52 protein-coding genes and 1 tRNA gene (1 of these 53 running past the window's edge) are annotated in these 57,671 nt (G+C 68.8%); 23 read left to right on the top strand and 30 right to left on the bottom strand.

What is annotated here, in order from left to right:
- The 13 genes from der to GGR89_RS13455 all read right to left on the bottom strand — a co-directional run.
- On the bottom strand, positions 1-967 hold the 5' portion of the coding sequence (gene der / locus GGR89_RS13515) for a ribosome biogenesis GTPase Der (protein WP_164521770.1). Its footprint begins 401 nt before the window's first position; 967 of the gene's 1,368 nt are visible here — the first part of the coding sequence; it begins with the start codon at positions 965-967; its stop codon lies off the left edge, out of view.
- A 124-nt stretch (positions 968-1,091) separates the two neighbouring features.
- Positions 1,092-2,423: an outer membrane protein assembly factor BamB family protein gene (locus GGR89_RS13510; RefSeq protein ID WP_125976514.1), complete on the bottom strand. Its 1,332-nt coding sequence runs from the start codon at positions 2,421-2,423 to the stop codon at positions 1,092-1,094.
- Positions 2,420-3,136 carry a tetratricopeptide repeat protein gene (locus GGR89_RS13505; RefSeq protein ID WP_125976512.1) on the bottom strand — a complete coding sequence of 239 codons (717 nt, stop codon included), beginning with the start codon at positions 3,134-3,136 and terminating at the stop codon, positions 2,420-2,422. The genes GGR89_RS13510 and GGR89_RS13505 overlap by 4 nt, the downstream gene beginning before the upstream one ends.
- 73 nt (positions 3,137-3,209) lie before the next feature.
- Positions 3,210-4,070 carry a 3-methyl-2-oxobutanoate hydroxymethyltransferase gene (panB, locus tag GGR89_RS13500; protein ID WP_125976510.1) on the bottom strand — a complete coding sequence of 287 codons (861 nt, stop codon included), beginning with the start codon at positions 4,068-4,070 and terminating at the stop codon, positions 3,210-3,212.
- Positions 4,071-4,118: 48 nt separating this feature from the next.
- On the bottom strand, positions 4,119-4,496 hold the full coding sequence (locus tag GGR89_RS13495; RefSeq protein ID WP_125976508.1) for a hypothetical protein: 378 nt from the start codon (positions 4,494-4,496) through the stop codon (positions 4,119-4,121).
- 138 nt (positions 4,497-4,634) lie between these two features.
- Complete coding sequence (locus GGR89_RS13490) at positions 4,635-4,982, bottom strand: ArsC family reductase (protein WP_125976506.1); 348 nt, start codon at positions 4,980-4,982, stop codon at positions 4,635-4,637.
- 6 nt (positions 4,983-4,988) lie between these two features.
- Positions 4,989-5,399 (bottom strand): GNAT family acetyltransferase, encoded by a 411-nt coding sequence (locus tag GGR89_RS13485; protein WP_125976504.1) that lies wholly within the window; start codon positions 5,397-5,399, stop codon positions 4,989-4,991.
- Positions 5,400-5,431: 32 nt separating this feature from the next.
- The gene (locus GGR89_RS13480; RefSeq protein ID WP_125976502.1) at positions 5,432-6,730 is read right to left on the bottom strand and encodes an MFS transporter; all 1,299 of its coding nucleotides are present in this window, start codon (positions 6,728-6,730) and stop codon (positions 5,432-5,434) included.
- A 39-nt stretch (positions 6,731-6,769) separates the two neighbouring features.
- Entirely contained in the window at positions 6,770-8,905 is a 2,136-nt protein-coding gene (locus GGR89_RS13475) for an acetate--CoA ligase family protein (RefSeq protein ID WP_125976499.1), read from the bottom strand.
- 17 nt (positions 8,906-8,922) lie between these two features.
- Positions 8,923-9,759, bottom strand: coding sequence for a p-hydroxycinnamoyl CoA hydratase/lyase (locus GGR89_RS13470; protein WP_125976497.1), 837 nt, complete (start codon positions 9,757-9,759; stop codon positions 8,923-8,925).
- 29 nt (positions 9,760-9,788) lie between these two features.
- Entirely contained in the window at positions 9,789-10,262 is a 474-nt protein-coding gene (locus GGR89_RS13465; protein WP_125976495.1) for a DUF3237 domain-containing protein, read from the bottom strand.
- 9 nt (positions 10,263-10,271) lie between these two features.
- Complete coding sequence (locus tag GGR89_RS13460; protein WP_167712974.1) at positions 10,272-11,723, bottom strand: aldehyde dehydrogenase; 1,452 nt, start codon at positions 11,721-11,723, stop codon at positions 10,272-10,274.
- A gap of 77 nt (positions 11,724-11,800) precedes the next feature.
- Entirely contained in the window at positions 11,801-13,069 is a 1,269-nt protein-coding gene (locus tag GGR89_RS13455; RefSeq protein WP_241217975.1) for a cytochrome b/b6 domain-containing protein, read from the bottom strand.
- 250 nt (positions 13,070-13,319) lie between these two features.
- Between GGR89_RS13455 and GGR89_RS13450 the strand changes: the two genes are divergently transcribed.
- From GGR89_RS13450 to GGR89_RS13440, 3 genes are all read left to right on the top strand, one after another.
- Complete coding sequence (locus GGR89_RS13450) at positions 13,320-15,395, top strand: PA5441 family protein (protein ID WP_125976491.1); 2,076 nt, start codon at positions 13,320-13,322, stop codon at positions 15,393-15,395.
- Between the two features lie 73 nt (positions 15,396-15,468).
- A complete protein-coding gene (locus GGR89_RS13445) occupies positions 15,469-16,104 on the top strand; it encodes a DUF3142 domain-containing protein (RefSeq protein ID WP_206434306.1) in 636 nt (211 codons plus the stop codon).
- Positions 16,105-16,176: 72 nt separating this feature from the next.
- Positions 16,177-17,112, top strand: a complete 936-nt coding sequence (locus GGR89_RS13440) for an alpha/beta hydrolase (RefSeq protein ID WP_241213431.1) — start codon at positions 16,177-16,179, stop codon at positions 17,110-17,112.
- A 16-nt stretch (positions 17,113-17,128) separates the two neighbouring features.
- Here GGR89_RS13440 and GGR89_RS13435 read toward each other — a convergent pair whose 3' ends face one another.
- Complete coding sequence (locus tag GGR89_RS13435) at positions 17,129-18,880, bottom strand: ShlB/FhaC/HecB family hemolysin secretion/activation protein (RefSeq protein WP_125977311.1); 1,752 nt, start codon at positions 18,878-18,880, stop codon at positions 17,129-17,131.
- A gap of 3 nt (positions 18,881-18,883) precedes the next feature.
- Complete coding sequence (locus GGR89_RS13430) at positions 18,884-24,850, bottom strand: MBG domain-containing protein (protein ID WP_164542706.1); 5,967 nt, start codon at positions 24,848-24,850, stop codon at positions 18,884-18,886.
- Positions 24,851-25,416: 566 nt separating this feature from the next.
- Between GGR89_RS13430 and GGR89_RS13425 the strand changes: the two genes are divergently transcribed.
- On the top strand, positions 25,417-25,797 hold the full coding sequence (locus GGR89_RS13425; RefSeq protein ID WP_125977313.1) for an alpha/beta fold hydrolase: 381 nt from the start codon (positions 25,417-25,419) through the stop codon (positions 25,795-25,797).
- On the opposite strand, the gene GGR89_RS13420 is transcribed toward GGR89_RS13425, so the two are convergent.
- Positions 25,787-25,975, bottom strand: a complete 189-nt coding sequence (locus GGR89_RS13420; protein WP_125977314.1) for a hypothetical protein — start codon at positions 25,973-25,975, stop codon at positions 25,787-25,789. The genes GGR89_RS13425 and GGR89_RS13420 overlap by 11 nt on opposite strands.
- Before the next feature lie 14 nt (positions 25,976-25,989).
- Between GGR89_RS13420 and GGR89_RS22800 the strand changes: the two genes are divergently transcribed.
- On the top strand, positions 25,990-26,505 hold the full coding sequence (locus GGR89_RS22800) for a histidine kinase dimerization/phospho-acceptor domain-containing protein (protein WP_125977315.1): 516 nt from the start codon (positions 25,990-25,992) through the stop codon (positions 26,503-26,505).
- Positions 26,506-26,514: 9 nt separating this feature from the next.
- On the top strand, positions 26,515-26,886 hold the full coding sequence (locus tag GGR89_RS13410) for a sensor histidine kinase (RefSeq protein WP_164521767.1): 372 nt from the start codon (positions 26,515-26,517) through the stop codon (positions 26,884-26,886).
- 13 nt (positions 26,887-26,899) lie between these two features.
- Here GGR89_RS13410 and treF read toward each other — a convergent pair whose 3' ends face one another.
- From treF to GGR89_RS13380, 6 genes are all read right to left on the bottom strand, one after another.
- Positions 26,900-28,471 carry an alpha,alpha-trehalase TreF gene (treF, locus tag GGR89_RS13405; protein WP_125977317.1) on the bottom strand — a complete coding sequence of 524 codons (1,572 nt, stop codon included), beginning with the start codon at positions 28,469-28,471 and terminating at the stop codon, positions 26,900-26,902.
- Positions 28,472-28,544: 73 nt separating this feature from the next.
- On the bottom strand, positions 28,545-31,232 hold the full coding sequence (locus tag GGR89_RS13400; protein WP_167712972.1) for a TonB-dependent receptor: 2,688 nt from the start codon (positions 31,230-31,232) through the stop codon (positions 28,545-28,547).
- A 106-nt stretch (positions 31,233-31,338) separates the two neighbouring features.
- Positions 31,339-32,328 (bottom strand): FecR family protein, encoded by a 990-nt coding sequence (locus tag GGR89_RS13395; RefSeq protein ID WP_125977319.1) that lies wholly within the window; start codon positions 32,326-32,328, stop codon positions 31,339-31,341.
- Positions 32,318-32,860 carry an RNA polymerase sigma factor gene (locus GGR89_RS13390; protein WP_164521766.1) on the bottom strand — a complete coding sequence of 181 codons (543 nt, stop codon included), beginning with the start codon at positions 32,858-32,860 and terminating at the stop codon, positions 32,318-32,320. Before GGR89_RS13390 ends, GGR89_RS13395 begins: the two co-directional genes overlap by 11 nt.
- A gap of 294 nt (positions 32,861-33,154) precedes the next feature.
- Positions 33,155-33,706, bottom strand: a complete 552-nt coding sequence (locus tag GGR89_RS13385; protein ID WP_125977320.1) for a sugar O-acetyltransferase — start codon at positions 33,704-33,706, stop codon at positions 33,155-33,157.
- 2 nt (positions 33,707-33,708) lie between these two features.
- Positions 33,709-34,389, bottom strand: coding sequence for a DUF1349 domain-containing protein (locus GGR89_RS13380; protein ID WP_125977321.1), 681 nt, complete (start codon positions 34,387-34,389; stop codon positions 33,709-33,711).
- A gap of 100 nt (positions 34,390-34,489) precedes the next feature.
- Here GGR89_RS13380 and GGR89_RS22795 point away from each other — a divergent pair, with 100 nt between their 5' ends.
- Positions 34,490-35,050 carry a TetR/AcrR family transcriptional regulator gene (locus GGR89_RS22795; RefSeq protein WP_125977322.1) on the top strand — a complete coding sequence of 187 codons (561 nt, stop codon included), beginning with the start codon at positions 34,490-34,492 and terminating at the stop codon, positions 35,048-35,050.
- Between the two features lie 6 nt (positions 35,051-35,056).
- On the opposite strand, the gene asd is transcribed toward GGR89_RS22795, so the two are convergent.
- Entirely contained in the window at positions 35,057-35,908 is an 852-nt protein-coding gene (gene asd / locus GGR89_RS13370; RefSeq protein WP_125977323.1) for an archaetidylserine decarboxylase, read from the bottom strand.
- A gap of 138 nt (positions 35,909-36,046) precedes the next feature.
- On the opposite strand from asd, the gene GGR89_RS13365 reads away from it, so the two are divergent.
- The 4 genes from GGR89_RS13365 (at position 36,047) to GGR89_RS13350 (ending at position 40,879) form a co-directional block, all read left to right on the top strand.
- The gene (locus GGR89_RS13365; protein WP_125977324.1) at positions 36,047-38,317 is read left to right on the top strand and encodes a S9 family peptidase; all 2,271 of its coding nucleotides are present in this window, start codon (positions 36,047-36,049) and stop codon (positions 38,315-38,317) included.
- 191 nt (positions 38,318-38,508) lie between these two features.
- The gene (locus GGR89_RS13360; RefSeq protein WP_125977325.1) at positions 38,509-39,096 is read left to right on the top strand and encodes a pseudouridine synthase; all 588 of its coding nucleotides are present in this window, start codon (positions 38,509-38,511) and stop codon (positions 39,094-39,096) included.
- A 226-nt stretch (positions 39,097-39,322) separates the two neighbouring features.
- Positions 39,323-40,159, top strand: coding sequence for a 23S rRNA (adenine(2030)-N(6))-methyltransferase RlmJ (locus GGR89_RS13355; RefSeq protein WP_125977326.1), 837 nt, complete (start codon positions 39,323-39,325; stop codon positions 40,157-40,159).
- 192 nt (positions 40,160-40,351) lie between these two features.
- On the top strand, positions 40,352-40,879 hold the full coding sequence (locus tag GGR89_RS13350; protein ID WP_125977327.1) for a P-loop NTPase family protein: 528 nt from the start codon (positions 40,352-40,354) through the stop codon (positions 40,877-40,879).
- A gap of 37 nt (positions 40,880-40,916) precedes the next feature.
- Here GGR89_RS13350 and GGR89_RS13345 read toward each other — a convergent pair whose 3' ends face one another.
- The 7 genes from GGR89_RS13345 to GGR89_RS13315 form a co-directional block, all read right to left on the bottom strand.
- On the bottom strand, positions 40,917-41,138 hold the full coding sequence (locus GGR89_RS13345; protein WP_164521765.1) for a hypothetical protein: 222 nt from the start codon (positions 41,136-41,138) through the stop codon (positions 40,917-40,919).
- 89 nt (positions 41,139-41,227) lie between these two features.
- Positions 41,228-41,845 (bottom strand): response regulator transcription factor, encoded by a 618-nt coding sequence (locus tag GGR89_RS13340; RefSeq protein ID WP_125977329.1) that lies wholly within the window; start codon positions 41,843-41,845, stop codon positions 41,228-41,230.
- Positions 41,842-43,611, bottom strand: a complete 1,770-nt coding sequence (locus tag GGR89_RS13335; protein ID WP_125977330.1) for a PAS domain-containing sensor histidine kinase — start codon at positions 43,609-43,611, stop codon at positions 41,842-41,844. Before GGR89_RS13335 ends, GGR89_RS13340 begins: the two co-directional genes overlap by 4 nt.
- Entirely contained in the window at positions 43,608-43,970 is a 363-nt protein-coding gene (locus tag GGR89_RS13330) for a response regulator (RefSeq protein ID WP_125977331.1), read from the bottom strand. Before GGR89_RS13330 ends, GGR89_RS13335 begins: the two co-directional genes overlap by 4 nt.
- 60 nt (positions 43,971-44,030) lie before the next feature.
- Positions 44,031-44,771, bottom strand: a complete 741-nt coding sequence (locus GGR89_RS13325; protein ID WP_241213430.1) for a sulfite oxidase-like oxidoreductase — start codon at positions 44,769-44,771, stop codon at positions 44,031-44,033.
- Between the two features lie 15 nt (positions 44,772-44,786).
- The gene (locus GGR89_RS13320; RefSeq protein WP_125977332.1) at positions 44,787-46,163 is read right to left on the bottom strand and encodes an FAD-containing oxidoreductase; all 1,377 of its coding nucleotides are present in this window, start codon (positions 46,161-46,163) and stop codon (positions 44,787-44,789) included.
- A complete protein-coding gene (locus GGR89_RS13315; RefSeq protein WP_164542707.1) occupies positions 46,160-46,621 on the bottom strand; it encodes a DUF4126 domain-containing protein in 462 nt (153 codons plus the stop codon). Before GGR89_RS13315 ends, GGR89_RS13320 begins: the two co-directional genes overlap by 4 nt.
- Positions 46,622-46,785: 164 nt before the next feature.
- On the opposite strand from GGR89_RS13315, the gene GGR89_RS13310 reads away from it, so the two are divergent.
- The 12 genes from GGR89_RS13310 to GGR89_RS13255 all read left to right on the top strand — a co-directional run bounded on the left by GGR89_RS13310 (position 46,786) and on the right by GGR89_RS13255 (position 56,351).
- Entirely contained in the window at positions 46,786-47,898 is a 1,113-nt protein-coding gene (locus GGR89_RS13310) for an S-(hydroxymethyl)glutathione dehydrogenase/class III alcohol dehydrogenase (protein WP_125977333.1), read from the top strand.
- A gap of 17 nt (positions 47,899-47,915) precedes the next feature.
- A complete protein-coding gene (locus tag GGR89_RS13305; protein ID WP_125977334.1) occupies positions 47,916-48,299 on the top strand; it encodes a VOC family protein in 384 nt (127 codons plus the stop codon).
- Positions 48,300-48,309: 10 nt separating this feature from the next.
- Positions 48,310-49,164: a formyltetrahydrofolate deformylase gene (gene purU / locus GGR89_RS13300; RefSeq protein WP_125977335.1), complete on the top strand. Its 855-nt coding sequence runs from the start codon at positions 48,310-48,312 to the stop codon at positions 49,162-49,164.
- Positions 49,161-50,003, top strand: coding sequence for an S-formylglutathione hydrolase (gene fghA, locus GGR89_RS13295; RefSeq protein WP_125977336.1), 843 nt, complete (start codon positions 49,161-49,163; stop codon positions 50,001-50,003). The genes purU and fghA overlap by 4 nt, the downstream gene beginning before the upstream one ends.
- 63 nt (positions 50,004-50,066) lie before the next feature.
- Positions 50,067-50,987: a TraB/GumN family protein gene (locus GGR89_RS13290; protein WP_167712970.1), complete on the top strand. Its 921-nt coding sequence runs from the start codon at positions 50,067-50,069 to the stop codon at positions 50,985-50,987.
- A gap of 68 nt (positions 50,988-51,055) precedes the next feature.
- Positions 51,056-51,541 (top strand): DUF1440 domain-containing protein, encoded by a 486-nt coding sequence (locus tag GGR89_RS13285; RefSeq protein WP_125977338.1) that lies wholly within the window; start codon positions 51,056-51,058, stop codon positions 51,539-51,541.
- Positions 51,542-51,803: 262 nt separating this feature from the next.
- Positions 51,804-53,993, top strand: a complete 2,190-nt coding sequence (locus tag GGR89_RS13280; protein WP_125977340.1) for a sodium-translocating pyrophosphatase — start codon at positions 51,804-51,806, stop codon at positions 53,991-53,993.
- 318 nt (positions 53,994-54,311) lie between these two features.
- Entirely contained in the window at positions 54,312-54,530 is a 219-nt protein-coding gene (infA, locus tag GGR89_RS13275) for a translation initiation factor IF-1 (protein WP_003049127.1), read from the top strand.
- A 13-nt stretch (positions 54,531-54,543) separates the two neighbouring features.
- The gene (locus GGR89_RS13270; protein WP_125977341.1) at positions 54,544-55,113 is read left to right on the top strand and encodes a Maf family protein; all 570 of its coding nucleotides are present in this window, start codon (positions 54,544-54,546) and stop codon (positions 55,111-55,113) included.
- The gene (locus GGR89_RS13265; RefSeq protein ID WP_125977342.1) at positions 55,106-56,056 is read left to right on the top strand and encodes a ribonuclease E/G; all 951 of its coding nucleotides are present in this window, start codon (positions 55,106-55,108) and stop codon (positions 56,054-56,056) included. The genes GGR89_RS13270 and GGR89_RS13265 overlap by 8 nt, the downstream gene beginning before the upstream one ends.
- A 5-nt stretch (positions 56,057-56,061) precedes the next feature.
- Positions 56,062-56,244: a DNA gyrase inhibitor YacG gene (locus GGR89_RS13260; protein WP_125977343.1), complete on the top strand. Its 183-nt coding sequence runs from the start codon at positions 56,062-56,064 to the stop codon at positions 56,242-56,244.
- A gap of 31 nt (positions 56,245-56,275) precedes the next feature.
- Positions 56,276-56,351 (top strand) — tRNA-Phe (locus GGR89_RS13255).
- Positions 56,352-57,671 lie beyond the last annotated feature (1,320 nt).

The raw sequence follows: 57,671 nt of genomic DNA, 5'->3' as shown, positions 1-57,671 counted from the left end.
CGCCCTTCACGCCGTTGAACAGGCTGGAGGCATTCTCCGCCACGTCCCACTTGTTGAGCGCGATAATCAGCGCACGGCCTTCCTGCAGCACGCGATCGGCGATCTTGAGATCCTGCACCTCCAGCCCGCGCGTCGCATCGAGCAGCAGCACGACGACTTCGGCGAAGTCGATCGAGCGCAGCGTATCGGCGACCGAAAGCTTCTCCAGCTTCTCCTCGACGCGCGCCTTCTTGCGCAGCCCGGCGGTGTCGACCAGCCGCACCTTGCGCGGCTTGTCCTCGAAGTCGGTCCACTCGTAATCGATCGAGATCGAATCGCGGGTGATGCCCGCCTCGGGCCCGGTGATCATCCGGTCCTCGCCGAGGATGCGGTTGACCAGCGTCGACTTGCCCGCGTTCGGACGCCCGACGATCGCCAGCTTGAGCGGCGCGTCGGGGCTCTCGGGATCCTCCTCCGGCTCCTCGTCGTCGCGGTCGACATGCGGCAGCAGCGCCTCGAACAGGTCCGCCACGCCTTCGCCATGCTCGGCCGAGAAGGGAATGGGATCGCCAAGGCCGAGCGCCATCGCTTCCAGCACACCGGTCTCGCCGGCGCGGCCCTCGGCCTTGTTGGCCATCAGCACCACCGGACGATCGGTCGAACGCAGCCAGCGGGCGATTTCCTCGTCCAGCGGAGTCACGCCCGCACGCGCGTCGATCAGGAACAGCGAGACGTCGGCCTCGCGCACCGCCGCTTCGGTCTGCGCGCGCATGCGGCCGGGGAGCGTCGCGGCATCCTCGTCCTCATAGCCCGCGGTGTCGATCACCCGGAACTCGAGGCCAAGCAGGTTCGCGTCACCCTCCCGGCGATCGCGGGTGACACCGGGCTGGTCGTCGACCAGCGCGAGGCGCTTTCCGACCAGCCGGTTGAACAGCGTCGACTTGCCCACATTGGGGCGTCCGATGATGGCGACGGTGGGCAAAGGCATGATCGATTCTCTAACGCAGTCGAAAGGGCGACGCAAAGTCGCCGGAAAAACGAGAGGGGCCGGAGCGCTGCGCCCCGGCCCCCTTTGTGGATAGTCTGCTCGGCACCCGGCCGGGGCAGCAGGCTCAGCGATAGGCGCTCAGGCGGCCCTTGTCGTCGAGCAGGTAGAGCGTGCTGTTGGCCACGACCGGCGCGAGCGACAGCGGATCCTTGGTCTCCTTGGTGGAGAGGATGCTGCCGTCCTTGGGCGACACCGAGACGATCTGGCCCAGCGTGTTGATCAGCACGAGACGCCCGCCGGCCGCGATCGGGCCCTTCCAGGCGACCGGGTTCTTCAGCTTCTTCTCGTTCTTGTACTTCTGCAGCTGAACAATCCAGCGCGGCTTGCCGCTGCTGCGCGACAGGCAGAGTAGGCGCGCATCGTCGGTGACCACGAACAGCCACTCGCCGACCGCATAGGGCGAGGCCAGGCCGCCGATGCTCTGCTCCCACAAGGTCGAGCCGCTGGTGATGTCCACCGCGACCATCCGGCCGCCCTCGCCCAGCGCATAGACGCGGCCCTGGTCGATCACCGGCTCGGCATCGATATCCGACAGCGACGAGACCGAAGTGGTCATGGTGTTGCGGGTCAGCACGTCACCCCACAGCGACAGGCCGTTCTCGTAGCGATAGGCGTTGAGCTCGCCCGAGGAGAAGCCCGCGATCACCGTGCCCTGCGCCGAAGCCGGGGCGGCGACGCCGAACACGCCCTGCGATTCGAGGCTGGCCGTCGCCGTCCACGAAATCTCGCCCTTGTCCTGGGTCAGCGCGAACAGCTGGTTGTCCTGCGTCACCACATAGACATTGCCGTTGGCGAGCGTCGGCGCGCCACGCAGCGGGCCGCCGGGACGCTTGCGCCAGAGCTCCTTGCCGTCGGCGACCTGCAGGGCGACCACGTCGCCCAAGCCGTTCGAAGCGTAGACACGATCGCCGTCAACGCTGACGCCGCCACCGAACAGCGCGCCGCGGCTGCGCTTGTCCTCGCCGGTGCCGGTGCGGGCGTTCCACAGCTCCGAACCGGTATCGGCCGCCATGGCGTGCACGGTGCCGGCCTGGTCGATCACGAACAGCTTGTTGCCTTCGATCACCGGCGAAGCGGCGAGGCGCTGACTCTTCGACGGCTTGGCAACCTGCTTGGACCAGACGCGCGACAATGCTTCGCCGAGCGCAAGATGGCCCATCGCCTTGGAGGCGCTGCCACCCGGCTGGCTCCAATTCTCGTTGACCGCCGCCTCGGGCAACTGGACCTCGATGCCCGCGAGCGTCTTGTCGGCGGTGATGTCGTTTTCGGTCACCAGGATCGGCACGCGCTCGCCGAGCACGGGGGTCTTCTTGCTGCCGCCGCCCTTGAAGACGCCGCAGCCGCTCACCAGCGCGAGTGCCGCAACTGCCGTTACAACGCGAACCTTCGTGTTCATTTAGCTTGCTTTTCCTGGGTCTGAGCGGTCGGCGCCGTGGGCGTCACCGAAAGCGTCTTGGCGAGTTCGCCGGTGCGTTCGCGGATCGAATCCGGCACGCGGGAGCCGGCTTCGCTGAGCTGGCGATAGAGCTTGGCGGCCTCGCCGCGCTTGCCCGATTTCAGATAGGCGGCTGCCACCATCTCGCCCGCGGTGCCGAACCACGGCGAATCAGGGTTGGCGAGCGTGCCGAGCCGCTGGATCACGTCCTGCGGCTTGAGCGTGTCGAACTCCGCCTGGGTCTGGCGGACCAGCGCGAGATCGCGGAACGGCTGGGCGAGCTTGCTATCGGTGACGATGCTGGCGAACTTGGCCGCGGCACCCTTCTTGTCGCCCTGTTGGAACAGCAGATTGCCCTGGGTAAAGCGCGCCATCGCGGCATAGCCGTCCTCGCCCTGCGCCAGCTTGTCGAGCGCCGGCTGGGCCTGGCCGACCTGGTTCTGCGCGGCGAGCTGGAGCGCTGCGTCATATTCCTCGCCGCGTGCTTCGGCAGCGGTGCGCTGGCTGTGGTCGTAGAACAGCCAGCCGGCCACGGCGACCAGGAAGGCCACCACGCCGATCGCGATCCAGATGCCATAGCGGCGGCCGGCGCGGATCAGCTGATCGCGCCGATATTCCTCGTCGACTTCGCGAAGGAAGGCCTCGTCGGTGGTACCGGAAGGAGGAAGCGCCAAAATCTACTCCATGGGTCTGATGCGGCCGCGGACCTTAGCGCCGCGTCTCGTGAACGCAAATCGCCCTACTCCGTCAGTCCTTCGGCGCATAGACCTGATCCGGTCCCGGAAAGGCCCGCGACCGTACCTCGCCCGCATAGGTTTCAACCGCGGCGGAAATGCGGCCAGCCAGATCGTCATAGCGCTTCACGAAGCGCGGGGTGCGCTCGAACAGGCCGAGCATGTCCTCGGCGACCAGCACTTGGCCGTCGCACTGGGCCGAGGCGCCGATGCCGATGGTGGGGCATTGGACGGCCTTAGTGATCTCCACCGCGATCGGCTCGACCACGCCTTCGACGACGATCGCGAAGGCGCCCGCCTCGTCCATCGCCACCGCATCGCCGACCAGCTTGGCATGCTCCGCCTCGCTGCGGCCGCGCGCGCCATAGCCGCCAAGCACGTTGATCGCCTGCGGGGTCAGGCCGATATGGCCGATCACCGGAATGCCGCGCTCGTTGAGGAATTTGACCGTCGGCGCCATCGCCGCGCCGCCTTCGAGCTTCACCGCCGCCGCTCCGGTTTCCTTGAGCAGCCGCGCCGCGCTCTTGAACGCCTGCTGGGGCGAGGCTTCGTAGCTGCCGAACGGCATGTCGATGACGACCAGCGCGTGATAGCTGCCGCGCACCACCGCCGCACCGTGCGCCGCCATCATCTCGAGCGTGACCGGCACGGTGGAGGGCAGGCCGTAGATCACCTGGCCCAGGCTGTCGCCGACCAGCAGCATGTCGCACTGCTCGTCCATCAGCTGCGCCATGCGCACCGTGTAGGCGGTGAGCATCACCAGCGGTGCGCCGCCCTTGCGCTTGCGGATCGCCGGCACGGTGACGCGCTTCATCGGCGCGGGCGTGGGGTTGGCGCGGCTGGTGGCGGTATCGAGGGTAAGCTGGTGCGACATGGCGCGCGGTCTAGCGGGTCGCGGGCGGCCTTGCCAGCCCGCTCCGGATCAGCGGAGCCAGCCCCGCCGGGTCGCCATGCCGGCGAGCCAGATCTGGAAAATCGCAACACTGAGGATGAAGGCGGGGATCACCAGGGCCTGCACCGGGCCCGACAGCCCGCCGGTGGCGAACAGATAGCCGAACTGCACGATCACTGCGGCGAGCGAGACGACGTACAGCAGATTCGCCTTGCGCGAGCGGCGCAGCATCGCGAGCGAGCCCAGCAGGCTGGCACCGACCCCGATCGCGTAATCGACCAGGAACCAGCGCGGCACCGCCTGATAATATTCCCAATTCCAGAAGCTTGGCACGTCGCCACGCTGCGGCGCCAGGGTCGCGTGCGCATAGAAGACGAGGCAGCCGAACAGCCCCCACAAGACCAGCATCGTTGCGACCGTGCGAAACCAGCTGGCTGGCCGTTGTCGAATATAAGACGCCATGCGATCCCAGTAACCCGTCTCGTTTATCGTGTTAATTTAGGATAAACACGGTGGTTAGGCCATGAATGTGTAAATTTTTCGTGCTCAGAGCAACGCGCGGGCATAGCGTTCTGCCGCGAATCCGATCAGCAAACCGCCCGGATATTCCAGCACAGGCCGTTTGATCATCGACGGCTGCGCGATCATCAGCGCGCGCGCCTTGGCCGAATCGAGGTCGATCTTGTCCATCTCCGGAAGTTTGCGGAAGGTGGTGCCGGCGCGGTTCAGCAGCGGCTCCCAGCCCTCCGCCGCGATCCAGTGATCGAGCCGCGCTGGGTCGACACCATCGGCCTTATAGTCATGAAACACATAGCGAATTGCGTTGGCGTCGAGCCAGGCCCGCGCCTTCTTCATCGTGTCGCAATTCTTGATTCCGTAGAGTGCGATGGTCATGCGCGCTTAGTGAAGGAAACGGCCGAGGGTCACAACCGGCTGCACCTCCAGACCCACCGCGCGATAGAAACCGATCGCCGCATCATTGCCTTCGCGGACCATCAGCTGGAGCTTCGGGCAGCCCCGCGCGCGCAGCCAGGCTTCGGCGGCGGCCATCAGCGCGCGGCCATGCCCCTGCCCGCGCGCCGACTCGGCAACGGCGAGATAATAGACCCAGCCGCGATGGCCATCCTCGCCCACCATCGCGGTGCCGAGCAGCGCGTCGCCGTCGCGGAGCAGCAGGATGGCGGAGGTAGCCCCCTGCACCGCACGGTCGAAATCGGCGACGGGATCGTTCCACGGCCGGGTGAGGCCCGCCGCCTGCCACAATGCGATGACGTCGTCGCGGTCGCCTACGCTCGCTTCCCGGATCTGCATCGCGCCAACCTATCGCGCGTAGTGCAGCGCGGCTATCCCCGCCTGAGGCCGAGCAGCGCTGCCGCGGCGACCAGCGAACCGCCCGCCATTGCCGCCGCCACCACCGGCAACCCGAGGTTCATCGAGAAGAGCAGCCCGGCAACGATCGGCCCCAGCGCCGCGCCGCCGCGCCCGACGCCGATCACGAAGCCCGTGCCCGATCCGCGCGCCGCCGTGGGGAAGCTCTGCGCGATCAGCGCGTACATGCCGACGACGCCGGCATTGGTGCAGAACCCCGCAATCCCCGCGACCAGCGCCAGCCCGCCCAGGTCGCGCTGCCCCTGGCCGAACAGCGCCACCATCGCGGTCGCCGCGACCAGCGCCACGACCAGCAGCGCCCGCAGCGGCAGCCGCCAGCTGAGCAGGCTCAGCAGCACCGCCCCCGCAAGCCCGCCGACATTGGCCCAGACCAGCACCCCCGCCGCCTGCGACGCAGGGTACCCCATGTCGACCACGATCTTCGGCACCCATTTGAGGATGAAGTAGAAGGTCATGATATGGCAGAAATAGGCGATGGTCAGCAGGATCGTCGTCCGCGCCAGCGGCCCGGCGAACAGCTGGGCGAGCGGCAGCTTGCCGCCCGCCTCGGCGCGCGGCGGCAGCGTTTCGATCGGTGCCTGACCCATCTTTGCCAGCAGCCGGTTCGCCCGCTCCAGTGCCCCCGCCGGCTGGCGCTGGAACAGGTAGCGGATCGACTCCGGCAGCAGGAGCCAGGTGAGCGGCAGGAACAGCGCGGTCATGCCCGCCCCGAACAGGAACACGTGCCGCCAGTCGCCGCCGACCAGCAGCTGCGCCGCGATCGACCCGCCGACGATCGCGCCGACCGGATAGCCCGAGGCCATCAGCCCCACCGCGAGGCTGCGCGTGCGGGCATTGGCGAGCTCCGCCACCATCGCATTGGTGCAGGCGAGCATGCCGCCGATGCCGAGCCCGGTGAACAGCCGGAAAGCGGAGAGCATCTCGACGTTGCGCGCAAAGGTTGCCGCCAGCATGCCCGCCGCCATGATCGCGAGGCACAGCAGGATCGCCGGCCGCCGCCCCGCACGATCGGCATAGCTGCCGAGCACGACCGAGCCGACCGCCATGCCGATCAATTCCATCGACAGCACCAACCCCAACGCCGCACGGTCGATTCCCCATTCCGCCGCGATGCCCGGCGAGGCGAAGCTGATCGCCAGCACGTCAAATCCGTCGAGCGCGTTGAGCAGCAGACAGAGCAGGATGCCCATCACCTGCGTGCGGCTGAGCGGTGCCTCGTCGAGCCGCGGCAGGATTCCGGGTGACTCCGCCATTTCAGACCTCTCCTTCGGGGCTTTCGCGCCCCTTGTTCTTCAGGCGATGAGCATCAGCGCGTCGAGCGCCACCACCCCTTCGCCCATTGGGTGCACTACCACGGGATTCAGGTCCACCTCGCGGATGGACGGCTCGGCGATCAGCACCTGCGCCAACCGCGCGATCAGCGCCGCGACCGCTGGCACGTCGAGCGCGGGCGCCCCCCGCCATCCGCGCAAAATCGCCGCGCTCTTCAGCTGGTGCAGTTCGCGTTCGATCGCTTCCGGCGTCAGATCGCAGGGCAGCAACCGCACATCCTGGAGGATCTCCGCCGTCACCCCGCCGAATCCGGCGAGGATCACCGGCCCCCATTCGGGATCGCGCTTGGCACCCACGATCAGCTCGACCCCGCGCTTGCCCATGCCCTCGACCAGCACGCCGTCCAACGTCAGGTCCGGCCGGTGCCGGCCGACATCGCCGTGTAGCTTGCGCCAGCCGGCGCGGAGCTCGCTTTCGTCGGCAAGGTTCAGCACCACACCGCCCGCGTCGCTCTTGTGGCTGAGCTCGGCCGATTGGGCCTTGAGCACCACCGGATAGCCGATCTCCGCGGCGATCTGCACCGCCTCGTCCGCCGTGCGGGCGAACCCGCCCCTGGGGAAGGGCAGGCCCAGCGGCGCCAGCACCGCCTTCGCGCGATATTCCGGCACCACCCCACCGAGCGGCAGGTCGTCGCAGGCAAGCGGATCGGCGTCGCAGATCGTGAAGTCGCGCGCCGCATGCGCCGAAAGCCGGGCAAGTGCGCGGAACACCCGCTCGGTGGAACCGAAGCACGGCACCCCCGCCGCGCGCAGCCGGGCGATGTTCTCCGTCCCCAGCGGCGCGCCTTCGTCCAGCCCGGCGAAGATCAGGGGGGTGGCGAGCGGCGCCTCCTCCACCGCGCGCAGGATCGGCGGCAGCTTGATCGACACGGTCGCGGGATCGGTGAGGATGATCCCGGCGACGATGCAGCCGAAGCGCTCGTCCGCGCCCAACGCCTTGAGCAGGCGATAATACATGTCGGGCTCGACCAGCCCCTGCGCGGTGATGTCGAGCGGATTGCTGACGCCGACGAAGTCCGGCATCGCCGCCCGGAGTGCCGGGGCATTGGCGTCGTCGAGCGCCGGCAGCGCGACACCCAGCCCCTCGCACAGGTCGAGCGTCAGCGCCTTGAACGCGCCGGACTCCCCCAGCACCGCGGTGCCGCCGCCCGGCAAGCCCGGGCAGCGCGCCGCGATTTCAGTGATGTCGCCGAGTTCCTCCAGCGTCTCGGCGAAGACCACGCCAGCGCGCTCGACCATCACCCGCATCAGCTGATAGTCGCCCGCCATCGCGCCGGTATGCGTCGCCGCCGATTCGCGTGCGGCGCTGCTCTTGCCGGGGTGAAGCAGCACGACGAGCTTGCCCGCCGCCCGTGCCTTGCGCGCCGCCTTGAGGAAACGCTGCGGCTTGCGGAACTGCTCGACGATCATCGCGATCACCTGCGTGTTCGGATCGTCGACGCAATAGTCGACATAATCCTCGACCCCGCTCGCCGCCTCGTTGCCGGTCGAGACCGACAGCGTGACCGGCAGGTCGCGGCTGAGCAGCGTCGTCGCCAGCACCGCCGCCATCGCACCGCTCTGCGAGACGATGCCGATGCCCGCGCCGGGGCCGCGCTCGGGCACTATGGTCTCGACGAAGGTCAGCGGCACCCGCTCGACATAATTGACGAGGCCGAGGCAGTTCGGCCCTTCGATCACCATGCCCGCCTCGGCCGCGATGCGGGCGATCTCGCGCTGGTCGGCCAGGCCCTGCTCGCCGCCTTCGGCGAAGCCGGCCGAAAAGACGATCGCGGCGCCCACCTTGCGGGCGGCAAGCGCGCGGATCGTCTCCACCACCCCGGCACGCGGAATCGCGAGCACCGCGGCGTCCACACCCTCCGGGAGCGCGTCGACGCTAGGCAGGCAGGGACGCCCGCCGATCATGTCCCGCTTGGGATTGATCAGGTGGATGGCACCGGCAAAGCCGTTGCGCTCCAGATTGGCGAGCACCGAGGCGCCGAGCGCCCCGGGCTTGTCCGAGGCCCCGACGATCGCGACCGATTTCGGCCGCAACAGCCGATCGAGCGCGAGTCCGTTGGCGGTGGCGGATGGCGGGGAAAGCGTATCGACGGTCATCGGTGCCCTCCCCCGGCTCAGGCGTTGTGCTTGGACTTGTCGTACGCACCGAGGCCCGGCTTGTACGTCTTGTCGTCGATGAACTGCTTGATGCCTTCCTTGCGGCCTTCATTGTCGTAGCTGTTGGCGGCTTCCTGCGCGCGGATCAGATAATCCTCGGCATTGTCATAGGTCATCTCGCGCACCCGGCGGATCGCGTCCTTGGTCGCCTTGAGCGCCACCGGATTCTTCGCCTGCAGCACCTTGGCCACTTCCTCGACACGGGCCTTGAGGCCGTCCAGCGGCACCGCCTCGTTGACCAGACCCCATTCGGCCGCCTTCTTGCCGCTGATATTCTCACCCATCATCGCGTGGTACATGGCGTTGCGGAAGCCGGTCAGCTCGGCGATCACCTTCGACGCGCCGCCGCCGGGCAGGATGCCCCAGTTGATCTCCGATAGCCCGAACTGCGCCTCCTCCGCCGCAAAGGCGAGGTCGCAGCCGAACAGCGGGCCATAGCCGCCGCCGAAGCACCAGCCATTGACCATCGCGATGGTCGGCTTGTGATACCAGCGCAGGCGGCGCCACCAGCCATAGGCCTCGCGCTGGGCACCGCGCGTGGCGCCCAGGCCCTTGACCTCGTTCTCGCGGAAATATTCCTTGAGGTCCATGCCGGCGGACCAGGCGGTCCCCTCACCGCTCAGCACCAGCACACCCACATCGTCGCGATATTCGAGTTCGTCGAGCACTTCCATCATCCGCCGGTTGAGCCGCGGCGACATGCAGTTGCGCTTGTCCGGACGGTTGAAGCGTACCCAGGCGATGCCGTCGATCACGTCATAGGCAACGGTGGCGTCTTGGATCGGATCGGTCATGCTGCTTAGCCTTTCTGAAAAATGCGGCGTCATTCGACGCAGTAGAAGTCGATGATCACATGGGTCGGCCGGCGGATGCCGCGCGCGACGAACACGGTGCGCGCCAGCCAGGCGTGCGGCCCCTCGGCCACCTCGAAGCGCGGCGTGGTGCGGAAATAATAGGCGTCGGGCTCGACCGGCTCGTCGCGCGCCAGCCGGGCGGTGACCGCCTCGCTGGCGACGCGCAGGCCCGGATTCTCGATCCCGATCACGGTGCCGTCCTCGGCCTGGAGGAAATAGCGGGCGAGCACGCGGGTGACGCCGCCCGGCAGGATCGTCTGCCAGTCGCCGCCGCCCGGCAGCACCGTCGCGCTCAGACGCGGACCGCTGACCCGGCCGCCGGTGATCGCGATGAAGCGCGACCGGCCGCCATCCACCGCTCCCCGGTCGACCGGCGGCGCGATCTCGACACGAGCCGAGAAGGCGAAGACGAGGCCGGGCGGCGGAGCGGAGGGGTCGGTCATGCGTTCGGCTCAGATCGGGAAGTGGCCGGGCTGAGTCTCCAGCGTGATCCAGCGCAGTTCGGTGAAGCTCTCGATCCCCGCCTTGCCGCCGAACTTGCCATAGCCCGAGGCCTTCACGCCGCCGAACGGCATCTGCGCCTCGTCATGCACGGTCGGCCCGTTGACGTGGCAGATGCCCGACTGGACCTGCCGCGCCACCCGGAGCCCGCGCGCCGCGTCGCGGGTGAACACCGAGGCGGAAAGGCCGTACTCGGTATCGTTGGCGAGCTCGATCGCGTGCGCCTCGTCGCGCGCGCGGATCACGCCGACGACGGGGCCGAAGCTCTCGTCGCGGAACAGCTTCATCGCGGGCGTGACCTTGTCGACGACATGCGCGGGCATCAACACGCCGTGTGCCTCGCCGCCATTCACCAGCGCGGCGCCCTGGGCGACGGCATCATCGATCAGGCTCTGCACATGCGCGACGGTCTTGGTGTCGACCACCGCGCCGAGCGGCGTCTTGCCCTCGCGCGGATCACCGACCGCCAGCGTGGCGACCTTGGCCTTGAACTTCTCGACGAACGCATCGGCCACCGCATCGACGACGATGATCCGTTCGGTCGACATGCAGATCTGGCCCTGGTTCATGAAGGCGCCGAACGCCGCCGCCTTCACCGCTTCGTCCAGATCCGCATCGTCGAGCACGATCAGCGGCGCCTTGCCGCCGAGTTCGAGCACCACGGGCTTCAGATTCTGCGCGCACCGCACCGCGATGATCCGGCCCACGCCGGTCGATCCGGTGAAGTTCACCCGGCGGACGGCGGGCGCGTCGATCATCGCGCCGACCACTTCGCCGGCGTCTTCCGGCGCATTGGTGACCAGATTGACGATGCCGCCGCCGAACCCGGCCTCGACGAACGCCTCGATGATCAGCGCATGGGTGCGCGGGCATTGCTCGCTGGCCTTGAGCACCACCGTGTTGCCGCAAGCGAGCGGCACCGCGATCGCGCGGGTGGCGAGGATGATCGGCGCATTCCACGGCGCCATCGACAGCACCACGCCCGCCGGCTCGCGCACCGCCATGGCGATGCAGCCCGGCTTGTCGGAGGGGATCACCTCGCCGCTGATCTGGGTGGTGAGCCCGGCGGCCTCGCGGATCATCGAAGCGGCGAGCATCAGGTTGAAGCGCGCCCAGCCCTCGGTCGCGCCGATCTCGGCCATCATCGCATCGACGAACGCGTCGGCGCGGGCCTCCATCGCGGCCGCAGCCTTGGTCAGCAGCGCGCGGCGGGCATTGGGGCCCTGCGCGGACCAGGCGGGGAACGCCGTCTGCGCGGCAGCGACGGCGGCGAGCGCGTCTTGCGGACTGGCAGCGGCGGCGGTGGTCGCCACCGCGCCGGTGACGGGGTTATGGCGATCGAAAGTACGTGCGGCCTCGCGCGGGGCACCGCCCACGCTCAGCGCAACTCGGCTTGCAGACATGACCTCTCCTGTCCTGCGTGCTATTGTTATGTAGCATAGCTTTTATCGCAGGACAGGCAAGAGGCATCGCGGCCGATTTATTTCGCGTCGGCGGCGAAGCGGAACGTCACGGCAATGGCGTCGGGGATGGTGCCGGGGTCGCTCCACTGGCCCTTGCCGACCCCGAAGGCGAGGCGCTTGACCGTGGCAGTGCCGCTCGCCTGGGCATGGTCGCCGTCGATCTGGAGCGTGAAGCGCACCGGCATCGGGTTGGCCGCGCCCGCCAGCGCCAGCGTGCCGTCGGCGACATAGCCATTGCCCTGCTTGCGGATCCGCGTGGCGGTGAAGCGCGCCTTTGGGTGCGCAGCGACACCGAAGAAATCGTCGCCCTTCAGCGTGTCGTCGCGCTCCGAGTCGCCGCTGCTCACCGAGGCGAGATCGATGTCGACCGCGATCTTCGAATGGGCGAGGTCGTCGGGGCTGAACTGGATGTCGGCGGTCCAGCGGGCGAAGCGGCCGTTGATCGGCTCGCCGCTATAGACGGTGCGGAAGGCAAGTGTGCCGCCCGGCGCGACCTTCCAGCTGCGCACCGGCGTGGCGGCGTCGGTCGGCGAAGCGGAAGGCGTCGGCGTCGGCGTCGGCGCGGGGCTGGCCGAGGCTTCCGGGGTCGGCGCCGGGGCGGCCGGCAGCTCGGGCGTCGAGCCCGGGGTCGGCAGCGGCTGCGAGGGCGTCGGCGCCTCGGCATGGCCCTTGTAGCGCCACGAACCGGCGAAGAACGCCGCGACGCACGCCGCCAGCGCCACGACGACCGCGATCGACAGCGCCGGACGCCGCGACAGCGCCGCCGGCATCATCCGCCCGATCACGTCGTCGCGCAGCAGATGGTGCCGCAGCGCGCCCGCGACGTGCAGCACGAACAGCCCGGCGAGCAGCCAGCCGATCAGGCCGTGGATGGCCTCGGCCGGCTCGTTCCACGCCGAGCCCAGCGGCAGGTGCGGCAACGGGATCGTGCCGAACAGCAGCGTCGGCAGCTTCACCCGTGCGGTAGAGACGATGATCCAGCCGGTGATCGGCCCCAGGATCATCACGCCGTAGAGGCCCCAATGCACCGCGCTCGCGAGCAGCTTCAGCGCGGGCGCACCCTCGGCAGGCGGACGCGCGACGAACAGCCGGGTCAGCAGCCGGGCGAGCGACAGGACCAGGATCAGGATGCCGACCGACTTGTGGAACTGGAAGGCGACGAACAGCGAGGATTTCGGCAGATCCTCCAGCGCCCAGCCGAGCCCCAGCTGGAACAGCAGCAGCAGCGCCAGCGCCCAGTGGAGCAGGATCGCGATCCCGCTATATCGTTGTTTCAGCCCTGCCACGCTCAGCCTCGTTCTACGGGAACGCGCGCAGCCCGGTGCGGCGCACGGAAGCGCACGAACCCGATGTCCGAGTCGGTGGCGCAACGACCCGATGTTGCGCGCATCGTGGCGTGATCGGCAAGGGCACCCCCGGAAACGCTGGGTTCCGGGTCGCGGGCTGGCGGCTACCATCGCGACATCGTACGGACCATGGCATGCTTCCTGCCGCTGCGGTAGGCGCACGCCCGCAACTTTCACGGGGGCGTGCAGCATGATCCGGACGCTATTCTTCCTCCTGCTCGGGATGGGCGCGCTGTGGAGCGTGCCCGCGCATGCGAGCGGCGATTACAGCTGCGGCCCCGCTTGGAAGCTGCGCTACGCCGCCTATAGCGGTTGCGACGACCTGGCAATGCTCGGCCCGCGCAACGACAGCCGGACAAATCTCGCGCTGCTCCTCGCCGATCTGCCCGGCGCCGCGCGGCTGGTGGCACCGGCCAAGCCATCGGTGTTCCTCGATATCGCCCTGCTGATGCCGCGCTCGGCCGATGGCGGCAGCCCGTACTTCTCCGACGGCGAGGGATCGCGCTGCCGCAGCAACGTGGCCGGCACAGAACGCTTCGAAGCCGCGATCCGCGCCAATGCGAAGGTGCCCGAGCCCGAACGCGCCGCCTTGATCGCCGCTCGGAAGGGACTGGCGCCCGACTGTACCCAGGGAACCGCGGGAAGCGCCGCACTCGTCGCCGCGGTAAACGGGGCGAAGTCCGAGGCGGGCAAGGCGTTCGCCGCCTATCTCGACGGCGCCGCCGCCTTCTATGCCGGCGACTATGACGGCGCAGCGGCGCGCTTCGCCTCGCTCGGCAATGCCCGCGATGCGTGGCTGCGCGAGACCGGGCGCTACATGCTCGGCCGGGTCGCGGTGAACCAGGCGCAGGTCGATTATTACGACGACTATGGCTCGCCCAAACAAGGCGCGAAGGTCGCGCCGACGCTGGTCGCCGAGGCGGAAAACGCGCTGCGCGGCTATATGAAGGCCTACCCCCAAGGCGAATATTTCTTCTCGGCGCGCGGTCTGTTGCGCCGCGTCTACTGGCTGGCGCAGGACCGCGCGAAGCTCGAGGCCGAGTATGCCGCGCTGATCGCGCTGCCGGACGCGAAGCGCGGCATCGACGCAGTGTCGCTGGCGCAGGAGATCGACGCCAAGCTGCTGGCGGGTGCCACTGCGGACTCGCTGCACGACCCCATCCTGCTCGCCGCGTTCGACCTGATGCACATGCGCACCGGGGAACGCGGCGAAACCTGCTGCGACGCCCTGTCCCGCGCCGCGCTCGACGCCCAGCGCGCCAAGTTCGCCAGCAAGCCCGCGCTGTTCGCCTTCCTCCAGGCGACCCATGCCTATCATCTCGGCGGGCAGCCGCAGCAGGCGTTGGAGCTCCTCCCCGATGCGTCGCACCAAGCGAATTTCAGCTATCTCGAGTTCAGCCGGCAGATGCTGCGCGGCATGGCGCTGGAGGCACGGGCCGACCGCAATGTGCGCGGCTTCTGGATCGACCTCCTGTCCGGCGCCAAGGCCCCCCGCCAGCGCCCCGTCGTCGAGCTGGCGCTGGCGCTGCACGACGAGCGGCACGACGGCCTCGCGCGCCTGTTCGCATCCGACTCGCCGATCCGCTCGCAGGAGATCCGCGACCGGCTGCTGATGAACGTCGCCGACGCGAAGCTGCTGCGGCAGCAGGCGCAGGCGGTGAGCGCCTCGGCGCACGAGCGCGACGTCGCGCTGTTCACGCTGCTCTACAAGGAAGCGACGCGCGGTTCGCACCGCGACTTCGTCGAGGATGTCCGGCTGGTACCGGCCAGCGCCCCGATCGAAGCCGATTATTATTTCGACTTCAGCGGTGCCAAGCCGCTGCCTACCGGGCTGTTCGTCAAGGGCAAGAAGCTGGGCGATTATGGCTGCCCGGCCTTGTCCGAAACGCAGCGCCGCCTCGCCGCTGCGCCTCGCAATGCGAAGGCGATGCTCTGCCTGGGCGAGTTCACCCGCGTGAACGGCTTCGACGGGTTCCTGCTCGACAGCCAGCCGGCGAGGGACGAGCTGGGCGGCACGCCGACACGGTTCGCCGGCGTTCCCTATTCGCGGCTGGACGCCTATCAGGCGGTGATGGCCTCTGCCGCCGCCTCGCCCGACGATAAGGCCTATGCGCTGTTCCGCGCGGTCAATTGCTATGCGCCCAGCGCATCCAATGCCTGCGGCGGCAAGGGCGTGGAGCCTGCGGTTCGCAAGGGCTGGTTCCAGCGGCTGAAGCGCGATTATCCCAAGTCGCGCTGGGCGCAGGAGCTGCGCTATTATTGGTAGGAGGCTCGGGCTGCTGCTGGCACTGCCGCTGCTGCTCTCGGCGACGCCGCCCCAGACGGCCTCCAGCGCTGCGGTGGATGCCACTCGCTACGACGCATTCTGGCTCTGGGCGGGGGTGAAGCCGCAGCCGGCGCTCGCCCACGCCCGCCGGATCTACCTGCTGCAGGGCGCGGTGGTCGGCGGCGACGCGCCGCGGATGATCGCGCAGCGCCCGGCGGTCCCGCGGGTCCGCCATGCCGAGCTGTGGATGGTGCTGCGGGTGGAGACGCTCGCCTGGCCCCCGCAGATCGACGCGCAACTGCGCGCCGCGCTCGATCGCTGGCAGCGGGCAGGGAACCGGATCGCCGGCATCCAGATCGATTTCGACGCGCGGACGCGTCATCTGTCGCGCTATGCCGCCTTCCTCAAGAGCCTGCGGGCAAAGCTTCCCCCACGGTACAGGCTGAGCATCACCGGCCTGCTCGACTGGAGCGCCAATGGCGATCCCGAAGGCCTGGCACAGCTGTCAGGCGTCGTCGACGAGGTGGTCGTACAGATCTACCAGGGGCGGCACGTGATCCCAGGCTATCAGGGCTATGTCGCCAAGCTGGGCCGATGGCCCATTCCGTTCCGGATCGGCCTGCTCCAGGGCGGCGAATGGACGCCGCCGCCCGGGCTCACCGCCAATCCCCGCTTCCGGGGCTATGTGGTGTTCCTGCTGAACCCGTGAACCCGAACTGCGCTTTTCGTGACGCCGCGAACCGGTGTATAGCCCCAGCGCAAGAAATGGGGGAGGAACGCGATGAAGCTGGCGGTAACGGTAGCGGCGATCGTCGCCACGGGCACGATCGGTATGGCGGGTGCATCCGCGGTGCAGACGTCGCAGCAGGCCTATGCGGCGATGTCCGACACCCCCGGCACCGGCCCCTACCCCGCCGTCAAGCGCACCGACTCCGCGCTCCCCGACCATGTGCTCTACCAACCCGCCGACCTCTCGGCGCTCGGCGCCAAGAAATTGGGCGTGCTGGTGTGGGGCAACGGTGCGTGCAGCGACGACGGCGCGAGCGTACGGCTGCACCTCGCCGAGATCGCATCGCATGGCTATCTGGTAATCGCGCCCGGCCGGATTTTGACCGGCCCCGGCGCACCGCCGCCCCCGCAAACGCCGCCCCCGCCCGGCCCGCTCGGCATCAGGACGACGACCGCGCAGGTCGCCGCCGGGATCGACTGGGCGCTGGCGGAGAACGCGCGGCGCGGCAGCCCCTTGTTCGGCCGCATCGATCCGCGACTGGTCGCGGTCTCGGGCCATAGCTGCGGCGGGCTCCAGGCGCTGGAGATCGCCGCCGATCCGCGCGTGCATGCCGTGATCGTCCATAACAGCGGGGTGTTCAAGGACGGCACCAATCCGATCCGCGGCATCACCATCGACAAGGCGGCCCTGCGGCGGCTGCACACCCCGGTGCTCTACGTCATGGGCGGACCCTCGGACATCGCCTGGCCCAACGGCAACGATGATTTCGACCGGATCGACACCGTGCCGGCGATGCTCGCCAGCCTCGATGTCGGCCATGGCGGCACCTTCCAGGATGCCAATGGCGGCCGGGTGACGCCGGTCGACGTCGCCTGGCTGGAATGGCAGCTGCGCGGCGACCCCGCCGCCGCGCGCTGGTTTCAGGGCCCGGACTGCCGGCTCTGTACCGATCCCGCCTGGACGGTGCGCAAGAAGCGCATCGACTGAACGCGGTGCGGGCGCCTCAAAGCGCCAGGGTCGCCCGCACGTTCGCGCGCACATCGCCTGCCCGGGTCGCGCCGAGCGTCTTCATCGCGACCCCGACATCTCCCGAAACCGCGAGGTGCCGCCCCACCGCCCAGTCGGCGCCTATGCCTGTCGCACCGACCGGGCCGGCGTCGCCACCGCGCAGCCGGCCGGCATAGCCAGCGTCGAGATACAGCCAGGGCTCGAGCGCCGAGGCCCATCGACCGCGCCCGATCCGCAGCGGATCGAGCCGCAGCTCGTTGCGGAGCACCGCGCCGCGATCGAACGCACCGTCGTCCAGCGTATAGGCGCGCACCTGGCCGCGTCCGCCGATGCCCAGCATCTCGGTCTGCGGCAGCGCGACGCCGCTGAACTGCCAGTTCAGCTGGTGGACCAGGCTGAAGCCGGGCAGCCGGGTGCGCCGCGAGAGCACGCCATTGGCATAGGCGTAGCGCGCCGCGCCGAACTGACGCTGCGAGGCCGCCTCGAAGGCCGCGGCCGTGTTGTGGGAATCGATTCCGCCGGGGCTGACATGCACCGCGATGTCGATCGTGGTCGATCCCAGCGCATCATGGGCCTGCAGCGCATAGCCGGCGGTGACCTGGCCGACATGGAAGCGCGACGTCGGCCGCACCAGCAGCGTGCCGAACAGCAGGTCGCCCGCCTGGGTCTTCCAGTCGAGACCGGCATAGACCTCCCCGCGCAGGCATGACGCGACATTGGCCAGGGCAGTGCGGATCGTCAGGCCATATTCTCGGGTGTGCTGGCGGGAATCGAACGCCTCGAAGGGCTGGTTGGAGCGAATGTCGCCGAAACTCGCCTCCAGGCTCGTCCGCGGCGCGATCGCCATCCAGAGCCGCCCCGCCTGGCTGACATAGCGGCTGCTGCCGCCAGGGTGGGCGCCGAGCCCGGTCAGCCGCTGGCCCGAGGTGGTCAGCTGATAGCTGGCATAGCCGTCGCGCAGCCCCGGGACATGGGCGAGCGCATAGAGGAAATAGCGGCCGATGCCCGTGTTGGGGCTGCCGCTATTGGCATAGCCGCCGCCCACCGCCCAGGGGCGCTCGCGGGTGCCGACATAGGTCACGTCGGTGGTGCCGAGGCGCTGCCCAGGCTCGAACACCGCCTCCACGCGGCGGAAGGGATAGCGGTTGAGCCAGTCGAGATCGTCGCTGAGTGCCTGCGCGTCGATCGTCGCGTCCGGGCGTTGGCGGATCGCCGCCGAGAGATGTGCCGCCTCGCCCGGGCCCACCCCGGAGATGCGCGCCTGGCCGAGCCGGAATTGCTCGACCCGCAGCGTCAGCTGGCCCGAGGAGATTTCCTGCTCGGGCGCGGAGACATGGACGAAGGGGCGGCCATGGTCGCGATAGGCCTTGGCGATCGCCGCCTTGATCGCGCTGATCTCCCGCTGCGAGAGCGGGCGGCCGATGAAGCGACGCAGCCGATCTGCGAGCCACGGCGCGTCCTCGATCCCCGCGAGGCGGATGCCGCTGTCGTCGGGCGTGGCCACCGCATCACCGGCAATCAGGGTGACGCCGCGCAGCGTCACGCCCAGCGGGGTCGGGTCGGCGGCGGGATCAACCTCGACCGGCGGCACCGGCCGCGCCGGCTCGGGCTGGAGCACGGGCGCCGGGTTGCGCTCGAGCGCCTGCGCCAGCGCCGGGTGTGGCAGCGCCATGCAGGAAAGCGGCGCGAGCCGAGCGAGCAGGCGGGTGTTGGGCGCCCCACGGCGCGCACGATCGATGGTCTGCACGGATCAGTTCTGCCGCTTGAAGAAGATACCGGGGAAAGGCCGCATCGGCATGGGTGCATCCGGGCGCTCGCCGCGAAGAGCGCCGTCGGCACCGCGCCAGACGCTCGCAGGTGCCGCGTCGCCGGTCAGACGGATCGACAAGGGCGTCGGCCGCACATTGGGATCGCGGACGACGAGACCGGTCGGGGCATTCTGGTAGACGATCGCATAGTTGGAAAGACCGGCTCCCGACGCATTCGATACGGCGATCGCATAGGGATCCGGGCCATAGGGGGCTGCCGCGCCGAAGCCCTCGCTCCACAGCGCGACCCCGTCCACCCGATCGCCATTGACCAGGCCGGTCGCCTGGAAGCCCACGACGCTGGGATCGAGTGTGGTACCCAGTACCTTGCTGCTGTCCTGCGCCCGGATGATCAGCGGGCGCGGCGTCACGCCGAGGGTCGCCCCGACGAAGCTGAGCGCATAGTTGGCGCCCGCGGTCAGCGTCCCCTGGCCGATCGCATAGCTGCCGACCGGGCTCGCAGCATTCGCGCTGGTCGTCAGGGCACCGCGCAGCGTGTCGCCATGCACCAGGCCGGCACCGCCCACGCTGTAGGCCAGCGCCGGTACGGCGTCGCCATAGACCATGGTGCGATCGAGCGCGGTCACGGAAAGCGGTCGCGGCGTTACCGTCAGGCTCGCGCCGCCGAAGCTAAGCGTATAGTTGGGGCCGGCGCTCAGCGTGCCGAGCCCGATGGCATAGGTGCCGACCGGACTGGTCGCGCTGGCAGTGGTAGCCAGCGCGCCGCGCAACGTGGCTTCCAGCGTGTCGCCATGGACAAGGCCGGCAGCATCGACCGCATAGGCGAGGCCCGGCACGGCATCGCCGTACACCATGGTGCGGTCGCCTGCCGTGACGGTCAGCGCGCGCGGGGTGATCGACAGGTTCGCGCCGACGAAGTTCAGTGCGTAGTTGCCGCTCGCCGCGAGCGTGCCCTGCTCGATCGCATAGCTGCCCGCACCGCTGGTCGCGGTTGCGCGCGTCGTCAGCCCCCCGCTCAGCGTGTCGCCATTGACCAGCGCCCCGCTGTCCACCGCATAGCCGAGCGTCGGCAGCGCATCGCCATAGGTCATCGACCGTGCATCCGCCGTCACCGTCAGCGGACGCGGCGTCACCGCCATCTGCCCGCCGACGAAGCTGAGCGCATAGTTGCTGCTCGCCGCGAGCGTGCCCTGTCCGATCGCATAGCGGCCCACCGCGCTGGTCAAGGCCGCGCCGGTCGAAAGCGCGCCGCTGAGCGTGTCACCATTGGCCAGCCCGGCACCACCCACCGTGTAGGTGAGCGCCGGCAGCGCGTCGCCATAGACCATGCTGCGGTCGTTCGCCGTCACCGTCAGCGACCGCGGCGTCACCGCCAGGGTCGCACCGGTGAAGCTCAGCGCGTAGTTGGAACCGGCGCTGAGGCCGCCCAGCTCGATCGCGTACGTACCGACCGCGCTCGCCGAGTTCGCGCTCGTCGCCAGCGCGCCGAAAAGGGTGTCGCCATTGACCAGCCCCGCGCCGCCCAGCGCGTAGGTCAACGCCGGCAACGCATCGCCATAGACCATGGTCCGGTCGTTCGCGGCAATCGTCAGCGATCGCGGGGTGACCGACAGGGTCCCGCCGGTGAAGCCCAGCGCATAATTGGCCCCGGCGGTCAGCGTCCCCTGCCCGATCGCATAGCTGCCGACCGCGCTCGTCACGCCCGCGCTTGTCGCCAGCGCGCCGCTCAGCGTGTCGCCATTGACCAGGCCTGCACCGCCCAGGCTGTAGGTCAGCGCAGGCGTGCCGTTGCCATAGACCATGCTGCGATCGTCGGCGGTCACCGTCAGCGCGCGCGGCGTTACCGACAGGGTCGCGCCGGTGAAGCTCAGCGCATAGTTTGCGCTGGCCGCCAGCGTCCCCTGCCCGATCGCATAGCCGCCGACCGGGCTCGTCGCGCCCGCACTCGTCGCCAGCGCGCCGCTCAGCGTGTCGCCATTGACCAGCCCCGCACCGCCCAGACTGTAGGTCAGCGCGGGCGTAGCGTCGCCATAGACCATGCTGCGGTCCTGCGCCGTCACGGTCAGCGCGCGCGGCGTGACCGACAGCGTGCCGCCGGTAAAGCTCAGCGCATAATTGGCCCCGCCGCTCAGCGTGCCCTGGCCGATCGCATAGCTGCCGACCGGGCTGGTCACCCCCGCGCTCGTCCCCAGTGCGCCGCTCAGCGTGTCCCCGTTGACCAGCCCCGCGCCACCCAGCGCGTAGGTCAGCGCCGGTAGGGCGTTGCCATAGACCATCGATCGGTCGTCCGCGCGTATCGTCAGTGCACGCGGGGTGACTGCGATGCTGCCGCCCAACAGGCTCAGTGTGTAGTTCGCGCCCGCGCTCAGCGTGCCGAGCCCGATCGCGTACGTGCCCACGCCCGTGGTGGTGCTGACGTTCGGCGCCAGCGATCCGGTCAGCGTGTCGCCGTTGGCCAGCCCCGCACCGCCCAGCGTGTAGCCGAGGGTCGGCGCGGTCTCGCCATAGACCATCGTCCGATCGGCGGCGGTCACGGTCAGCGCTCGCGGGGTAATCGACAGGGCCCCGCCGACGAAGCTGAGCGCATAGTTCGGGCTCGCGCTGAGGCTGCCCTGCCCGATCGCGTAGCTGCCGACGTTGCTCAGCCCATTCGCGCCCGTGGCAAGCGCGCCGCTCAGCGAATCGCCGTTGACGAGGCCCGCGCCGCCCAGCCGGTAGGTGAGCGTCGGCATGGTCTCGCCATAGACCATCGCCGCATCTTCCGCCGTCACGGTCAGTGCGCGCGGCGTTATCACGAGGTCCGCGCCCGTAAAGCGCAGTGCGTAGTTGCTGCTGGCGCTCAGCGTGCCTTGCGCGATGGCATAGGTACCTATGCCGCTCGTGGCGCTGGCGTTGGTCGAAAGCGCACCGCTCAGCGTGTCGCCCTGGACCAGCCCGTCGCCGCCCACGAGATAGCTGAGCGTCGGGACGTCGCCATAGACCTGGGTCGCGGCGTTCGCCGTCACGTCGAGCGTGCGCGGGGTGATGGACAGGCTCGCGGTCATGTCGGCATAGACGAGGTCGTAGCCCGACTGCGTCGAGGCGAGGCCGCTGGCGGCGCGCACCGTGTAGCTGCCGGCGTCGACGCAGTTGCCCGTCCCGCCCGTGCAACTGTAGCGGATGGTGCCCGTGATCCTTGCCGGGTCCACCGCCTGCCCGTTCGCCGTCCGAACCGAAGTACTGAATCGCGTCGCCTGGTTGGTGCCGTCGTAGAGCCCGCTTGCCGCGGTGCTGCCACTGAACGAGACGGTCGCCGTCGTCAGGAATGCCTTGAGCAGCGGTGCAGTGGCGCCTTCATAGATGCGCCAGATCTTGTCCTGGCCGCCGGCACTATCGAGGTCCCACCCCTCGAAACTGCCGGCCGACGCCATCTGGGTCGTCAGCAGCCCTCTGACCAAAGGCTGTTCGTAGCTCCCTCCCGTCGGTTTCGATTGGCCGGTCGTTTCCTTGTTCCACCGGACATTCGTGTAGAAATTGCCGAGCCCGGCAATGCCGCCCGCGGTAAGGGCGTTCGAAGTGATGGTTACCTTCCCGGACGCATAGCCGAAATCGATCTGGCCGCGGTTTTCGCCAACGATCCCGCCGACCATCTCCCGGGCGGTGGCGCTGCCGGTGGCATAGACGTTGGCCATGTGGCCGCCATAGACATGATAGCCGACCAGTCCGCCCGCATTGGTGTCCGCCGCGACCGCACCGGTCGCGTACGAGATGTCGATCCTGCCCTGAACCGCCGAGTTGGTACCAACCAGCCCGCCGGCATTCTTGTTCTTTGCCGTGACCGCGCCGGTTGCGTAGGCGCGATCGATCGTGCCGCTGCCGGCATTCTCGCCGACCAGTCCGCCGACACTTTCCGAGCCTCTGACCGCACCGGTGGCGAAAGAGCGCGTGATGCGGCCCGAATTGAATCCGACGAGCCCGCCCGCGTGGTTGGACAGCCCGGTTTGCTTCACCTCGGTCAGCAAATCGAGGATGGCGCCCACGGGCGTCTTCGCAAAGGAGTCGGAGATGCTGCCCGAATCCTCGTTGCGGCCCACCAGCCCTCCGACGAAATGCGCGCCTTCGGTGGCGGCGGGGGAGGTCAGTTGTGCGCCGCTGATCCGACCGAAATTCTGTCCGACCAGCCCACCGACATTGTTGTTGCCGCCGGCATCCCCGCGGATGGTAACGTTGCGGATATCGCCCCGATTCACCCCCACCAGGCCGCCGACATTGCTGCCGTCGCCGGTTAGCGCCTGCACGTCGCCGGAAATGTTCTCGATCTTTCCATAGTTGACGCCCGCAAGCGCCCCCATGTTGCTGCTGCCCTTGGCGGACCAGTCGATCGCCAAGGCCGTATCGAGCACGAGGTTGCGCACCGCGGCGCCGCTGTTGACGGTGCCGATCAGACCGACATTTGTGGCATTGGTGGCGCGTATCGCCAGGTTCGAGATGCTATGGCCCAGCCCGTCCAGCGCCCCGCTCAGTTCGGCGACGACCGCCGCGGAAGCGGACTGCGAAGGCAGATCGTGCGCGAGCGCGAAATTGCCGCTCTGCCCGCTGATCGCCTGCAGGTCCGACCAGGAGTGGACCAGCGTGTATGCGGCATCGTTGATGCTGAGCGACTGGCCCGACTGCCCATCGGCGAAGGTGATCGAGCGCCCCGGAGCGAACACCACGTTGCCGCCGGTCCCGCCCTGGTTGGTCCGCAAGGCCAGCGATCCGCCGCCACGTACGGCGATATCCGCGTTGATCGCGATGCCGTGATAGGCGTTGAGCGTGAGTGTCGCCCCGGTGTTCCACGACAGGCCGGCATTGATCAGGATGTCGCCCGGACCGTCCTTCGTATAGCCATAGTCGTCCACGCCGCTGACCAACGTCACGCCGGTATTGGCGGCAAGCGTGTCGTTGATCGCGGCTGCAGCGGCGCTGTCGATGACCAGGTCCTCGGGGTCAAGCAGCCAGGTGCCGCCCGCCGCATCGATGGCCGAAGCGCTGATGCGCAGCCGGGCGCCCGAGGTCTCGATCGCGCCGGCGGATCCGCCCTCGCCCAGCGCGCGGATCGTCCCCGCCACCTCGGTGGCACCCGCCGTGCTGACCAGCCAGACCCTGCCGTCGCCCCGCCGCACGCCGGTGGCGTTGATCGTGCCGGCGCTGTTGCCCGCCAGCGCATAGACATTGCCCTGCTGCGCGCGGAGCTCGACATTGGCGGCGGCGATCGTCCCGCCATTGGCCGCGCCGGTCTGGGCGTCGCCATACAGGACGGAGAACAGCCCGCCGCCGTCATGCGCGGCGTCGCGGAGCAGTACCTTGCTGCCGGCGATCATGCCCACGGTACCGTTGGCGGCGGAGAGACTGCCCTGGTTCTCCACCACCGCACCGATCAGTGCGACATTGCCGCCGAGCGCGCTGACCTTGCCGAGATTCACCACCTTGGCCCGCGAGGTGCCCGCAAAGGTGAGGCTGCCGCCGGCCAGGAAGGCGGCATCGGGCACGTCGAGCGTCGAGGCGATGAAGCTCCCGCCGGTCTCGACGATCCCGCGCGCGCCGATAACGACGCCATTGGGATTGACCAGATACACCGATCCGGTCGCGCGCAGCAGCCCGTCGATCGACGAGACCGCGCTCCCCGTCACCCGGTTGAGCGTCGCACCCGAGCCGTTCTCGATCAGCACCCCGGCCTTTTCGCCGATCGAGAAATGGGCCCAGTCGATGATCGCCCGGTCGCTACCCTGGCGGATCGTCATCGTGCTTCCCGCCGCGCCGATCGACGCCTGGCCCGCGACGACGGTGCCCCCGCCCGGCAGCATCGTCTGCGCCTGTGCGGCGAGCGGTACGGCCCCGCCCAGGATGGTGGCACCGAGCAGCAGGCGGCGCAGGCGGCAGCCCGCGTTGCGATGGTCGGCAAGGGCGGCGCGGCGGCGCGTCAGCATGATCTCTACTCGCTCACGAAGGGAAAATGGCATGCGACGCGCAGCCGCAGCGGCATCGGAAGGCTCAGGAAGAGGGCTGGCGGCGACATGGCCGACGATGGCGCGCGCGCCCCCGGTACGCGCAGCGCCATCGTCGACCCCCCTGTTCACCGGCGCAGCGTGGCCTTTCCCCCGAAAGGCCACGCCGTGTCCCCCGCTCGGCATCATGCCCCCATGATCCCCTCCGAATGCTCGCGCGGCAGGCCTCGTCGCGCCCAGCGCGTCAAGATCGCGAACGGCTTTTGAGACGCGGTGGAAGGAGATTGAGATGTTTTGCAGCATCGGGCCGTCCACGACGGCAGCGGCAGGCAGGGGCGGCAAGACCGCCGGCAAAACCCGATTCGATAGGCCCCCGCACGTGGCGTGCGGAATCGCCAAAAAAGCGGGCATCGCATCAATCCCGGACGGCCCCGCTCCGCCAGACTGCGGCTTCGCGCCCTCTTTCGTGGCCGTGCGCGCCCCTCGATCGGGACGGGGACCTTTCAACCATCGTGGCTAGGCTACTGACCTGCCGGGAGGGACCGACGATGCCAATGCTGGACCTGCAGGACGGGACGCGCCTCTATTACAAGGACTGGGGCCAGGGCGCGCCGGTGGTGTTCGCGCAGGGCTGGTCGCTCAACGGCGACATGTGGGAAAACCAGATGATGTTCCTGGGATCCCAAGGCTACCGCGTCATCGCCTGTGCCGAGACCGACTATCGCGACGATATCGGCCGGTTCGACGTGCCGGTGCTGGTGATCCATGGCGAGCGCGACGCCTTCGTGCCCTTCGACGCCACCGCGCGCCAGGCGGCGGCGCTGTTCCCGGATGCGACGCTTAAGGTCTATCCCGGCGCGCCGCACGGCATCCTGCTCACCCACAAGGACCAGCTGAACCAGGGTCTGCTGCAGTTCCTCACGCGCTGAGCCCTCGGTGGTGCAGGGTTTCGAGACTGCGACGCGGGCCGTGGATGCGATGGGCCTCGCGCTCGGCCGCTTCGACGTCGACGCGGGTGCCGCGGCGCTCCTCGACGGCCTCGCCGCACGCGATCTGCCGCAGGCGCGGCGCGAGGATCTGCTGCGTCGGCGCTATGGCGCTTCGCACAGGCCGACCAGCTGGTGGAATCGCTTCGGGGGCGCGGCGAGCCCGATGCGTATTTCCGCACCCAGCTGGCGTTGCAGGTACCCGGCGGTACCTTGCCCGTCCACTATACCAGCTGGTGCGAGGACGCCGATCCGGCCGGGCAGATCACCTTCGGCCTGCTCGACCGCAGCGACCAGGTGGCGGCGGAGGAAGCGCTGACCCGCCAGCGCGCGCAGAGGGCGCATGCCGACCGCCTCGCCACCCTCGGCGTGATGACCGCGACGATCGCGCATGAGGTGCGCCAGCCGCTCAGCGTCATCCTCGCCTCGGCCCAGGCGGCGCAGCGCTGGTTGCGGCGCCCCGAACCCAACCTCGCGCAGATCGAGCAGTGCCTCGACAGGATCGTCCTCGGCGGTGCCAAGGCCGAGGAAACCGTCGCCCGGCTGCGCGGCCTGGCGGCCAGCCGATCCGAAACCCGCGGTCGCTGCGCGCTCCGCCCGCTGATCGAGGAAACCGCCGACCTCCTGCGCCCCGAACTCGCCAGCCGCTAGGCGACGCTGGTGCTCGACATCGCTGGCGGCCTGCCGCCGGTGCCTGCCGACGGGGTGCAGTTGCGCCAGGTGCTGATCAACCTGCTGATCAACGCCGCCCAAGCCATGGCCGACGCGCAATGCTGGAACCGCGCGCTGAAGCTGCGGGCGCGGGCCGATGGCGGGTTCGTCCAGATCGACGTCGAGGACAGCGGGCCGGGCATTGCCGCGACCGATCGCGACCGGCTGTTCGAAGGGTTCTACACCACCAGGGCGAGCGGACTCGGCCTCGGGCTCAAGATCTGCCGCCAGATCGTCGAGGACCATGGCGGCACGATCGACCATGTCCCGCGCCCAAGCGGCGGCTCGATCTTCCGCATCCGCCTGCCGATCGACGCCTGACGCGGAGGGCGCCTCAGCGCCCCGCTGCCAGATCCGGATAGCGTTCGAGCAGCGCGCTGGTCACGCCGTTGGTCCAGCCGAAGCCGTCCTGCAGCGGATATTCGCCGCCGCCGCCGGGCACCTGCTCCTCGACGTCATATTTCTCGAGCATCTTTCCCGTGGCGCGATAGGCGCGGTCGACCGTCGCCAGCCAGCGCGCGGCAATGTCCTTCGCCAGATCGCGCTGGCCATAGCCGGCGAGCCCGTCGATCGCGACCCATTGCAGCGGCGCCCAGCCATTGGGAGTATCCCATTGCTGCCCGGTGCGGTTGCCGGTGGTGCGCAGGCCGCCGGGGGCGACCAGCTTGGCGCGCACGGCCGTGGCGACGGCGCTCGCCTGCTCGGCGCTCGCCGCGCCGACGAACAGCGGGAACAATGTCGCGGCCGACAGCACCGGCGTCGTGCGCTGCTGACGCCAGTCGTAATCGGCGTAGCGCTGCTCGGCGCCAAGCCAGAGATAGGTGTCGATCGCCTTGCGCCGCTGGGCGGCGCGGCGGGTGAAATCGGCCGCGCAGTCGGCATCGGCGAGCGTCGCGCAGCGCTGCGCGATCCCGCGCTCCATCGCCCAGAGCAGGCTGTTGAGGTCGACCGGCACGATGTCGGTCGTGTGCACGGTCGCCAGCGTCTTCCCGTCGGCCAGCCAGCGCGAGCTATAGTCCCAGCCGCTTTCCGCACCCGCCCGCAGATCGCGATAGACGGCGGTGAGCGGGCGGCCCGCCGCGACCTTGCCGGTGTTCACGTCCTCGCGATAGCTTTCGTCGCGCGGCGCCTCGCGCGCGTCCCAATAGCGGTTGAGCAGGCTGCCATCGGCCATCCGCACGACATGCTCGCACGCCGCCTGCGCCGCCGTGATGCAGCCCGCCCCGCGCATCCAATAGCCATATTCGCTGCGTAATGCCGCGAGGCGGGTGCGCAGCACCGCCGGATCGCGCGCGTCCGACAGGTCGAGCATCAGGGCGAAGAAGGGCGGCTGCGAGCGGCTGAGATAATAGCTGCGGGTGCCGTTGGGGATATGGCCGTAGCGCTGGATAAGGCTGACGAAGTCGTCGAGCATGTGCTCGACCATCGCCTGCTGGCCATCGACCTTGAGGCCCAGCATGGTGAAATAGCTGTCCCAGTAATAGATTTCGCGGAAACGCCCGCCGGGGACGACATAGGGCGCCGGCAGCGACAGCGCCGAGTTGCCCGGCTCGGGCGTCAGCGCCGGGCGCGACAGCACCGGCCACAGCGCCTGGACGTGCGCGCGCAGGCCGAGCTTCTCCTGCGGCACCGGCGCGCCGTTGCCCGGCGCCGGCAGCGTGAAATGCGCCTCGACGAACGCTTTCAGCGCCTCGCGCGTCTTCGGCTTCGCCTTGCGATAGGCCGCCAGGATCGCCGCCGGATCCTCCTTGGGCACCGCATCGACGAAGGTCTTCCCGTCCGGGAATACCTGCGCCATCTGCACCGCATCGAACAGCGGGCCGAACAGCTGGGCGGGGCTCTGCGGCTCGGGGTCGGTCGCGGCGACGCACAGCAGGGCGGCGAGCGAGAGCAGGCGGCGGATCATCGGGTCATCCTCATCGGGCGCACAACGCACGAGGCCGGTCGAGCGCTGCGCCCGGCCGGCCCCTCGGGGGTGTTCAGAAGTGGTAGGAAGCGCTGAACAGCGCCGACCGGCCGAGGATCGGCCGCGCGAGGATCACCCCGCTGCCCTGCGATCCGATCGTGCGCGGATTGCCCTCGGTCAGCCCGATCGTGTTGGTGATGTTGTCGACCGAGGCCTGGAGCGTGATCCGCTTGGTGATGTCCACGGTCAGCCCCGCGTCCCATTTGTAATAGTTGGGCAGCAGCTGCGCGTTCTGCACGTCGGAGAAGCGGTCGCCGATATAGGTGACCGAGGTGAACAAAGTCGCCTTGCTCTCGGAGCCGAACTCCACCGAATAGGCCGGCGAGACGCGCCACTGCCACTTGGGCTGGCGCTGCACGCGATTACCGGTCAGGTTGGTCGCGCCGTTATCGGTGAAAAAGTTGCGATACTTGCTGTCGAGATAGGTGCCCGAAAAGCCGATGGTGAAGTTGCGCACCGGCCGCAGCTCGCCCTCCAGCTCGACGCCGGTCGCGCGCGCCCCGCCGATCGAGGCGATCGGCGCCCCGCTGGTGATCACCGTGGTGGCGAGGCCGTTGAAGTCGTTGTGGAACACGGTGAGATAGGCGCTCGCCAGATCGGTCGAGACCTTCAGCCCGCCCTCATAGGTATCGACGCGCGGCGCCACGGTGATGCCGTCGCGGAGGTTGTCGAAGAAGGGGAAGCTGTTGCCGCGGCTGTAGCGCAGGAACAGCCCGATCACGCGGGTGAAGTCGTAGTTCGCACCCGCCGTCCATGACCATTTCTCGCCGCGATAGCGGATCGTCGAAAAGGTGCCGTTCAGCACCGCGTCGCTGTTGTCGTACAGCGTGTTCGGGTTGCCATCGAGCCCGCCCACCGGCGCGGTGCCGTTATTCTCCAGCGTGCCGTCGACCGAATGGTGCTGGTAGCGCAGGCCAGCATCGAGGCGGAGCTGGTCGTTCACCTGCAGCTCGTCCACCGCATAAACCGCCGCGTCCTTGCCGTCATAATCGGCGTTGACGTTGAAGGTCGATCCGCTGGTGAAGCCGTTGCGGGTGACGATACGGCCGTCGGCCAGCGTCAGGTTCAGGCGGCGCGCATTAGGCTCGGCGGTGAGCAGCTGGCTGTTGCCGAGGTTCCACAGATCGCGCGAGGAATAGGCCGCGTAATAGACGCCTGCGGTGAAGCTGTTGCCGCCCTTCTTCCATTCGAGCGCGAGATCGTTGGAGAAATTCTCGATGCGCTTCTGCACGCGCCACAGTCCGGCCTCGACGACCTGGGTGGTGCCGGGGACCGCCTGGCCGCCATTGGCGAAGCTCAGGCTGCCGATCGTGCCGCCCCTGCTCGCCGCATAGGCCGAGGCGCTCTGCGGCGGGGTGCCGCCGGGGACGAGGCCGGTGGTGTCGGCATCACCCTTGAGCCAGCTCAGGCGGTCGCGCAGCTTGAAGCCGTCGCCCAGCCGATATTCGAAATTGCCGCCCAGGTTGACGACGTCGGCCCCGCGCCCGTCGGCCAGATCGACCCGGGTGCCGTCGTTGAGCACGCCCAGCCGGGTCTCGCCGCCCGCCAGCGTGCCGCTGCCGGCATCGAAATTGCCGTACTGGCTGATCTTCTTGCCGTTCTGCACCACCGGGATCGGCAGCAGCCACTGGCCGCGATCGTTGAGGTAACGGCCGAACACGAGCACCGAGCCATTGTCGAAATCATGCCGGACATTGGCGGTGATCTGCCCGCCCTTCTCGGCGGTGAAGCGCGGATTGCGCACGCCGTTGCCCGCCGAATAATAGCCGCCGACCATATAGGTCGTGCTCGCTCCGAGCGGCCCGGAGAGATAGCCGTCGGCGCGCACGTCGCCATAGCTGGCGACGCCGAGCTTGAGCAGATTGTCCGGCGTCGCGCCGCCCTCGCGCTGGACGAAGTTGATCGTCAGGCCCGGCTGGCCGGAGGAAAACAGCGCCCCGGTGCCGCCGCGCACCGCTTCAACCCGCTTGAGGGTCGAGTCGATGCGGATCAGCTGCGAGTTTTCGAGGAAGGAAAGCGTCGGCGGCGAGAAGATCGGCACGCCTTCGGACTGGATCGTCACAAATTCGGCGTCGCCGCCCGAAGGATAGCCGCGCACGAAGATATTGGCGCCGTTCTTGCCGCCCGAACTCTCCACGCTGATTCCGGGGACGACGCGGAGCACTTCGGCGGTGCTGGCCGGTGCCAGCCGTTCGATCGCGGCATCGTTGATCGTGGTGACGGCGAAGGACGCATCCTGGCGGCGGGTGCCCGCGCCGGCGGTGCCGGTCACGACGATTTCGGGGTCGTTGGCAGCGGCTTCCTGCTGCGGGTCCGCCGCGGCGACCTGCGTTTGCCTGGCCCGCGCGGCGGGTGCAGCCGCCGCTCCCTCGGTGCCGCCGCCCTCGACAACGAAGGTACCGCTGGCGGTGGTGCGATAGCGCAGGCCGCTGCCGGCGAGCAGCATCGCCAGCGCGCGGTCGACACCGTAGCGGCCGCGCAGTTCGGGTGCGCGCTTGCCGCGGACGAGGTCGGGGGCGAACAGGATCTGGCGGCCGCTCTGGCGGGCGAATTCGGTGAGCGCGGCGCCGAGGTCGCGGCTGCCGATCGCCAGGCTGACGGTGGCTTCGGCCACCGGCGCGGCGAGCGCGGGTGTGAGGGCGCAGGCGGCGACGCCGGCGAGCGCCAGGCTGCGGACGAGCGTGGAAAGGGTGCGGGGCATCAGGATCCTCCCAAAATCGGTTCACGAGGCGCCGTCTGGTGCAGCGCTTCTACCCGCCATGACGCAGCCGATCCGAAAACCCGAACCTGCCCCCGCGAAAAAATCTTCAGCGGCGGCTGGAAAGCTCGATCGTGCCGTCGCTGCGCGTCACTGCCTGCACGGGGAAGCTGGTTTCCAGCGCCTCAGCGAAGGTCGCGCTTTCGCCGGTGCGGAAGGCGCCGCTGATCCGCAGCGCGGCCGCACGACCATCCTTCACCACCAGCGGATGCGGGGCATAGCGGTTGAGTTCGGCCACGGCCTCGGCGAGGGGCGTGTCGGCGAACACCACCAGCCCTTCGCGCCACGCTTCGAGCTGGCGGGCGTCGCCGCCGTGGCGGAGCGTCATGCGGTCGCCGCGCGCGACCAGCAGGTCGTTGGGCACCATCGCGACGGTACCGACGGTGACCTTGCCTTCGACGAGCAGCACGGTGGTCCGATCGGCATCGAGCCGGACATCGAAGGCGGTGCCGTGCGCGATCACATCATGCGCACCGGCGGTGACGCGGAACGGCCGCGGCTGGCCCTTGGCGACCTCGAACCAGGCCTGGCCGCGCTCCAGGATAAGGTGGCGCTCGGTCGGGGTGTAGGCGACGCGCACCGACGTCGCGGTGTTGAGCGTCAGCCGCGAGCCGTCGTCGAGCATCATCGACAGCCGCTGGCCCACCCCGGTGCTGAACAGTCTGGTCTGTGCGACTTCGGTGCCGGCGGGGCCGCGATGCTCGGCGGCATACCAGCCGGCCAACGGCAGCGCGACCAGCGCCAGTGCGGCGAGCGCCGCGCCCGCCTTTTGCTTGCGGGCCGCCGATCGCGCACGATGCACCGCGACGCGGGTCGCGGTCGCCTGCCGGAGTGCCAGCAGCTCGGGATGTGCGGCGAGGGAACGGGCGCAGTCGTGCGTCGCCTCGATCCGGGCGAAAGCCTCGGCATGGGCAGGGTCTGCCATACGCCAGCGCTCGAACGCCTCGGGTGGCGCGGCGTCGGGGTCGCGCGCCAGCCGCTCGTGCCAGCGCGCCGCCTCGGTCGCGATCGTCGTCGTGGCGGTCCCGTCAGTCTTCACGCCACGCCTCCAGTGCCGTGGTCACGTGCGCCATCGCACGCGCCACATGTTTCTCCGTCGCCCGGGTCGAGATGCCGACCAGCGGGGCGATATCGGCGATCTTCAGCCCTTCGAGCACGCGCAGCACGAAGATGTCGCGCGTGCGCTCGGGCAGCTCCAGCAGGGCATCGCGGAGCCGGATCACCGCTTCCCTACCCTCCAAGACGCGCTGAGCGGTAAAATCCGAACCGGGATGCGTCTCGTCGTCCCAGCTTTCGTGAACGGCGTCGCCCCGCGCCGCCTCGCGACGCGCGCGATCCTTCAGGGCATTGGCGGCGGTGACGAACAGGAAGCGATCGGGCTGGTCGATAATGCCCGGATCGGGCATCCGGCTGAGCTTGAGGAACACGTCCTGCACCAGATCGGGCACGTCGTCGCGGATGGCGACGCGACGCTCGAAGAAGCGCGCCAGCGGCCGCGCATAACGGCGTGCGAGCTGGTCCAGCAACGCGCCGCGTTCGCCCTGTCCTCCCCGCTTCCTGTCCGGCCGCATCGTTTCGTGCTCCCTGGCACGCGCTTGTGCGCGCCCGCGACCGGCGAGGCAAGCGTCGCGATCGAGGTGCGCGGGCGGCCCAGCCTGCGCCGGATCGGCGCATCCCGGAATGGTGCAATCCCCACACGGGATGACAGGAGCCGAGCGCCAGCGGAGCAGCCGGTCCGCCTGGACCAGCGCCGTGATGCCTGGATGTGAACGCCACGACGAGCAGCGCGGCGGACCCGCGCAGCCCGTCGAACAGTTCGAAAAGGGCCTTCCCGCCGCTGGTGACGTCCGGCCCGACCGCGCTGCTCAAGCCTCGATCGGTCGCGCGGGATTGCCGACGACGGTGGCGCCCGGCGCGACGTCGCGCGTGACCACGGCACCGGCGCCGACGATCGCGTCATCGCCCACCGTCACGCCCGGAAGGATCAGCGCGCCGCCGCCGATCCAGACATTGGCGCCGACGCGGATCGGCCGTCCGGATTCCAGCCCCTGCGCGCGCAGCGCCGGGTCGCGCGGGTGATCGGCGGTGAGGATCTGCACCCCCGGCCCGATCTGCGTGCCTGCGCCGATCTCCACGCGCACCACGTCGAGGATCACGCAGCCGAAGTTGAGGAACACGCGGGTCCCCAGATGGATGTTGCTGCCATAGTCGCAGTGGAAGGGCGGGCGCACGACCACGCCCTCCCCCACCTGCCCCAGCCCCTCGACGAGCAGCGCATGGCGATCGGCCGCGCTCCAGGCGAGCGAGGCGTTGTAGCGCGCCATCCACGCGGCTGCGCGCGCAGCATCGGCGGCGATCTCGGGATCGTCGGCGGTGTAGAGCGCGCCGGCGAGCATCCGCTCTTTCTGCGAGGCCATGCTCAACTCAGATCGTGCAGATCTTTGCCGAGCGGCGCGGTGATGCTGAGATCGGAGAAGCGCACCTCCAGCCCCGCGCGCTCGGGCGTGCAGGCCATCGGACCGACCTGATAGGACGCCGCGACCGGGAACGGCGCCAGCCGCACCAGCGGCCAGGTCTTGCCGTCGGCCGAGACCTGGAGCCGCAGCACCCCTTTGGCCACCGTCGCGCGCATCCAGAAATCGGCGGCGTCGCCCGCATAGGGGCCGGTCGACCAGTCCGAGCGACCATCGGTCAGCACGCTGCTCAGCATCGCGCGGCCGTCGGAGAGCTCGATCCCGGCCTTCACCCAGCGCCGCGCGTCGACCCGCACCATGATGCCGGCCTGGTCATACAATTTCTCGTAGCGGCCGCGGATGCGCAGCTGGGCGGTGAAGGCGTCGCCGGTCGGGAACCCCAGGAAATGGCCGCTGTCGCGGGTGAAGCCGTAGTGCGTCTCGCGCCAGAAGTCGGTGCTGCGATCGGTGACCAGCGTCAGGTCGCCGTCGGCATCCGCGTTCCACGTGCGCGGCGCGTTCAGCCAGCGCCCGCCCTTCCGGCCCAGCGCTGCCGTCTCAGCTGCCGTCGCGCGTGCGATCGACGGCACGCCCAGCGCCACCGCGCCTCCGAGCACCGTGCGGCGCGACCAGTGCGCTTCGTCCATCTTCCTTCTCCTCCGATCTTCGCTACGGCAGAACGCAAGTGCCAAGCCATGGCGCGATGTGTACATTTGTACATAATCGGAATGCAACGGAGTTTTTGGCGTGTCGGAGGGACAGACCAGGCGGAACGATCCCGAACGGCGGCACCGCATCATCACCGCGACGCTGGAGGTGATCGCCGAGCACGGCGTGCCCAATACCACCCACCGCCGCATCGCCGCGGCCGCCGGGGTGCCGCTGGGATCGGTCACCTATTATTTCGCCTCGCTGGAGACGCTGCTGACCGAGGCGTTCCTCCATCTCGCCGAGGAGTCTTCCGACGCCTTCCGCGCCCGCATGGCAGCAGCGCGCGACCGCGACGCGGCCTGCGAGGCGATCGTCGACATCATCGCCGGGTCCCTATGGGCCGAACCGCGCACGCTGCTGCTCAGCTACGAGCTCTACGCCTTCGCGGCGCGCCACCCCGCGGTGTCGGCGGTGATGCGGCGCTGGATGGACAACAGCCGCGCCGCGCTGACACGCTTCTTCGATCCGCTGACCGCGCGGGCGCTGGACGCGCTGGTCGAGGGCATCGGCATCCACAACTCGATCGATTCCGACCCGCTGGATCGCGACGCGATCCGCGACATCGTCCAGCGGCTGACGGCCCCCGGCCGGGGCTGAGGCGCCTCAGGCCGGGCGATCGCCCATGCGCTCGCCGAGCCGTACCGGGCGTTCCGGGCTCCAGCTTTCCTCGAAGGTGATCGTGCCCGGGCGGAACAGCATCACCACGGTCGAGCCGAGCAGGAAACGGCCCATCTCCGCGCCTTGCGCCAGCACGATGTCCTGACCCTCATAGCGCCATGCGCTGGGCTTGCCGGTTCGCCTGGCGTTGACGACGCCGTGCCACACCGTCGCCATGCTGCCGACGATCGTCGCGCCCACCAGCACCATCGCGAAGGTCCCGTGCTCCGGGCTTTCGAACACGCACACCACCCGCTCGTTGCGCGCGAACAGGTCCGGCACCCCGCGCGCGGTCACCGGGTTGACCGAGAACAGGCTGCCCGGCACGTGGATCATCCGGGTCAGCCGGCCGGCGCACGGCATGTGGATCCGGTGATAGTCGCGCGGCGAGAGATAGAGGTTGGCGAAGCTGCCGTGCCGGAACCCGGCCGCCAGCCCGGCATCGCCGCCGAGCAGCGCGGTGGTGGTGAAGCGGTGCCCCTTGGCCTGGACGATGTGATGATCGTCGATCGCCCCCAGCTGGCTGATCGCGCCGTCCACCGGGCTGACGAAATCGGCGTTTGCGATCGGACGGGCGCCGGCGCGCAGCGGCCGCGTGAAGAAGTCGTTGAAGCTCGCATAGCCGGCGACCTCCGGTTCGGCAGCCTCGGCCATGTCCACGCCATAGCGTGCGACGAACCGGCGGATCAGCCAGCGGGTCGCGGCCCCGCCCCGCGCCCGGGCGACGCGCCCGGCCAGAAGAGTCAGCCGCTGCTTCGGCAGCGCATGTTGCAACAGGACGGCAAGGCGTTCGGACATCGGGGACTTTCGAGCTTCGAAGCGTCGCTGTAGCAGCCGATCGCCTCGCATGGCGAGCGGCCGGCCCATAGAAAACCGTATACGATTCCTTCCGCCACCGTTACGGTAGAGGCTTCTTGGATTCGAACGGACCGATCGATGCGCGCCTCCCTGCTGCTTGCCGCCCTGCTTGCGACCACGCCGCTGATCGCCCAGGCCCCGGCCATTGCCCAGCAGGCGGGCGAAGCCGCGCCCGCCCCCGTCAAGCTCACCGTGGACTCGATCTTCGGCCGCGGCGCGGTGCGCAGCGAAGGGCTGCGCGACAGCCGGTGGGGCGAGGATGGCGAGAGCTATCTCGCGCTGGAAGACGCGCCCAAGGGCGGCCAGGACATCGTCCGCTACCGCATCCAGGACGGCGCGCGCACCGTCGTCGTCCCCGCGAGCGCGCTGGTCCCCCAGGGCGCGGACAAGCCGCTGGCGATCGACGGCTATAGCTGGTCGCCCGATCACCGGCTGCTGCTGATCCAGACCAACAGCCGCCCCTTCCGGCGCACCAACGCGCTTGCCGACCACTGGCTCTACGACACCGCTACCCGGGCGCTGCGCAAGATCGGCGGCGATGCGGCGGCCTCCAGCGTGCTCTATGCCAGCTTCTCGCCCGACAGCCGCCGGATCGCCTATGTCCATCGCAACAACCTCTATGTCGAGCCGGTCGAGGGCGGCGCGCCCGTCCAGCTGACCCGCGACGGCGACGACTATGTCGTCAACGGCCTCGCCGACTGGGTGTATGAGGAGGAATTCTCGCTCCACCGCGCCTTTGCGTGGAGCCCGGATTCGAAGCGCATCGCCTTCTGGCGCTTCGACACGCGCGGCGTCGGCACCTTCTTCATGATCAAGAACACCGCCGGCCAATATTCGCAGCCGATCCCGCTGCAGTATCCCAAGGCGGGCACGACCAACTCGGCGGTGACCGTCGGCACGGTCGATGTCGCCGACGGCCGCACCAGCTGGTTCGAGCTGGAGGGCGATCCGCGCCAGAATTACGTGCCGCAGCTGAGCTGGGCGGGCGGCGCCGACGCAGTGTTCCTCCAGCAGTCAAACCGGCTGCAGAACACCTACAAGGTGCTGCTCGGCGATCCCGCGACCGGCGCGGTGAAGCCAATCATGGTCGAGCACGATGCCGCCTGGGTGGAGGCCAATGCCGCCCCCGAATGGCTGAAGGGCGGCCGCAGCTTCACCTGGCTGTCCGAGCGGGACGGCTGGCGGCACCTCTACACGATCGACCGCGCCACCGGCCGCGCCACCCTGCGCACGCCGGGCAGGTTCGACGTGATCGACCTGCTCCGGGTCGACGAGAAGGCGGGCTATGCCTGGTTCATCGCCTCGCCGGACAATCCGACCCAGCGCTATCTCTACCGCACCACCCTGTCGGGCGCACCCAAGGTGGAGCGGCTGACCCCGGCCGGCCAGCCGGGCACGCACAGCTACGACATCGCACCGGGCGCGCACTGGGCGCTGCACACGGTGTCGCGCTTCGATGCCCCGCCGGTCACCGACATGCTGGACCTGACCAGGCAGACGCCGCTGCGCACGCTGGTGACCAACAAGCCGCTCGCCAGGCGCATTGCCGATACGGGCCTCGCCCCCACCGAGTTCTTTCGCGTCGACATCGGCGGCGGCACGCAGCTCGACGGCTGGCTGATCAAGCCCGCCGGTTTCGATCCCGCGAAGCGCTATCCCATCCTGTTCTACGTCTATGGCGAGCCCTGGGGCCAGACGGTTGCAGACCATTGGCAGGGATCGCAGGGGCTGTGGCACCGGATGCTCGCGCAATCGGGCTATCTGATCGCCAGCATCGACCCGCGCGGCACCGCCAGCCCGCGGGGCCGCGACTGGCGCAAGAGCATCTACCGCCAGGTCGGCATCCAGGCCTCCGCCGACTATGCCGCCGCGGTGCGCAAGCTGCTGGCGGACCGTCCCTATATCGATCCGGCGCGGATCGGCATCTGGGGCTGGAGCGGCGGCGGCGCGATGACGCAGAACGCATTGTTCCGCTATCCCGAGCTGTACAAGACCGGAATCGCGATCGCCGGGCCCACCGACATGCGGCTGTACGATACCGTGTACCAGGAGCGCTACATGGGCCTGCCCGAGGATAACGCGGACGGCTACAGAAACGGCTCGCCGATCACCTTCGCCGACCGGCTGCAGGGCAATCTGCTGCTGATCCACGGCACCGGCGACGACAATGTCCATTATCAGAACCAGGAGCAGCTGGCGGATCGCCTGATCCGGGCCAACCGCCAGTTCACGATGATGGCCTATCCGGATCGCACTCACGGCATCTACGAGGGCGAGAATACCACCATCCACCTCTACACGCTGATGACGCGCTACCTCGAGACCAACCTGCCGCCCGGCGGACGCTGATCCGGCTGCGGGCACCAACCGCCGCTCTGCACGAAGGCGGGCAAATCAGGGGCTTGGCAGCCACGCCACCGGGTGGGGCGACCCCCATCCGCGCCACGCCGCCGTCCCCTCCCGCCGAAAGCGATCCGCGGGCAGGTTGCGGCTGCCATGCGCCAGGCGACACGGCCGCTACCGGGCGCTATGAGCGCAGGATGCCCCGGCTGCTATTGTTCAACAAACCGTTCGGCGTCCTGTCGCAATTCACCGACCGCGGATCGCCGACGCTTCGGTCGACATTGTCCGATTTCATCGCGGTAAAGGGCGTCTATCCCGCGGGTCGGCTCGACCGGGACTCCGAGGGCCTGCTGCTGTTGTGCGACGATGGGCAACTGCAGGCACGCATCGCCGATCCCCGCTTCAAGATGCCCAAGACCTACCTCGTGCAGGTCGAAGGGGATCCGCAGGCACCGGCGCTGGAATGCTTGCAGCAGGGCGTCCGGCTCAAGGACGGCATGACCCTGCCGGCCGAGATCGCCCGGATCGACCCGCCGGACCTGTGGCTGCGCGACCCGCCGATCCGCCAGCGCAAGTCGGTCCCCGACAGCTGGCTGAAAATCACCATCCGCGAAGGGCGCAACCGCCAGGTGCGTCGAATGACCGCGGCGGTGGGCCTGCCCACCCTGCGGCTGGTCCGCTGGTCGATCGGCGACTGGTCTGTCGCCGGGATTGCGCCGGGGCAGTTCGAGGAGGTCTCCACCGCAGTCGCGGGCGCGGGCAGCCGCGGCACGCGGGAGTTGTGACGCAGCCTGGCCGACACGGGTGAGCCGGCAGGCGGGGTCGCAAACCATCGCCATCCCCGCTGCCGGTTGCCGTGAACCGCGAAAGCTGGTTTGAGGTATCGCGCAGAGGGACGCGAGGTCGCCGGCCCGGCGTACCCGCGCTGCGCATCGGTGCTTCCATCGCCCCTCGACGGGCTGCTCGCCCACTAGCGCGTACAAGGGCAAATCGGCAGGGTTCTGGGTCTCAATGAATTATCGCCACTCCTTCCATGCCGGCAACAGTGCCGATGTCGTGAAGCACAGCCTGCTGATCGCCCTTGTCCGGGCGCTGCAGCAAAAGCAGGGTGCGTTGACCCTGATCGACACCCATGCCGGCTGCGGGCTCTACGACCTCGGCGGCGAACAGGCCCAACGCACCGGCGAGGCCGCCCAGGGCGTGCACCGCGCCTTTGCCGACGCGAACCCCTTGCTCGACGACTATCGCGCCGCCGTACGGGCGGTGAATGTCGGGGCAGAGCCGCGCCTCTACCCCGGTTCGCCGCAGTTCCTCGCCCAGTTGCTGCGCGCGCAGGACCTGCTGATCCTGAATGAAAAGCATCCCGAGGACGCCATCGCCCTGCGCGGCGCGATGCGCGGGTCGCCTGCCGCCGTGCATGAACGCGACGCCTACGAGCTGTGGCTCGCATTGCTTCCGACCCGAACGGCGCGCGGCGTGGTGGTGGTCGATCCGCCGTACGAGCAGACGGACGAGCGCGAGCGCATCACCGCCACCCTCGCCGCGGCGCATCGCAAATGGGCGCACGGCGTGACGGTGATCTGGTATCCGCTGAAAGACCGCGCGACGCACCAGCGCTGGAAGACCAAGTTGCGTGCGCTCGGCATCCCGAAGTTCCTGTCGGTGGAGCATTGGCTGTATGATGCCGACCAGCCCGGCATCTACAACGGCGCGGGCCTTTTCATCGTCAATCCGCCCTACGCCTTCACCCAGACGCTGTCGCCGCTGCTGGAGGCCCTTCGCGCCGCACTGGCGCCGGACGGGCATCGGGGCGAGATCACTGCGGACTGGCTGGGGAATGCAGCATGAGCGCCGGTCCGGATCCCGTCGAGCAGGCCCGTTGATGCCCCCTGCATCGGCCGCCCCGGCGACCGGGAACTGACTCTCCGCACCCGCGACGTGGAGAGGTGCTCAGGCGGAAAATGCCGTAAACGGGCGTCGCGCTGCGGGATCGACAGACGGAGCGCCGAACATGCCATCGACAGCACAGGACCCTCCGCGATGACGCTCGATCAACTCGGCCCGCGCCTCTGCATCTTGGGGCCGTCGAACAGCGGGAAGTCCACGCTGGCCGTCGCCATCGCTAGCGCGCGCGGGCTGGCGCCGATCCATCTCGATCAGCTCCACCATCGTCCCCACACGGATTGGGTTCCCCGCCCCGCCGACGACTTCGCCGCCCTGCACGACGCGGCGATTCGGGGCGACAGCTGGGTGATCGAGGGCAATTATACCAGGCTGCTGCCGCAACGCCTGGCGCGGGCGACCGGCGTGCTGCTGCTCGACGTGCCGACCTCGGTCAGCCTCTATCGGTATGTCCGGCGCTGCTGGTTCGAGCGCGAGCGGCACGGCGCGCTCGCCGGCGGGCGGGACAGCGTGAAATGGGCGATGCTCCACCACATCCTCGTCGCCACCCGCGCCAATCGGGCGCGCTATCGACGGATGTTCGAAGACATCGCCTTGCCCAAGGCCATGCTGGCCTCGCCCCGGGCGATCACCGACTTCTACCGACGAAACGATCTGCGCCGGTAAGCGCGCGCCCTGAACGATGGCCCTTCGCCAATCCTCTTCACGCGAACAGCGACAGCGTCCCGCTCTCCAGCGCTTCGGGGATGGTCAGCCGATCGCCGTGGCTGACATCGTGGGTGGTGGGCTGCGGCACCAGGTTCCACGGCGTCACCACCGCGTCGCACCAGGCGGTGAACAGACCCGACGACCAGGACCGCAGGCTCTCTTCCACTTCCGGCAGCACCGCTGCCATGGCGTTCGGTTCGCAGTGCATCGTCATCATTCCGCTCCTCAGCGTGCGTGATTCCGTGTTCTTCCCGAGTCCCTCGACCCTAACACGACCGCGCCAAAGATGCACGACTGTGCAATCGTTTAACCTGCGCCCATGCCCGCCGCGAAGGCGATTCTGAGCGCTTCGGACAGGCTCTTCGCGCCCAGCTTCGCCATCACGTTTGCGCGGTGCACTTCCACGGTGCGCGCCGAGATGCCGAGATCATAGGCGATGGTCTTGTTCGGATAGCCCTGCGCCAGCCCCTCCAGCACCTCGCGCTCGCGCACGGTCAGCGCACCAAGCAGCGTTTCGGCATCCGCCGCGCGCGCCTTGACGTCCTCGGCGGCTTCCAGCCGCTCGAAGCCGCGGTTGATCGCATCGATCAGCGCGCGGCTCTCCATCGGCTTTTCGAGGAAATCGACCGCCCCCGCCTTCATCGCCTTCACCGCCAGCGAGACGTCGCCATGGCCCGTGAGCACGATCACCGGCAGCGCGATGCCGCGCGCGTGGAGTTCCTGCTGCACCTCCAGCCCGTCCATCTCGGGCATGCGCACGTCGAGCAGCACGCAGCCGGGCTCGACATGGCGCGCCTCCTTGAGGAACGCGACGCCCGAGGGCCAGGTCTGCACCGCGAAGCCCGAGGTCTTGAGCATGAAGCTGGCGGAGCGGCGGACGCCATCCTCGTCGTCGACGATATGGACGAGGCGCTTGTCGGTCACGGAAGATTCCCTTCTTCTACATGGACGAGGGTGAAGTGGAAGCAGCTGCCGCCGCCCTCGCGCGGCTCCAGCCAGATGCGGCCGCCATTGGCCTCGACGATGGTGCGGCAGATCGAGAGGCCGAGGCCCATGCCGTCCACCTTGGTGCTGTGAAAGGCGCGGAACAGGTCCTCGGCGACTTCGGCGGCGACCCCGGGCCCGGTATCCGCCACCGTCACCCGCACGAATCCTGGCATCTCCAACCGGCTGGAGATGGTCAGCCGCCGCTCGGATACTTCCGCCATCGCCTCGATCGCGTTGCGCATCAGGTTGATCAGCACCTGCTGGATCTGGATGCGGTCGACCAGCACCGGCCCGGCGGCGGGATCGAACAGGAACTCCGCGACGACGCCCTTCTCGCGCGCGCCGATCAGCGCCAGCTTGCAGGCCTCGTCGACCAGATCGGGGATGTGCTCGACGCTCTTCTCCACCTCGCCGCGCGCAACGAATTCGCGCAGTCGCCGGACGATCGTACCGGCCCGCAGCGCCTCCTGCGCGGTATCGTCGAGCGCCTCGCGGATCATCGGCAGGTCTTGCGCGTCGCCCGCGTCGAGCAGGTTCAATACGCCGCGCACATAGTTCACCACCGCGGTGATCGGCTGGTTGAGCTCGTGCGCCAGCGTCGACGCCATGGTGCCCATCGCGCTCACCCGCGCGGCGTGGATCAGGCCGGAACGCAGTTCCTCGATCCGCTGCTCGGCGCGCTGCTTGTCGCTCAAATCGCGGATGAAGCCGGTGAAGACCCGCTCGCCCTCGGTCATCGCCTCGCCGACCGACAGCTCGATCGGGAAGGTCGATCCGTCGCGCCGCCGACCGGTGACGGTGCGGCCGGTGCCGATGATCCGGCGCTCGCCGGTTTCCAGATAGCGGCGGATATAGCCGTCGTGCCGCGCCCCGTCCCCTACCGGCATCAGCAGGCTGACGTTGGCGCCGACCACCTCGTCCTCGGCATAGCCGAACATCCGCTCGGCGGCGGCGCTGAACGAGACGATGTTGCCGCGCTCGTCGATGATCACCATCGCGTCGAGCACCGTCGCCAGGATCGAGCGGAGATGGTTGGCGGCGGCGGTGGCCTGGCGCTCGCTGGCGCGCTGCTCGGTGATGTCGCGGATCACCTTGCCGAAGCCGCGCAACCGCCCGTCGGGGCCGCGCAGCGGGGTGATCAGCACCTGGGCGAGGAACTCGCTGCCGTCCTTGCGCAGGCGCCAGTCCTCTTCCTCCAGCTTCCCGTCGCGCAGCGCCGCGTCGAGATCGGCGCGCGGCTTGCCCGCCGCCACCGCCGAGGCCGGATAGAACAGGCCCATATCGCGGCCGAGCACCTCGTCCTCGCGCCAGCCCTTCAGCCGCTCCGCGCCCTCGTTCCAGAAGGAGACGCGCCCCCTGGGATCGACGGTGTAGATCGCATAGCCGACCGCGCCGTCGATCAGCAGGTTGAGCTCGGCGGCCAGTTCGTCGGCGCGATCGGCCCGCCTTCGGGCATCGGCCTCTTCGGCGCGCAGGCGGCGGCGCAGCGCGCGACTGTAGGAAGCGAGCAGCAGGATCGCCGCGGCCCAGGCGAGCAGCACGCCGACCAGCACATAGCGCTCGCCGCGCGAGACGAGCGGCGCCAGCGCCAGGCCGGAGACGAGCAGCAGCAGCGTCGCCATCGCCTCGGGGATGCGCCGCCGCAGCCGGTCGCCCAGCGTCACCGGCGCCGGCATGTCGAACTGCGGCAGCGGGAAGTTCATCGCGCGAGGGCGCCGAGCAGCTCGAGTCGGCCGACCGGCTTCTTCACCACATGCGCGAACCCGGCGGCACGGGCTTCGTCATCGAGCTCGGCGTGGCTATGGCCGATCAGGATCGCCCGCCCCTTCCAGCCGCGCAGGGCCAGCTGCCGGAGCAGGTGGATGGCATCGCCGTCGGACAGCTCGCGCGCGATCAGCAGCGTGCGGATCTGGTCGAGCGTCGCTTCCGCCATCGCCGCGGCGGCGGAAGCGAAGGCGCGCACCTCCATCCCGCAGCCTTGGAGCAGCAATTGCAGCGCGCGGCGCGACTCGTCCTGCGAATCGACCAGCAGCACGCGCTCGCGCGGGGCGCGGCTCGGCATGGGGACGCCTTCCTTCATGCGCGCACCTCGCGCGGTACAAGGAGGGAAGAAGGGCAGACGCTAGAACGCATGCCGCCAAAATATGTGGCCCGCATCTGCAGCGTCATGCGGATAGCTACGTATTGGCGCTCGGGTGTTTGTTGGTCGCCTTCCGGCTCGGTGCGAATAGCGTTCCTCGGCCCAGGGATCGCCGCGCAGGTGATAGCCGTTCACTTCCCAGAAGCCCGGCCGGTCGCGCCCGATCACCTCGATGCGCGCGATCCACTTGGCGCTCTTCCAGAAATAGAGATGCGGCACCACCAGCCGCGCCGGGCCGCCATGGTCGCGGTGAAGCGGCTTGCCCTCCCAGCGATGTGCGATCAACGCGTCGGGCGCGGCGAAATCGGCAAGCAGCAGGTTTGTGGTATAGCCGTCATAGCCGTGGAGCATCACCGCCTCGGCCTCGTCGCGCGGCTCGACCATGGCGAGCAGCCGCTGGGTGGCGACGCCCGCCCAGCGATTGTCGTAGCGCGACCAGCTGGTGACGCAGTGGATGTCACTCACCCGCTCGTCGGTGGCCAGCGCCTCGAAGGCGGGCCAGTCGAGCGTCAGCGGCCGGGCGACCATGCCGTCGATGGTGAGCCGCCAGCGCTCGGGCCGCACCTCGGGCTGGCGGCCGAGATCGAGCACCGGCCAGTTGGTGACGAGATGCTGGCCGGGCGGCAGCCGCTCGGCTTCGGGCCGCGACGTGCGGCCGGTGAGGAACTTGCCCGCCTCGGCCCAGGCGCGCTTCGAGCGGGTGAGCTTGCTGTCCTCGTCCATCGGGCGCTTCCCTTGTCAGGCCGGCTTCCGCTCGCCGGCGATGGTGGGCAATAGCTCGGACACGGTCGGATGGATATGCACCGCGTGCGCCAGGTCGGTGGCCGTCCCCTGCTTCACCATCAGGTCGAGCACACCGTGGATCGCCTCGTCGCCGCTGGTGCCGAGGATCGCGCCGCCGAGGATTCGCCCGCTGTCCGCATCGGTGACGAGCTTCATGAAACCGAGCGATTCGGCCTTCTCCACCGCGCGGCCCACCCGGGTCATCGGCCGCTTGCCGACCTCGATGCGGTGGCCGGACTTCTTCGCTTCCGCCTCGCCCATGCCGACGCGGCCGAGCGGCGGATCGATGTAGAGCGCATAGGCCGGGATGCGGTCGGTCACCTTGCGGTCGGCACCGTCGAGCAGGTTTTCGGCGACGATCTCGAAATCGTTATAGGCCGTGTGGGTGAAGGCGCCGCGGCCGTTGCAGTCGCCCATCGCCCAGATGTGCGCGACATTGGTGCGCAGCCGGTCATCGACCTGGACATAGCCGCGCGTATCCGTTGCCACGCCCGCCGCATCGAGCCCGAGATCATCGGTATTGGGGGTCCGGCCGACCGCCAACAGCACATGGCTGCCGAGCACTTCGGGGCTGCCCTCGTGGCAGTCGACGCCGACCAGGACGTCCTGGCCCTGCGCCGCGAAGCGGATACACTCCGCCCCGGTGCGGATCGCGATGCCTTCGGCTTCCAGGATGTCGCGCACCGCGTCGGAGATTTCGGGATCCTCGCGGCCGATCAGCCTGGGGCCCTTCTCGACGATGGTGACCTCGGCGCCGAAGCGGCGGAACATCTGGCCGAACTCGAGCCCGATATAGCTGCCGCCGACCACCACCAGGTGCCGCGGCACCGCATCGAGCTTGAGGATCGTGCTGTTGGTGAGGAACGGCACCTCCTCCACCCCCGGCATGTCGGGCACCAGCGCGCGGCCGCCGACGTTGAGGAAGATGCGGTTCGCCTCCAGCACCTCGTCGCCCACCCGCACCCGATGCGGCGCTTCGAACGTCGCATGGCCGAAGAACAGGGTGCAATGCGCCATCCCGTCGATCCAGCTTCGCAGCGACGCGCGCGAGTCGGCGGAGATCTTGTCGGCCCGAGCGCGGACCTTCGCGAAGTCGATGCCCACCTCTCCGCCGATCGTCACGCCGAAGTCCGCGGCCCGCCGCGCCATGTGCGCGGCATAGGCGCTGGCCACCAGCGTCTTGGTGGGCTTGCAGCCGGTGTTGACGCAGGTGCCGCCAAGCAGGTGCCGCTCGACCAGGGCCACGGACATGCCCGCATCGCTCAGCCGGCCGGCGAGCGGCGTCCCCGCCTGTCCCGCGCCGATGACGATCGCGTCGAACCTGCGGCTCACAGCGATGCCACGGCGAACGCGCCGATACCGATCGCCGTCAGATCTTCGATCAGCGCGGCCGGCAGATCGGTACCGAACGCCCGGGATAGCGCCATCCGCGCCGCATGGCCGCCGAAGGTGCCGATCACCGCGCCCGCCACGCCGGCGGCGAGGCACAGGGGGAGCGAACTCGCCGCCAGCCCGATCGCCGCACCGCACAGCGCGCCCGACAGCAGCCGACCGATGAAGCCCGGCGGCGCCTTTCGGCTTGGCGTGGTCGGCAGCTTGTCCGCGATGTATTCACCGATTGCGAGCAGCGTGAAGATCCACGGGGTCCCCCACCAGCCCAGCCAACCGAGCCAGGTCCCGCCGAGCGGCAGCCAGCCGGCATAGGCAGCCCAGGATATCGCCATCGGCGCAGTCATCGACCGCATGCCGGCAGTGACTCCAATCAGCAGCGCAAGAACGAGGGGCGGCATCGGCAGGTCTCCCATAAGCAGGCGGATGGAACGCCTTTCCGCGCATCCGCGCAACTGCACTTCCGTATGCCCCCGCCGCCAACGAAACGAGCCGCGACGGGTTGCAAGCGGCCACCGATTGACCGATCAGGCGCCCCAACCAAGCCCTACAGGAGAACCCGGCCATGAAGACCCGTGCCGCCGTCGCCTTCGAAGCGAAGAAGCCGCTGGAGATCGTCGAACTCGATCTGGAAGGCCCCAAGGCGGGCGAAGTGCTGGTCGAGATCATGGCCACCGGCCTGTGCCACACCGATGCCTACACGCTGGACGGCCTCGATTCGGAAGGCCTGTTCCCCTCGGTGCTCGGCCATGAAGGCGCCGGCATCGTCCGCGAGGTGGGCGCCGGCGTCGCCAGCGTGAAGCCCGGCGATCACGTGATCCCGCTCTACACGCCCGAATGCCGCCAGTGTAAGTCGTGCCTCTCGGGCAAGACCAACCTGTGCACCGCGATCCGCGCCACCCAGGGCAAGGGGCTGATGCCCGACGGCACCACCCGCTTCAGCTACAAGGGCCAGCCGATCTTCCATTACATGGGCTGCTCGACCTTCTCGAACTTCACCGTGCTGCCCGAGATCGCCGTGGCGAAGATCCGCGAGGACGCGCCCTTCCAGACCAGCTGCTATATCGGCTGCGGCGTCACCACCGGCGTCGGCGCGGTGGTCAACACCGCCAAGGTGCAGGTGGGCGAGACGGTCGTAGTGTTCGGCCTGGGCGGGATCGGCCTCAACGTGATCCAGGGTGCCCGGCTGGCGGGTGCGGGCCAGATCATCGGCATCGACGTCAACCCGGACCGCGAGGCATGGGGCCGCAAGTTCGGCATGACCCATTTCCTCAACACGCGTGGCATGTCGCGCGAGCAGATCGTCGCCAAGGTGGTCGAGCTGACCGACGGCGGCGCCGACTATAGCTTCGACGCGACCGGCAACACCGAGGTGATGCGCACCGCGCTCGAATGCTGCCATCGCGGCTGGGGCGAATCTATCATCATCGGCGTCGCCGAGGCGGGCAAGGAGATCAGCACCCGCCCGTTCCAGCTGGTCACCGGCCGCGTCTGGAAGGGCACCGCGTTCGGCGGCGCCAAGGGCCGGACCGACGTGCCGAAGATCGTCGACTGGTACATGAACGGCAAGATCGCCATCGACCCGATGATCACCCATGTCCTGACGCTGGAAGAGATCAACAAGGGCTTCGACCTGATGCATGCGGGCGAGAGCATCCGCAGCGTCGTCGTCTACTGAGAAAAGGAGAGGAAACGATGTTCAGTCACGTGATGCTCGGCGCCAATGATATCGAGGCGTCCAAGGCCTTCTATGACGCGGCGCTGGGTGCGCTGGGGATCGGCCCCGGCCGCATGGATCCCAAGGGCCGCGTCATCTACCTGCACGATGGCGGCCTGTTCATGCTGACCAAGCCGATCGACGGCGAGCCGGCCTGCCATGCCAATGGCGGCACGCTGGGATTCCGGGCCGCGACCACCGAAGCGGCCGACGCCTGGCATGCCGCCGGCGCGGCGCATGGCGGCACCCCGATCGAAAGCGCGCCGGGCTGGCGCGAAGGCAGCTTCGGCAAGATCTATCTCGCCTATCTGCGCGATCCCGCCGGCAACAAGATCTGCGCCCTGCATCGCCCGGCAGCCTGAAGCGGCGGGCATGTCGACCTGGATCCTCACGCTCACTTGCACCGATCGCGTCGGCATCGTCGCCGGCGTGACCGGCTTCCTGGCCGAGCGCGACGGGTTCATCCTCGACAGCCAGCAATATGCCGATCTCGAGACGGGGCGCTTCTTCCTGCGCCTCGTCTTCCAGGCTGGCGGCCCGCGCTTCCCCGACGGCGAGACCCTGCGGACCGCGTTCGCGCCGATCGCCGCACAGCTGGCGCTCGACTGGTCGCTGACGCCCGGCGACGCCCGGCCGCGCATGGTGGTGGCGGTATCGAAGGGCTCGCACTGCCTCGCCGACCTGCTCCACCGCCGCGCGAGCAACGCGCTGGCTGCCGAGATCGTCGCGGTCGTCTCCAACCATGATGCGTTGCGCGGGCTCGCCGAATGGCACGGCGTGCCGTTCCACCATCTTCCCGTCAGCGAGGCCAACCGGCCCGAGCAGGAAGCCGCCATCCTCGCGCTGATGGCCGAGGCGCGCGCCGACTATCTGGTGCTCGCCCGCTACATGCAGGTGCTGTCGCCCGCGCTCACCGCGGCGCTGGCCGGCCGCTGCATCAACATCCATCACAGCTTCCTGCCCGGCTTCAAGGGCGCCCAGCCCTATCACCGCGCCCATGCGCGCGGCGTGAAACTGATCGGCGCCACCGCGCATTTCGTCACCTCGGACCTCGACGAAGGACCGATCCTCGAACAGGCGGTCGAGCGCGTCGATCACCGCGCGACGGTGGACGACCTGATCCGCATCGGCCGCGACATCGAAGCCCAGGTCCTCGCCCGCGCCGTGCATGCGGTGGGCGAGCACCGGGTATTCCTCAACCAGGGCAAGACGGTGGTGTTTCAATGAGCTTCGAGACGGTTTCCACGAACAAGGCGTTCGGCGGCGTGCAGGGCGTGTACCGCCATGCCTCGTCCGCTACGGGCACGCCGATGACCTTCTCGGTCTATGTGCCGCCGCATGAAGACGGCGCGAAGCTGCCGGTGCTCTGGTATCTCTCGGGCCTTACCTGTACCCACGCCAACGTGACGGAGAAGGGCGAGTATCGCCGCGCCTGCGCCGAAGCTGGGGTAATCTTCGTGGCACCCGACACAAGCCCGCGCGGCGAGGGCGTGATCGACGTACCCGACTATGATTTCGGCCAGGGCGCCGGCTTCTATGTCGATGCGACCCAGGCGCCGTGGTCCGAACATTTCCACATGCGTAGCTATCTCGAGGACGAGTTGCCCGCGCTGCTCGCGGCCGAGTTCCCGATGGCCGACATGGGCCGCCAGGGCATCACCGGCCATTCGATGGGCGGGCACGGCGCGCTCACCATCGGACTGCGCAATCCCGAGCGCTTCCGCAGCGTCTCGGCCTTCGCGCCGATCGTGGCACCCGCGCAGGTGCCGTGGGGACAAAAGGCGCTGGGCGGCTATCTTGGCGACGATCCCGCGGCATGGCGCACCCATGACGCCGTCGCGCTGATCGAGGACGGCGCGCGCCTGCCCGAGCTGCTGGTCGACCAGGGCGATGCCGACAACTTCCTCGCCGAACAGCTCCGCCCGCAGCTTTTGGCCGATGCCTGCGCCGCCGCCGGCATTCCGCTCACGCTGCGGCTCCAGCCCGGCTATGACCACAGCTATTATTTCGTCTCCACCTTCCTCGCCGAGCATGTCGCCTGGCATGCCGCGCGACTGAAAGCGTGATATAAGACCAGCACACCGCCGCGGCACGATGCTGCGCCGGTTCATTCGGGGGAGTTTTCCGGCGTGAAGTTGAAGTCGCTGTTCGCCGTCGCCGCCGCGCCGCTCGCGCTGCTGTTCAGCCCGCTGGCCTTCGGCCAGGCGGCGCCGGGCGCCGCCCCAGCCGCGCAGACCCGCCCGGCCGATCCGGCGCTCTGGGTAGTCAAGGATGCCGACACCACCATCTATCTGTTCGGCACCGTTCATGTGCTCAAGCCCGGGCTCAGCTGGTTCGATTCGGCGGTGAAGACGGCGTTCGACAAGAGCGACACGCTGGTGCTCGAGCTGGTCGAGCCCGATCCCGCGACGATGCAGGGGCTGCTCGCCGGAATGGCGCTGGCCCCGCCGGGTTCGAAGCCGATCGCCGACCAGCTCCCCCCCGACAAGCGCGACGCCTATCTGAAGGCGATGGGCGATATCGGCGTGCCGCCGGCGGCGTTCGACATGCTCCAGCCCTGGGTGGCGGGCATCACGCTCAGCGTCGCCGGGCTGCCCAAGCTCGGCTATGATCCGGCGAGCGGCGCGGAGAAGGTGCTGACCGCAGCGGCGAAGGAAAGCGGCAAGCCGGTGATCGGGCTCGAGACCGCCGAACAGCAGCTCGGCTATTTCGCGACGATGCCCGCTGCGTTGCAGCTCGCCTTCCTCACCTCTGCGGTGGACGACTATCCCCGGCTCGGCACCGAGCTGGGCAAGATGATCGATCAATGGGCCGCCGGCGATCCCGAGGCGCTGGGGGCGACGATGAACGAAGGCATGCGCGACACCCCCGAGCTCGCGCGGATCCTGCTGACCGAGCGCAATGCGCGCTGGGCGAAATGGATCGAGACACGGCTCAAAACGCCCGGAACGGTGTTCTTGGCGGTAGGTGCCGGCCATCTCGCCGGCAACGACAGTGTCCAGGCGTTCCTCGCCAGGGATCGGGTGACGGCGGAGCGCATCCGCTACTGACGATTCCGGCGGGGTGCGTTTCCCCTTCCGGTGCGGCCGCGTGTCGCATCCCTTTCGGAGCAATTCGCATGGCATCGAATCCCCGTCCCCTGATCGGCCTGCTCGCGGGCGTCGCCGCCGGCTTGGTCGCCTCGGCCGCCATGGCCGCGTTCCAGAACCAGGCGAGCAAGCTGATCCCCAAGGAGGACCAGAGCGACGGCGATCCGGCGACGGTGAAGGCCGCCGACGTGGTGGTCGAGGCGACCACCGGCGACAAGGTGCCCGAGAAGTATCGCGAGGCCTCGGGCCAGGCGGTGCACTATATCGTCGGCGGCGTGCTGGGCGGCATCTACGGGCTGATCACCGAGTATCGCCCGGAAGCCGCCTCGGGCTTCGGCGGCGCATACGGGGTGGTCACCTCGGCGCTGCTCGACGAGGGCGCGGTGCCGGCGCTGGGTCTCGGCAGCGGGCCGAGCGAGACGCCGGCCTCGATCCATGCGTTCGGCGCGGCGTCGCACCTGGTCTACGGCGTGGTGCTGGAAGGCGTGCGGCGGATCATCGCCGGCGCGCGGTAAGCGCCTCTTCCCCACGAGCCCTCATCCCCGCGCAGGCGGGGATCCATTGGGGTCGCCCGATCGGCTCTTGCCGCGAGCGCACAGGCGAATGGATCCCCCCCTCCGCGGGGATGACGGGGAGTAGGAGGTGGCCGCAGTCCTGGCCTTCGCCCCCAACCGCCTTGCGCGAACCCCTTATTGCTATACCCTCCCGGGTCGCGGACGAGACTGGACACACCCGGCGTGCGCCGCGACCCGCAATTGCAGGGGAGGATGTCACTCTATGACGATCGTCTATTTCGCCATCGTTTGCGGCCTGATCGCCGTGGCCTATGGCTTCATCACCAGCCAGCAGGTGCTGCGCGCACCCGCCGGCAACGCCAAGATGCAGGATATCGCCGCCGCGATCCAGGAAGGCGCCAAGGCCTATCTGATGCGGCAATATACCGCCATCGCCGTGGTCGGCGTCGTGGTAGGTGTCGTGCTGCTCCTCACGCTGGGGATCATCCCCACCGTCGGTTTCCTGATCGGCGCGATCCTGTCCGGCGTGGCCGGCTTCGTCGGCATGAACATCTCGGTGCGCGCCAACGTCCGCACCGCCGAGGCGGCACGCGGCAGCCTGCAGGGCGGGCTCACCCTCGCCTTCCGCTCGGGCGCGATCACCGGCATGCTGGTGGCGGGCCTCGGCCTGCTCTCGATCGCGGTGCTGTTCTGGTATCTGGTCGAGGTGGCGCATCATGCACCGGGCGATCGCATCGTCGTGCTCACCCTTTCCACGCTCGCCTTCGGCGCCTCGCTGATCTCGATCTTCGCGCGGCTGGGCGGCGGTATCTTCACCAAGGCCGCGGACGTCGGCGCCGATCTCGTCGGCAAGGTCGAAGCGGGCATCCCGGAGGACGACCCCCGCAACCCCGCCGTGATCGCCGATAACGTGGGCGACAATGTCGGCGACTGCGCCGGCATGGCCGCCGATCTGTTCGAGACCTATGTCGTCACGCTCGGCCTCACCATGGTCACCATCGCGCTGCTGCTGCGCGGCGTAGACGCGGCGCTGCTCACCCGGCTGATGGCGCTACCGCTGCTGGTCGGCGGCGTATGTATCATAACCTCAATTGTCGGCACGTACATGGTGCGGCTAGGTGCCAACCAGTCGATCATGGGGGCGCTCTACAAGGGTTTCTGGACCACCGTTATCCTCGCGGTGCCGGCGATCTACGGCGTCACCCACTATGTCCTGGGCGGCCGGATGCAGGACTCGATCGCCTCGCTGGGCGAACCTTCGGCACTGCTCGACGGCAGCACACTCTCTGCCGATGCCGTGGCCGCCGCGGCGGCGATGCCGACCGTCACCGGCATGGGGCTGTTCTGGTGCATGATGATCGGCCTGGTCGTCACCGGGCTGCTGGTGTGGATCACCGAATATTACACCGGCACCAATTTCCGCCCGGTGAAATCCATCGCCAAGGCCTCGGTGACCGGCCATGGCACCAACGTCATCCAGGGCCTCGCGATCAGCCTCGAATCGACCGCGCTGCCGACGCTGGTGATCGTCGTCGCGGTGATCGCGACCTATCAGATCGCGGGCATCCTCGGCGTGGCCTTCGCCGCGACGTCGCTGCTCGCGCTGGCGGGCATGGTGGTCGCGCTCGACGCCTATGGTCCGGTGACCGACAATGCCGGCGGCATCGCCGAGATGGCAGGCCTCGACGAAGAGGTTCGCCACAAGACCGACGCGCTCGATGCGGTGGGCAACACCACCAAGGCGGTGACCAAGGGCTATGCGATCGGCTCGGCGGCGCTCGCGGCACTGGTGCTGTTCGGCGCCTACACGACGGATCTCGACCATTATCGCGACGCGCTGGGGCTGACCGGGCCGGTCAACTTCTCGCTGTCCAACCCGTACATCATCGTCGGCCTGCTGCTCGGCGCGCTGCTCCCCTATCTGTTCGGCGCGTTCGGCATGACCGCGGTCGGCCGCGCGGCGGGATCGGTGGTGGAGGATGTCCGCGCACAGTTCCGCGACAATCCGGGCATCATGGCGGGCACCAGCCGTCCCAACTATGCCCGCACGGTGGACATCGTCACCAAGGCGGCGATCCGCGAGATGATCATCCCCTCGCTGCTGCCGGTGCTGAGCCCGATCCTCGTCTATTTCCTGATCGCCGCGGTGGCGGGCAAGGAACAGGGCTTCGCCACGGTGGGCGCGATGCTGCTCGGCGTGATCGTCTCGGGCCTGTTCGTCGCCATCTCGATGACCAGCGGCGGTGGTGCCTGGGACAATGCGAAAAAATACATCGAGGACGGCAATTACGGCGGCAAGGGCAGCGACGCCCACAAGGCCGCAGTGACCGGCGATACGGTGGGCGATCCGTACAAGGATACGGCAGGCCCCGCGGTGAACCCGATGATCAAGATCACCAACATCGTGGCGCTGCTGCTGCTGGCGGCGCTGGCCGGCGGCGGGACGCACTGAGAGCACAAATCCTCCCTCAGCTTGCTGGGGGAGGGGGACCATTGGCGCAGCCAATGGTGGAGGGGCCGCGCCGCCAGGCGCGGGGTACCGAGCGGTGAGGCACCCGCCGCTATCGCGGCGGCCCCTCTACCCCCGCCTTCGGCGGCGGTCCCCCTCCCCTGCTGGGCAGGGGAGGAGCTTCCCGCATCTTGCCTTCCCGCCCGATCTCCCCACATCTCACACAAAGACGCGCGCCTATCCCGCGCCGCCTTCCCTTTTTCCTTCCAGCGCTGTAAGGGCGACGCACTTTTACGCGCGCTAATCCCTGAGAGGCATTTTTTGGCCAAAGAAGAACTGCTTGAAATGCGTGGACAGGTTGTGGAGCTTCTCCCCAACGCCATGTTCCGCGTCCGGCTCGAGAACGACCATGAGATTCTCGGCCACACCGCCGGCAAGATGCGCAAGAATCGCATCCGCGTGCTGGTGGGCGACGAGGTGCTCGTCGAGCTGACGCCCTACGACCTGACCAAGGGCCGCATCACCTATCGCTTCAAGTAAGCAGGCGCGGCCCATGCGGCTCGTGCTCGCTTCCACTTCGCCGCGACGGCTCGATCTGCTCACCCGGATCGGCGCCGTGCCCGATCGCGTTGCCGCCCCGGACGTGGACGAGGATGTCCGCCCCGGCGAGCTGCCGCGACCCTATGTGCTGCGCGTCGCCACCGCCAAGGCGCATGCGGTGACGCGTGCCGACGACGAGATCGTCCTCGCCGGCGACACCAGCATCGCCGTCGGCCGCCGCATCCTCGGCAAACCCGAAGACGAGGCCGATCTGCGCCGCATGCTCGCGCTGCTCTCCGGCCGCCGCCACCATTGCCTCTCTGCGATCTGCGTGATCGGCCCGGACGGCAAGGCCCGCACGCGCGTTGCCGACACCGTGGTCGCGTTCAAGCGCCTGAGCGATGCCGATATCGACTGGTACGTCGCCAGCGGCGAAGGCATGGGCAAGGCGGGCGGCTATGCCATCCAGGGCAAGGCCGAGGCGTTCGTGCGCTTCCTCTCCGGCAGCCATTCGGGCGTGGTCGGCCTGCCGGTGTTCGAGGCCCGCGCGCTGCTGGCCGGCGCCGGCTACCCCCTTGGCTGAGTGGCTGTACGAGGCGGGGATCGGCGAGAACCGCGCCGCCCTCGTTTCGCGCGGGGTGATCTGGAAGGCAAGGATCGAACTGGCGGGCACCCGCCCCCAGGTCGGCGCGATCTGCGCGGCAAGGCTCGCCGACAAGTCCACCGGCAAGGTGACGCTCGACCAGGGCGGCGAGGCGCTGTGCGATCCGCTCCCCAAGGGCATCACGCAAGGCGCGCCGCTCAAGGTGAAGATCGTCCGCGAGGCGATCCCCGAACCCGGCCGCGCCAAGCTCCCCAAGGCCGTTCCCGTCCCCCCTGAAGCTCCCTTGGGCTACGGCCCGGATCTGCTCGCCCGAATCACCGCCAGCGACCATCCGGTGCGTATGCTCCGCCCCCACGAGGCGGATGCGCTGGAAGAGGCTGGCTGGTCGGAACTGCTCGACGAAGCCTATAGTGGCGAGATCGCCTTTCCCGGCGGCGCACTGCGCATGTCCCCGACCCCCGCCATGACCTTGTTCGACGTAGACGGCGCGGGCCCGCTCGAGCCGCTGTCGATCGCCGCTGCCCACGCCGTCGCCCGCGCGATTCTGCGGTTCGGCATCGGCGGCTCGATCGGCATCGACTTCCCCACGCTGAGCAGCAAGGCCGCGCGCAACGCCGTTGCCGAGGCGATCGACGCCGCCCTGCCCCAGCCCTTCGAGCGCACCGCGGTGAACGGCTTCGGCTTCCTCCAGATCGTCCGCCGCCGCACCCGCCCGTCGCTGCCCGAGCTGCTCCACGCCGATCCGGTCGGCGCCGCCACCCGCGCCGAGCTGCGCCGGCTGGAACGCCTTCCCCCGCCGGTGCCGGCCACCCATATGGTGGATGCCCGAATCGCCCGCCGCCTGGCGCGCGAGCCCGACTGGACCGAGACGCTGGCCCGCCGCATGGGCGGCACGGTCCAGTTCGTGACCCCCAAGGAGTGACCCGCATGCCCCGCGACGCCTGCCCGATCTGCGGCAAGCCCACCGCCAGCGACTTCAAGCCCTTCTGCAGCCGTGGCTGCAAGGATCGCGACCTGCTGCAATGGCTGGGCGAGGGCTACCGCGTGCCCGGCGAGCCGGCGCAAACAAATGTGCAATCGGGGCTGGACAGCCACGAATTCCCCGACTAACAGGCGCGCTCCCCGGCGGTTCCGCCGGTGTGCCCGGGTAGCTCAGTTGGTAGAGCATGCGACTGAAAATCGCAGTGTCGGCGGTTCGACTCCGTCCCCGGGCACCATTCACCTCTCCGCAGACATCCAGCATCGTCCTGTCGCTTCGCCCATAAGAGGTGAAGTTCGCTCTCATATGTGGTCACATTCTCGCGAGCCGCGGAAATCCGCCATTCTCCCGATGATTCGCGTAATGACGCCTTATGGGACAGGCAGGACGAACTTCGGCTGAGACAGCAGAAAGATCTGCAGAACGTCCGGTTCCCGGTTCCTGAGGTTCGTTCGCACCGGCCTGCCCCTCCGACAGCTGCTTTGTCCGCTACGATCGTGACGAGTCCCCTCGGTCGTTGGAGCGATCGGAAGCGGCAGTAGAGTACCTCGGTCATGTTCATGACGGGAGACTACCCTCGCAGGGATCGTTGCGCTCACTAGCGCAGATCGATCTTGGACGGAGCAGCGCATGGTCGCGCGTGAGGAACTTTATCGCCTCGTATGGGCAATGCCGATTACAAAAGCCTCGGAGCAACTCGGCATATCATACAGCAAGTTGGTACAGATCTGCGCCGCGCTGGGAGTCCCGAGGCCACCACAGGGCCACTGGGTGCGACTTGAGCTCGGCAAGGCGGACCCAGCACCGCCACTACCGCCACCAGCAGAAGGGCAGCTTGTGGCGTGGACCGACGAGGGTTCGGCCCTCCCCAAGGCACCGTCGCGACCACGAGCGCCTCGAAAAAAGGCGACCTCAGAGCATCGTGCGCCCCCAACCATGCATCCCCTCGTTCGTGGCAGGAAGGCAGATTTCCTCAATACTCGCCCGACCAAGGATGACGGCTTCCTACGTCCGTTCAAGCGCGCTCTGCCCGACATTCAAGCGTCGTCCGACACGCTCGATCGCGCATTGCTGCTCGCGAATGCTCTGTACACTGCCTTCGAGGACGCCGGTCACCGCGTGACCCTCAGCGGTCTTAACTCAGCCGCTCGCCGCCTGCGTATCGACCCCCGAGAAGCCCCTATGAAGGGGGATAGGTACGACCCGTATCCGCAGCCATGGCGGCCCGATCGACTCACCCTCGTGGAAGCTGGTGCCGTCACCATCGGTCTGATTGTCCTCGAGATGACCGAGCGGGTGAAAATGCGCCACGTAAAGGACGGGTATGTCAGGGACAGTCCTGAGCTTGCCGCGCGCGTGGAGCGATCCCGCGCATACAGCTGGACTACGCTCAAGGACGTGCCCTCGGGTCGGTTTGAACCGCGCCGGGTTTGTCGGAGGCCCCAACTCCTGAGAGGAAGGGTCTATGACGAGCAAGACGACGAACAAGTTCTCGCCTGAGGTTCGCACGCGCGCGGTGCGGATGGTGCTGGAACACGAGAAGGATCACCCGTCGCGG

This window comes from Sphingomonas trueperi, from assembly GCF_011927635.1.
Taxonomy (GTDB): domain Bacteria; phylum Pseudomonadota; class Alphaproteobacteria; order Sphingomonadales; family Sphingomonadaceae; genus Sphingomonas; species Sphingomonas trueperi.
This window is presented reverse-complemented; position numbering and strand designations above follow the sequence as displayed.

Excerpts from the sequence above, each read along its gene's own strand:
- GGR89_RS13510 (WP_125976514.1), bottom strand. The coding sequence starts at position 2,423 with ATGAACACGAAGGTTCGCGTTGTAACGGCAGTTGCGGCACTCGCGCTG.
- panB (WP_125976510.1), bottom strand. The coding sequence starts at position 4,070 with ATGTCGCACCAGCTTACCCTCGATACCGCCACCAGCCGCGCCAACCCC.
- GGR89_RS13495 (WP_125976508.1), bottom strand. The coding sequence starts at position 4,496 with ATGCTGGTCTTGTGGGGGCTGTTCGGCTGCCTCGTCTTCTATGCGCAC.
- GGR89_RS13490 (WP_125976506.1), bottom strand. The coding sequence starts at position 4,982 with ATGACCATCGCACTCTACGGAATCAAGAATTGCGACACGATGAAGAAG.
- GGR89_RS13485 (WP_125976504.1), bottom strand. The coding sequence starts at position 5,399 with ATGCAGATCCGGGAAGCGAGCGTAGGCGACCGCGACGACGTCATCGCA.
- GGR89_RS13480 (WP_125976502.1), bottom strand. The coding sequence starts at position 6,730 with ATGGCGGAGTCACCCGGAATCCTGCCGCGGCTCGACGAGGCACCGCTC.
- GGR89_RS13475 (WP_125976499.1), bottom strand. The coding sequence starts at position 8,905 with ATGACCGTCGATACGCTTTCCCCGCCATCCGCCACCGCCAACGGACTC.
- GGR89_RS13470 (WP_125976497.1), bottom strand. The coding sequence starts at position 9,759 with ATGACCGATCCGATCCAAGACGCCACCGTTGCCTATGACGTGATCGAC.
- GGR89_RS13465 (WP_125976495.1), bottom strand. The coding sequence starts at position 10,262 with ATGACCGACCCCTCCGCTCCGCCGCCCGGCCTCGTCTTCGCCTTCTCG.
- GGR89_RS13460 (WP_167712974.1), bottom strand. The coding sequence starts at position 11,723 with ATGTCTGCAAGCCGAGTTGCGCTGAGCGTGGGCGGTGCCCCGCGCGAG.
- GGR89_RS13450 (WP_125976491.1), top strand. The coding sequence starts at position 13,320 with ATGATCCGGACGCTATTCTTCCTCCTGCTCGGGATGGGCGCGCTGTGG.
- GGR89_RS13440 (WP_241213431.1), top strand. The coding sequence starts at position 16,177 with ATGAAGCTGGCGGTAACGGTAGCGGCGATCGTCGCCACGGGCACGATC.
- GGR89_RS13430 (WP_164542706.1), bottom strand. The coding sequence starts at position 24,850 with ATGCTGACGCGCCGCCGCGCCGCCCTTGCCGACCATCGCAACGCGGGC.
- GGR89_RS13425 (WP_125977313.1), top strand. The coding sequence starts at position 25,417 with ATGCCAATGCTGGACCTGCAGGACGGGACGCGCCTCTATTACAAGGAC.
- treF (WP_125977317.1), bottom strand. The coding sequence starts at position 28,471 with ATGATCCGCCGCCTGCTCTCGCTCGCCGCCCTGCTGTGCGTCGCCGCG.
- GGR89_RS13400 (WP_167712972.1), bottom strand. The coding sequence starts at position 31,232 with ATGCCCCGCACCCTTTCCACGCTCGTCCGCAGCCTGGCGCTCGCCGGC.
- GGR89_RS13390 (WP_164521766.1), bottom strand. The coding sequence starts at position 32,860 with ATGCGGCCGGACAGGAAGCGGGGAGGACAGGGCGAACGCGGCGCGTTG.
- GGR89_RS13385 (WP_125977320.1), bottom strand. The coding sequence starts at position 33,706 with ATGGCCTCGCAGAAAGAGCGGATGCTCGCCGGCGCGCTCTACACCGCC.
- GGR89_RS13380 (WP_125977321.1), bottom strand. The coding sequence starts at position 34,389 with ATGGACGAAGCGCACTGGTCGCGCCGCACGGTGCTCGGAGGCGCGGTG.
- asd (WP_125977323.1), bottom strand. The coding sequence starts at position 35,908 with ATGTCCGAACGCCTTGCCGTCCTGTTGCAACATGCGCTGCCGAAGCAG.
- GGR89_RS13365 (WP_125977324.1), top strand. The coding sequence starts at position 36,047 with ATGCGCGCCTCCCTGCTGCTTGCCGCCCTGCTTGCGACCACGCCGCTG.
- GGR89_RS13360 (WP_125977325.1), top strand. The coding sequence starts at position 38,509 with ATGCCCCGGCTGCTATTGTTCAACAAACCGTTCGGCGTCCTGTCGCAA.
- GGR89_RS13355 (WP_125977326.1), top strand. The coding sequence starts at position 39,323 with ATGAATTATCGCCACTCCTTCCATGCCGGCAACAGTGCCGATGTCGTG.
- GGR89_RS13350 (WP_125977327.1), top strand. The coding sequence starts at position 40,352 with ATGACGCTCGATCAACTCGGCCCGCGCCTCTGCATCTTGGGGCCGTCG.
- GGR89_RS13345 (WP_164521765.1), bottom strand. The coding sequence starts at position 41,138 with ATGATGACGATGCACTGCGAACCGAACGCCATGGCAGCGGTGCTGCCG.
- GGR89_RS13335 (WP_125977330.1), bottom strand. The coding sequence starts at position 43,611 with ATGAACTTCCCGCTGCCGCAGTTCGACATGCCGGCGCCGGTGACGCTG.
- GGR89_RS13330 (WP_125977331.1), bottom strand. The coding sequence starts at position 43,970 with ATGCCGAGCCGCGCCCCGCGCGAGCGCGTGCTGCTGGTCGATTCGCAG.
- GGR89_RS13325 (WP_241213430.1), bottom strand. The coding sequence starts at position 44,771 with ATGGACGAGGACAGCAAGCTCACCCGCTCGAAGCGCGCCTGGGCCGAG.
- GGR89_RS13315 (WP_164542707.1), bottom strand. The coding sequence starts at position 46,621 with ATGCCGCCCCTCGTTCTTGCGCTGCTGATTGGAGTCACTGCCGGCATG.
- GGR89_RS13310 (WP_125977333.1), top strand. The coding sequence starts at position 46,786 with ATGAAGACCCGTGCCGCCGTCGCCTTCGAAGCGAAGAAGCCGCTGGAG.
- GGR89_RS13305 (WP_125977334.1), top strand. The coding sequence starts at position 47,916 with ATGTTCAGTCACGTGATGCTCGGCGCCAATGATATCGAGGCGTCCAAG.
- purU (WP_125977335.1), top strand. The coding sequence starts at position 48,310 with ATGTCGACCTGGATCCTCACGCTCACTTGCACCGATCGCGTCGGCATC.
- fghA (WP_125977336.1), top strand. The coding sequence starts at position 49,161 with ATGAGCTTCGAGACGGTTTCCACGAACAAGGCGTTCGGCGGCGTGCAG.
- GGR89_RS13285 (WP_125977338.1), top strand. The coding sequence starts at position 51,056 with ATGGCATCGAATCCCCGTCCCCTGATCGGCCTGCTCGCGGGCGTCGCC.
- GGR89_RS13280 (WP_125977340.1), top strand. The coding sequence starts at position 51,804 with ATGACGATCGTCTATTTCGCCATCGTTTGCGGCCTGATCGCCGTGGCC.
- GGR89_RS13270 (WP_125977341.1), top strand. The coding sequence starts at position 54,544 with ATGCGGCTCGTGCTCGCTTCCACTTCGCCGCGACGGCTCGATCTGCTC.
- GGR89_RS13260 (WP_125977343.1), top strand. The coding sequence starts at position 56,062 with ATGCCCCGCGACGCCTGCCCGATCTGCGGCAAGCCCACCGCCAGCGAC.